45 protein-coding genes (1 of these 45 running past the window's edge) are annotated in these 57,671 nt (G+C 57.3%); 27 read left to right on the forward strand and 18 right to left on the reverse strand.

From position 1 onward, the window contains the following. Positions 1-144: 144 nt before the first annotated feature. Positions 145-2,658, forward strand: coding sequence for a tetratricopeptide repeat protein (locus H6G53_RS17245; protein ID WP_199309302.1), 2,514 nt, complete (start codon positions 145-147; stop codon positions 2,656-2,658). A gap of 134 nt (positions 2,659-2,792) precedes the next feature. Beyond that, entirely contained in the window at positions 2,793-3,350 is a 558-nt protein-coding gene (locus H6G53_RS17250; protein ID WP_190535110.1) for a transposase, read from the forward strand. Positions 3,351-3,429: 79 nt separating this feature from the next. Here H6G53_RS17250 and H6G53_RS17255 read toward each other — a convergent pair whose 3' ends face one another. Beyond that, positions 3,430-3,735 (reverse strand): hypothetical protein, encoded by a 306-nt coding sequence (locus H6G53_RS17255; protein WP_190535112.1) that lies wholly within the window; start codon positions 3,733-3,735, stop codon positions 3,430-3,432. On the opposite strand from H6G53_RS17255, the gene H6G53_RS17260 reads away from it, so the two are divergent. From H6G53_RS17260 to H6G53_RS17275, 4 genes are all read left to right on the forward strand, one after another. Continuing rightward, complete coding sequence (locus H6G53_RS17260; RefSeq protein WP_190535115.1) at positions 3,734-8,080, forward strand: CHAT domain-containing protein; 4,347 nt, start codon at positions 3,734-3,736, stop codon at positions 8,078-8,080. The two genes, H6G53_RS17255 and H6G53_RS17260, sit on opposite strands and share 2 nt — an antisense overlap. Before the next feature lie 9 nt (positions 8,081-8,089). Beyond that, on the forward strand, positions 8,090-8,263 hold the full coding sequence (locus H6G53_RS17265) for a hypothetical protein (protein WP_190535118.1): 174 nt from the start codon (positions 8,090-8,092) through the stop codon (positions 8,261-8,263). A gap of 133 nt (positions 8,264-8,396) precedes the next feature. After that, a complete protein-coding gene (locus H6G53_RS17270; RefSeq protein WP_190535122.1) occupies positions 8,397-9,191 on the forward strand; it encodes a cyanoexosortase B system-associated protein in 795 nt (264 codons plus the stop codon). Positions 9,192-9,316: 125 nt separating this feature from the next. Next, positions 9,317-10,759: a polysaccharide biosynthesis/export family protein gene (locus H6G53_RS17275; RefSeq protein WP_190535124.1), complete on the forward strand. Its 1,443-nt coding sequence runs from the start codon at positions 9,317-9,319 to the stop codon at positions 10,757-10,759. Between the two features lie 404 nt (positions 10,760-11,163). Here H6G53_RS17275 and tpiA read toward each other — a convergent pair whose 3' ends face one another. Continuing rightward, complete coding sequence (gene tpiA, locus H6G53_RS17280) at positions 11,164-11,889, reverse strand: triose-phosphate isomerase (protein ID WP_190354424.1); 726 nt, start codon at positions 11,887-11,889, stop codon at positions 11,164-11,166. A gap of 90 nt (positions 11,890-11,979) precedes the next feature. After that, on the reverse strand, positions 11,980-13,059 hold the full coding sequence (locus H6G53_RS17285) for a M23 family metallopeptidase (protein WP_190535127.1): 1,080 nt from the start codon (positions 13,057-13,059) through the stop codon (positions 11,980-11,982). Between the two features lie 80 nt (positions 13,060-13,139). Between H6G53_RS17285 and H6G53_RS17290 the strand changes: the two genes are divergently transcribed. From H6G53_RS17290 to H6G53_RS17305, 4 genes are all read left to right on the forward strand, one after another. Beyond that, positions 13,140-13,910 (forward strand): hypothetical protein, encoded by a 771-nt coding sequence (locus tag H6G53_RS17290; protein WP_190535130.1) that lies wholly within the window; start codon positions 13,140-13,142, stop codon positions 13,908-13,910. Between the two features lie 212 nt (positions 13,911-14,122). Next, a complete protein-coding gene (locus tag H6G53_RS17295) occupies positions 14,123-14,527 on the forward strand; it encodes a RusA family crossover junction endodeoxyribonuclease (protein ID WP_199309303.1) in 405 nt (134 codons plus the stop codon). Continuing rightward, on the forward strand, positions 14,527-15,207 hold the full coding sequence (locus tag H6G53_RS17300) for a hypothetical protein (RefSeq protein WP_190535133.1): 681 nt from the start codon (positions 14,527-14,529) through the stop codon (positions 15,205-15,207). The genes H6G53_RS17295 and H6G53_RS17300 overlap by 1 nt, the downstream gene beginning before the upstream one ends. Before the next feature lie 9 nt (positions 15,208-15,216). Then, positions 15,217-15,885, forward strand: a complete 669-nt coding sequence (locus H6G53_RS17305) for an alpha/beta hydrolase (protein WP_190535136.1) — start codon at positions 15,217-15,219, stop codon at positions 15,883-15,885. A gap of 40 nt (positions 15,886-15,925) precedes the next feature. On the opposite strand, the gene H6G53_RS17310 is transcribed toward H6G53_RS17305, so the two are convergent. Further along, complete coding sequence (locus tag H6G53_RS17310) at positions 15,926-16,300, reverse strand: hypothetical protein (RefSeq protein ID WP_199309304.1); 375 nt, start codon at positions 16,298-16,300, stop codon at positions 15,926-15,928. 587 nt (positions 16,301-16,887) lie between these two features. After that, entirely contained in the window at positions 16,888-17,724 is an 837-nt protein-coding gene (locus tag H6G53_RS19375) for a (2Fe-2S) ferredoxin domain-containing protein (RefSeq protein ID WP_190535139.1), read from the reverse strand. A 280-nt stretch (positions 17,725-18,004) separates the two neighbouring features. Between H6G53_RS19375 and H6G53_RS17320 the strand changes: the two genes are divergently transcribed. Next, the gene (locus H6G53_RS17320) at positions 18,005-19,066 is read left to right on the forward strand and encodes a dipeptide epimerase (RefSeq protein WP_099532296.1); all 1,062 of its coding nucleotides are present in this window, start codon (positions 18,005-18,007) and stop codon (positions 19,064-19,066) included. Positions 19,067-19,114: 48 nt separating this feature from the next. On the opposite strand, the gene H6G53_RS17325 is transcribed toward H6G53_RS17320, so the two are convergent. Further along, positions 19,115-19,669, reverse strand: a complete 555-nt coding sequence (locus tag H6G53_RS17325; protein ID WP_099532297.1) for a DUF2854 domain-containing protein — start codon at positions 19,667-19,669, stop codon at positions 19,115-19,117. Between the two features lie 171 nt (positions 19,670-19,840). On the opposite strand from H6G53_RS17325, the gene H6G53_RS17330 reads away from it, so the two are divergent. Beyond that, positions 19,841-20,029, forward strand: a complete 189-nt coding sequence (locus tag H6G53_RS17330) for a hypothetical protein (RefSeq protein WP_099532295.1) — start codon at positions 19,841-19,843, stop codon at positions 20,027-20,029. A gap of 97 nt (positions 20,030-20,126) precedes the next feature. On the opposite strand, the gene H6G53_RS17335 is transcribed toward H6G53_RS17330, so the two are convergent. Further along, complete coding sequence (locus tag H6G53_RS17335; RefSeq protein WP_190535141.1) at positions 20,127-21,215, reverse strand: NAD(P)/FAD-dependent oxidoreductase; 1,089 nt, start codon at positions 21,213-21,215, stop codon at positions 20,127-20,129. 425 nt (positions 21,216-21,640) lie between these two features. On the opposite strand from H6G53_RS17335, the gene H6G53_RS17340 reads away from it, so the two are divergent. Next, entirely contained in the window at positions 21,641-22,489 is an 849-nt protein-coding gene (locus H6G53_RS17340) for a hypothetical protein (RefSeq protein WP_190354439.1), read from the forward strand. Between the two features lie 16 nt (positions 22,490-22,505). Continuing rightward, positions 22,506-23,828, forward strand: a complete 1,323-nt coding sequence (locus H6G53_RS17345; RefSeq protein WP_190535145.1) for an O-antigen ligase — start codon at positions 22,506-22,508, stop codon at positions 23,826-23,828. 89 nt (positions 23,829-23,917) lie between these two features. Here the strand turns inward: H6G53_RS17345 and H6G53_RS17350 are convergent, their stop codons facing one another. Both H6G53_RS17350 and H6G53_RS17355 read right to left on the reverse strand, forming a co-directional pair. Next, the gene (locus H6G53_RS17350; RefSeq protein ID WP_190528812.1) at positions 23,918-26,041 is read right to left on the reverse strand and encodes a TIGR00300 family protein; all 2,124 of its coding nucleotides are present in this window, start codon (positions 26,039-26,041) and stop codon (positions 23,918-23,920) included. A 214-nt stretch (positions 26,042-26,255) separates the two neighbouring features. Next, positions 26,256-27,350: a DUF3153 domain-containing protein gene (locus H6G53_RS17355; RefSeq protein WP_190535148.1), complete on the reverse strand. Its 1,095-nt coding sequence runs from the start codon at positions 27,348-27,350 to the stop codon at positions 26,256-26,258. Positions 27,351-27,785: 435 nt separating this feature from the next. On the opposite strand from H6G53_RS17355, the gene H6G53_RS17360 reads away from it, so the two are divergent. Beyond that, positions 27,786-28,796, forward strand: coding sequence for a carbohydrate kinase (locus H6G53_RS17360; protein ID WP_190535151.1), 1,011 nt, complete (start codon positions 27,786-27,788; stop codon positions 28,794-28,796). A gap of 168 nt (positions 28,797-28,964) precedes the next feature. Continuing rightward, the gene (locus tag H6G53_RS17365; RefSeq protein WP_099532288.1) at positions 28,965-29,117 is read left to right on the forward strand and encodes a chlorophyll a/b-binding protein; all 153 of its coding nucleotides are present in this window, start codon (positions 28,965-28,967) and stop codon (positions 29,115-29,117) included. Positions 29,118-29,357: 240 nt separating this feature from the next. Here the strand turns inward: H6G53_RS17365 and H6G53_RS17370 are convergent, their stop codons facing one another. Both H6G53_RS17370 and H6G53_RS17375 read right to left on the reverse strand, forming a co-directional pair. Then, positions 29,358-30,899 carry a glycosyltransferase 61 family protein gene (locus tag H6G53_RS17370; protein ID WP_190535153.1) on the reverse strand — a complete coding sequence of 514 codons (1,542 nt, stop codon included), beginning with the start codon at positions 30,897-30,899 and terminating at the stop codon, positions 29,358-29,360. 221 nt (positions 30,900-31,120) lie between these two features. Next, complete coding sequence (locus H6G53_RS17375) at positions 31,121-31,801, reverse strand: CsgG/HfaB family protein (RefSeq protein ID WP_158234356.1); 681 nt, start codon at positions 31,799-31,801, stop codon at positions 31,121-31,123. 519 nt (positions 31,802-32,320) lie between these two features. Here H6G53_RS17375 and H6G53_RS17380 point away from each other — a divergent pair. Continuing rightward, the gene (locus H6G53_RS17380) at positions 32,321-34,225 is read left to right on the forward strand and encodes a diguanylate cyclase domain-containing protein (RefSeq protein ID WP_347343132.1); all 1,905 of its coding nucleotides are present in this window, start codon (positions 32,321-32,323) and stop codon (positions 34,223-34,225) included. A 4-nt stretch (positions 34,226-34,229) separates the two neighbouring features. Here H6G53_RS17380 and H6G53_RS17385 read toward each other — a convergent pair whose 3' ends face one another. From H6G53_RS17385 to leuC, 3 genes are all read right to left on the reverse strand, one after another. Further along, the gene (locus H6G53_RS17385; RefSeq protein WP_190535159.1) at positions 34,230-37,823 is read right to left on the reverse strand and encodes an exodeoxyribonuclease V subunit beta; all 3,594 of its coding nucleotides are present in this window, start codon (positions 37,821-37,823) and stop codon (positions 34,230-34,232) included. Positions 37,824-38,031: 208 nt separating this feature from the next. Beyond that, on the reverse strand, positions 38,032-38,886 hold the full coding sequence (locus H6G53_RS17390; protein ID WP_190535162.1) for a DUF561 domain-containing protein: 855 nt from the start codon (positions 38,884-38,886) through the stop codon (positions 38,032-38,034). A gap of 127 nt (positions 38,887-39,013) precedes the next feature. After that, on the reverse strand, positions 39,014-40,423 hold the full coding sequence (gene leuC / locus H6G53_RS17395; protein WP_190535166.1) for a 3-isopropylmalate dehydratase large subunit: 1,410 nt from the start codon (positions 40,421-40,423) through the stop codon (positions 39,014-39,016). Between the two features lie 220 nt (positions 40,424-40,643). Here leuC and H6G53_RS17400 point away from each other — a divergent pair, with 220 nt between their 5' ends. Then, complete coding sequence (locus tag H6G53_RS17400; protein ID WP_190535169.1) at positions 40,644-41,558, forward strand: DNA adenine methylase; 915 nt, start codon at positions 40,644-40,646, stop codon at positions 41,556-41,558. A 51-nt stretch (positions 41,559-41,609) separates the two neighbouring features. After that, positions 41,610-43,172 carry a GTP-binding protein gene (locus H6G53_RS17405; protein ID WP_242030847.1) on the forward strand — a complete coding sequence of 521 codons (1,563 nt, stop codon included), beginning with the start codon at positions 41,610-41,612 and terminating at the stop codon, positions 43,170-43,172. A gap of 45 nt (positions 43,173-43,217) precedes the next feature. On the opposite strand, the gene H6G53_RS17410 is transcribed toward H6G53_RS17405, so the two are convergent. Next, complete coding sequence (locus H6G53_RS17410; protein ID WP_347343129.1) at positions 43,218-44,405, reverse strand: 2Fe-2S iron-sulfur cluster-binding protein; 1,188 nt, start codon at positions 44,403-44,405, stop codon at positions 43,218-43,220. 139 nt (positions 44,406-44,544) lie between these two features. Between H6G53_RS17410 and H6G53_RS17415 the strand changes: the two genes are divergently transcribed. After that, the gene (locus H6G53_RS17415; RefSeq protein ID WP_190535172.1) at positions 44,545-44,883 is read left to right on the forward strand and encodes a hypothetical protein; all 339 of its coding nucleotides are present in this window, start codon (positions 44,545-44,547) and stop codon (positions 44,881-44,883) included. A 506-nt stretch (positions 44,884-45,389) separates the two neighbouring features. Beyond that, entirely contained in the window at positions 45,390-45,782 is a 393-nt protein-coding gene (locus tag H6G53_RS17420; protein ID WP_099534465.1) for an AbrB family transcriptional regulator, read from the forward strand. 298 nt (positions 45,783-46,080) lie between these two features. Here H6G53_RS17420 and H6G53_RS17425 read toward each other — a convergent pair whose 3' ends face one another. Then, positions 46,081-47,070, reverse strand: coding sequence for a M48 family metallopeptidase (locus H6G53_RS17425; protein ID WP_190354458.1), 990 nt, complete (start codon positions 47,068-47,070; stop codon positions 46,081-46,083). A gap of 77 nt (positions 47,071-47,147) precedes the next feature. After that, positions 47,148-47,915, reverse strand: coding sequence for an ABC transporter permease (locus H6G53_RS17430; RefSeq protein WP_099534463.1), 768 nt, complete (start codon positions 47,913-47,915; stop codon positions 47,148-47,150). 355 nt (positions 47,916-48,270) lie between these two features. Here H6G53_RS17430 and H6G53_RS17435 point away from each other — a divergent pair, with 355 nt between their 5' ends. The 4 genes from H6G53_RS17435 to H6G53_RS17450 all read left to right on the forward strand — a co-directional run bounded on the left by H6G53_RS17435 (position 48,271) and on the right by H6G53_RS17450 (position 53,487). Further along, positions 48,271-48,852, forward strand: coding sequence for an ATP-binding protein (locus H6G53_RS17435; RefSeq protein ID WP_099534462.1), 582 nt, complete (start codon positions 48,271-48,273; stop codon positions 48,850-48,852). A 484-nt stretch (positions 48,853-49,336) separates the two neighbouring features. Beyond that, positions 49,337-49,678, forward strand: a complete 342-nt coding sequence (locus H6G53_RS17440) for an STAS domain-containing protein (RefSeq protein WP_099534461.1) — start codon at positions 49,337-49,339, stop codon at positions 49,676-49,678. 342 nt (positions 49,679-50,020) lie between these two features. Continuing rightward, a complete protein-coding gene (locus H6G53_RS17445) occupies positions 50,021-51,103 on the forward strand; it encodes a diguanylate cyclase (protein WP_099534460.1) in 1,083 nt (360 codons plus the stop codon). A gap of 332 nt (positions 51,104-51,435) precedes the next feature. Then, positions 51,436-53,487: a PP2C family protein-serine/threonine phosphatase gene (locus H6G53_RS17450; protein WP_190535175.1), complete on the forward strand. Its 2,052-nt coding sequence runs from the start codon at positions 51,436-51,438 to the stop codon at positions 53,485-53,487. A gap of 18 nt (positions 53,488-53,505) precedes the next feature. On the opposite strand, the gene H6G53_RS17455 is transcribed toward H6G53_RS17450, so the two are convergent. Further along, on the reverse strand, positions 53,506-54,822 hold the full coding sequence (locus H6G53_RS17455) for an NAD(P)/FAD-dependent oxidoreductase (RefSeq protein ID WP_242030848.1): 1,317 nt from the start codon (positions 54,820-54,822) through the stop codon (positions 53,506-53,508). Positions 54,823-55,579: 757 nt separating this feature from the next. On the opposite strand from H6G53_RS17455, the gene pyk reads away from it, so the two are divergent. Both pyk and H6G53_RS17465 read left to right on the forward strand, forming a co-directional pair. Beyond that, a complete protein-coding gene (pyk, locus tag H6G53_RS17460) occupies positions 55,580-57,007 on the forward strand; it encodes a pyruvate kinase (RefSeq protein WP_190535178.1) in 1,428 nt (475 codons plus the stop codon). Between the two features lie 280 nt (positions 57,008-57,287). Then, on the forward strand, positions 57,288-57,671 hold the 5' portion of the coding sequence (locus H6G53_RS17465) for a CTP synthase (protein WP_099534457.1). It continues 1,353 nt past the right edge of the window; 384 of the gene's 1,737 nt are visible here — the first part of the coding sequence; it begins with the start codon at positions 57,288-57,290; its stop codon lies off the right edge, out of view.

A 57,671-nucleotide genomic window follows, 5' to 3' on the forward strand; every position in this document is an offset into this window, starting at 1 on the left:
GCTACTAGATAAATTGCGATATTTGCAAGTTGTACTCGGTCGCTATGGCTCAATCAGTCATTGGAGCTATGATTTACTGCCAGAAACTCTTGTTGCCTAGAATATGAAGTTTTGTGTTTAGATTCAACACTTCTGGCACGAGCCATGAGCGATCGACCCGAAATCCAGCAGGGCATCATTGCTAACGATCAAGCCCAGATCGAGATCGGCAAGGTTGACCAGACGATGGGCGATCGCATCGAGCAGAACCACAGTGGTTCGGGCGATAACGTTGCGCGTGATAAGCACGTCCATGTCTACCAGTCAGCCCCACCGCCGAAACCGACTGGGGATGGGCCGCCGACGAATTTGCAGGATCGGGGGGTGGCGCGCGATCGCTTCTTTGGACGTGACGATGTGTTGGCAGAGTTGCACCAGTTGCTCCAAACGGGTGATCACCGGGTGGCAATCGCCAGTGTGGATGGCATGGGCGGCGTGGGCAAGAGTGAGCTGGCGGTGCAATATGCGCGGCAACATTTGCACGAAACCTATCGCGGCGGGGTGGTGTGGCTGGCGGGGGAACGGGCGGGGGTTGAGCTGTTGAACTTTGCCCGATCGCGCTTTTTCCCGACGGTTGATCTCGCGGAGTTCGGCGATTTGCCGGAGCAGTTAGACCATTGCTTGGCCCATTGGCCGGCCCAGGAAGTGCCGCCGGAATCGGTGCTGTTGATTTTTGATGATGTGACGGACTATCGCACCCAAGTTGAGGCAATTTTGCCAAGCGATTCGCGATTTCGGGTGCTGATCACGACGCGGGCGAAGTTTCAGGGGGTTGAGCGGCTGGAGTTGCAGGTGCTGACCCCAGAGGCGGCGCTCCAGTTGCTCGAAAGCATTGTGGGAAGGGAGCGGATCGCGGCGGAACCCAAGACGGCGGCGGCGCTGTGCGAATGGCTGGGCTATTTGCCGTTGGGGATTGAGTTGGTGGGCTACTACCTGAAGCGCAAGGCGGATCTGTCGCTGGCCACCATGCAAGAACGGCTGGCGGCGAAACGGTTGCAGGCCCCGGCGATCGCCCCCAAAGATCGAGATTTTCCCGAGGGAATGACGGCGCGGCGCGGGGTGGCGGCGGCCTTTGAGTTGAGCTGGCAAGCGTTGGACTCGGAGGCGCAACGGCTGGCGGTGTTGTTGGGTTGTTTTGGGCCGGCTCCGGTGTTGTGGGAGTGGGTGCAGGGTTGTTTGCCTAACGACGATGAGGAAGAACTCGAAGAGGCGCGAGATCAGTTGGTGAAGCTGAGTTTGGTGAAAGCCGAGGATGGGCAATCTGCTTTGCATCCGCTGATTCGGGAGTTCTTTGCAGCCAAACGGGCGGACTGGCCCGAGGGCGGGGCGCTGCAACAGGCATTTTTGGGGCAAATGGTGAGCGTGGCGCAAACAGTTCCCTATCCGGTGACGCTGGCTGACTTGGCGCGTACCCGCCCCGCCTGGCAACACTTGGAAACGGCAGCGGCGGCCAGTGGCGAGATTAATGATGAAGATTGCATTTGGGCCTTCACCGCACTGGCACGGCTGGCTGAGGGGCAAGGTCTCTGGGACGAAGCCGAACAGCACTACAGCGACTGCTTGAGCACCACCGAACGCCGCTTCGGCCCCGACCATCCTACCACCGCCACCAGCCTCAACGACTTGGCAGGACTCTACTATTCCCAGGGACGATACGAGGCAGCGGAACCCCTCTTTCGGCGATCGCTGGAAATCCGTGAGCAAGTGCTGGGAGTCGACCATCCCGACACCGCCCAAAGCCTCAATAGCTTGGCAAACCTCTACCAATCCCAGGGACGGTACGAGGCAGCGGAACCCCTCTACCGGCGATCGCTGGAAATCCGTGAGCAAGTGCTGGGAGTCGACCATCCCGACACCGCCATCAGCCTCAATAGCTTGGCACACCTCTACAAATCCCAGGGACAGTACAAGGCAGCGGAACTCCTATACCGGGGATCGCTGGAAATCCATAAGCAAGTACTGGGAACTGACCATCCCGACACCGCCACCATCCTCAACAACTTGGCAGGACTCTACCAATCCCAAGGACGGTACGAGGCGGCGGAACACCTCTACCGGCTATCACTGGAAATCCGTGAGCAAGTGCTGGGAGCCGACCATCTCGACACCGCCACCAGCCTCAACAACTTGGCAAACCTCTGCTTATACCAGGGATGGTACGAGGAAGCGGAACCCCTCTTGCGGCGATCACTGGAAATCCGGGAGCGAGTGCTGGGAGCCGACCATCCCTCCACCGCCACCATCCTCAACAACTTGGCAGGACTCTACGAATCCCAGGGACGGTACGAGGCAGCGGAACCTCTCTACCGGCTATCACTGGAAATCAAAGAGCGAGTGCTGGGAGCCGACCATCCCGACACCGCCATCAGCCTCAACAACTTGGCACACCTCTACCAATCCCAGGGACGGTACGAGGCAGCGGAACCCCTCTACCGGCGTTGCTTGGAGATTTTTCTAGAGAAACTCGGTCAAGACCATCCCAACACCCAAACCGTTCAAGAAAATTTCCGCATCTTCGTGCAAACCGTCATCGAAGCTGATCGCGCCGCCGAACTCTCCGACCACCCCCTCACCCAATCCATCCTGCAACAACTCACCACCCCACCCAAAACCCCGTAGGGGCGGGGTCTCCCCGCCCAGCCCCCACGACCATCCACCGCCCAGCCCCCACGACCATCCACCGCCCAGCCCCCACGACCATCCAAACGCAAAATTTTGATAATATGTGAAGCATTGTAAATGGTTGCATAACCATGGGATATAACCCCGAAATTCACCACAGGCGATCGATCCGTTTACGGAACTATGATTACGCCACACCGGGGATGTATTTCTTGACCCTTTGTACCCAACATCGCGAACCCTGGTTGGGCAAAATTATTGATGGCAAATTTGACCCCACAGAAGATGGAGAAATTGCGATCGCGGCTTGGCAATCCTTACCCCAACGATTTCCAAATATTCGATTGGATGGATTTGTGGCGATGCCTAATCATGTTCACGGCATCCTGGAAATTGTGAATGAATCGCCAGGGGCTGGGCGGGAAATGGTCGTGGGGGCTGGGCGGGGAGACCCCGCCCCTACGATTGGGGTGGGGAATGTGGTGGCGTATTTTAAATATCAGACGACGAAAACGATTAATCAAAAATCGGGTCAGGCTGGCAGACGAATTTGGCAGCGAAATTATTGGGAAAGAGTGGTGCGTCACGATCGGGAATTAACCAATTTTCGCAATTACATTGTCACCAATCCTCAACGCTGGGACTGCGATCGCCTCAATCCGCGCACCCAATGCCGCCACAATCAATAATTTTTGCCCTCAGTAATGTCAGATTCTTGATCGTGAATCCAGACACCCCGGCGATTGTTTTATAGACACCTCAGCGTACTTAAACATTCTCGAATCTGTAGGGGCGCATCGCCATACGCCCTCCGATACGCGAGATCTCCGCAAACCAATTCGTATTAAGCGATCGACCCGGTTGGAGGGCGTACAGCGGTACGCCCCGACCCGACCCCGCCCCATTGCCGCCGACAACCAACCCGCGATCCCGAGGGGCGATCGCGCCGCCGACCTCTCCGATCGCCCCAATCACCCCGCCGCTCCAAATTAAGCCAGGGTTAATCAACCGTTTGCGAGCTACGATCGCCCTAAGGACAGATCCACCCCCAGCGATCGAGCGAGGAAAAGCCATGGGTAGTTACCGGCAAACGGCGATCGGGATTTTTGGAATCGGCATGGCCCTCATGGCCAGCCCCGTCCATGCCGAACCGGCGATCGTTCCCGCCAACGACGGCCTGGGCACTACCGTTCAACAACAGGGCAACCAATACAACATCGGCGGCGGAACCCGATCGGGCGATAACCTGTTCCATAGCTTTCAGCGGCTGGGCCTCAGTCCCCAGGAAATTGCCAATTTTTTGGCCACACCAGACTTGCGGGCGATCGTTGGGCGCGTCACTGGGGGTGAGCCGTCCGTGATTGAAGGGCTGATTCGGATCTCCGGCGGCCAGCCCAATTTATATCTAATGAATCCTGCGGGGATCCTGTTTGGGGCTGGGACCCGGTTGGATGTGCCCGCCTCGTTTATGGCCACCACCGCCGATCGGCTGGGTTTCAGCGATGGCGGTTGGTTTTCTGCCCAAGGCCCCGTGGACTTTCGCGGCTTGAGCGGTTCCCTGCAATGGCTGGATTTTGTGAGCGATCGCCCGGGTCATCTGTTGAGCTGGGGTTCCTTGGCCGTGGGCGAAGGACAAAATCTGTGGCTGTTGGGCGGTGGTTCCGTGGTGTCCACGGGCCGGCTGCAAGCGCCCGGGGGCAACGTGACCGTGGCCGCCATTCCCGGCACGAATCGGGTCAGAATCGCGCCCGATGGATCCACCTTGACCTTGGAAGTGGCCTTGCCGGAACCGGGGGCGATCGGGGGGCGATCGCTGGCGGAATTGTTGGCCGGTAGCCCCACCGCCGCCGCATCCCAGTTGGTGATCAATCCCGATGGCTCGGTGCTGTTGCAGTCTGCCGCGTCGGGGCCCGTGGCCTTGCCCGATCGGGGTGTGGTGGTGGCCGGAAATGTGGACAGCGCCCGCTCCACCGGCCCCGGCGGCAGCATCACGATCGGGGGCGATCGGGTGGGTCTGGTGGGGGCTAACTTGGAAGCCAGCGGCCCTCAGGGGGGCGGTCGGGTGCAAATTGGCGGCAGCGAACGGGGCAGCGGTAATCTGTTCAGCGCTTGGGCCACTTGGGTCGATCGGGCCAGCCAAATTCAGGCCAATGCCACCGATCGAGGGGCCGGTGGTCAGGTGATTGTCTGGGCCGATGGTTTGACTTGGTATAGCGGGGCGATCGCGGCCCGGGGCGGCCCCAACGGTGGCCCGGGTGGTTTTGTGGAGCTGTCGGCCAAGGGGGAACTGGCCGTGCGGGGAACGGTGGATCTGACGGCTCCCTTGGGTTCCTTGGGCACGCTGCTGCTGGATCCCCAGGATATTCGGATTGTGCCTGGTGTCCTGGGCAGTGATGATTCACAACTGAGTAGTAATGTGCCCTTTGGCCAGCCAGAAAGTCAGATTCTGCGCACTGATCAAGGCTTTTTTACGGGGCCGCCCGCTCCCGTGGACTTCACAATCAGTGAGGGGCGCTTAGAACTGTTGTTGAGCACCGCTAACCTGATCCTGGAAGCGGAGCGGGATATTGTGCTGGAAAATTTGCTTGACGATCGCCTCAGTCTGCGGATGGCCAATGGTGGGTCGGTGCGGTTCACGGCGGGGCGCGATGTGCGGTTTTTGGATTCCGCCGATGTATTGAGCACCTTGGGCGCACCAATCACCATTCAAGCGGGCGAAGCGATCTCGATCGGGGGACTGGAAACCCAGGGCGGGGCGATCGACCTCTCGGCCGGCTCCAGCATCACCACCGGCTCCTTACGCACCACCGGTAACGAAGGTGGCCCGATCACCCTCAATAGCAGCAGCGGCTCCATCACCACGGGTGACATGAACACCATCGGCGGGGCGATTAACCTGTCTGCGCCGGGTAACCTGACCACGGGCGCAATCTCCAGCCAGGGCCCGATCGGGGGGCAAGTGACATTGCGCACCTCGGGCGGGGCGATCGCCACCGGAGCCATCACCAGTAGCGGCAGTCAGTCCGGCGGAGCGGTCACGCTCAATGGCAGCACGGGGGTGACGGTGGGGGGCAATCTCCAGGCGATCGGCAACAATGGCAGCGGCGGCGGCGTGACGATCGACAGCAGCGGCCCGATCGCCCTCAGTGGCGACCTGTCCACCAGTGCTCCGGTGATTGGCGTGGCCGGTAATGTGGCAATCGCCAGCAGCAACAACAGCGCCGCGATCGCTGGTCTAATCACAGCCGCAGGCAACGGCGGCGGCAACATCACCCTCACGGCCCAACGGGCCCTCAGCTTTGGCAGCCTCAGCACCCAGGGACAAAACGCCGCCGGTAGCATCACGCTGATCAGCGCCACGGATCAGATCAGTGGGGGCAACCTGAACGCCAGCGGCAACAGCCAAGGCGGCAATCTTCAGGCCCGCGCCAGCACCGGCATCAGTTTGGGAACCCTGAATCTCAGCGCCATTGGAGGCAACGGCGGCAACGCCAACCTCACCCTCACGGGCCCGGGCGATGTGCAAATCACTAGCCTGAACGCCCAAGGGGGGAGCGATGGTCGGGGTGGCAGCGTGGACATTGTGAGCACGCGCTTTTTCCGGGCCCTGGGGGCCTTCATTGATCGATCGGGTGTTTTGACCAGCATCGCCACGGGCGGCAGCCAGGGAGGGAATGCCGTCCGCATCACCCATGGTGGCGGTTCCCAAACGCCCGTTGTGCCTTTGGTGGTGGGCGAAACGCCCAGCAGCGGCGGCAATGGTTTGGCCGGTGGCGTATCCACCGGCAGCAGCACCATCAGCACCGGTTCCTTTCCGGGCCCCTTCACCCAGGGCAATATCGAATTCATCACCACGGGCGAGCCAGTTCCCACCCCCACGCCCACACCGACTCCTTCTCCGAGTCCCACCCCTAGCCCCACGCCGACCCCTTCTCCGAGTCCCACGCCAACGCCTTCTCCGAGTCCCACGCCAACTCCTTCTCCGAGTCCCACGCCGACTCCTTCTCCGAGTCCCACGCCGACTCCTTCTCCCAGTCCCACACCGACACCCGTTGTGGAGCCAGAAGCGGAGGGCGATCGCCCTGACCCGGAAGCGGGGCGCATCGTGCAGCAACGGCCCATGGGCAACGGGGGGCGATCGGGGGACAATCTGGCGGCCATTGAACAGGTGGCCCGTCGGCAAATTATTGACCACCTGAAAGGCGGCGCTTCGGATCGGGCGGCGGTGGAAATCGATCGACTCTATACCACCCTCACCAACGGCCATCTGGGTCGGGCCCTGAGCAACGATGTGCAGAGTTTTCCCGACCTTCAGGGCACGTTGCGCCGTTTAGAGTCAAAAACGGGACTGAAACCGGCGATTTTGTATACCTTCGCTCGCCCTGAGCAGTTGGATGTAATTTTGGTGATTCCCGACGCACCACCGATCTATCGCGTGGTGCGCGAGGCCCCGCGCGATCGGGTTTTGAAGGCGGTGAATGATTTGCGAGCCGCCATCACCACCCCCGTTGCCCGCATCAGCAACACCTACCGCCCCCCGGCCGAGCAGCTATACCGCTGGATTGTGGGACCCGTGGCCGAAGAGTTGGTGCGCCATCAGGTGGACACGATCGCCTTTTCGATGGATCGCGGAATGCGATCGCTGCCCGTGTCCGTGTTGCACGATGGCCAGCAGTTTTTGATTGAGAAATACAGCGTTGGGTTAATTCCCAGCATCAACCTGACTGATACGCAGTTTGAACCCATTCGATCGGCCCCGGTGCTCAGTTTTGGGGCCTCGGAGTTCACGGATTTGCCGCCGTTGCCCGCCGTGCCGGTGGAACTGGCCACGATCCAACGGCTGATTCCCCGGGATAAAACCTTTCTGAATGAAGAGTTCAACTTAGAAAACCTGAAACGTCAGCGGCGATCGAACCCGTTCCCGATTTTGCATTTGGCCACCCACGCGGATTTTCGGCCCGGCTCTCCCCAAGATTCCTTTGTGCGGTTATGGGATCGACGGTTAGCCGTCAGTGATTTGCGCTACTTGGGGTTGGGCAGTCCGCCCGTGGAATTGTTGGTGCTGAGCGCTTGTCGCACGGCGATCGGGGATGAGTCGGCGGAGTTGGGATTTGCGGGCTTTGCGGTGGATGCGGGGGTGAAATCCGTGGTGGCCAGCCTCTGGTATGTGAGTGACGAGGGAACCTTGGGGCTGATGGCGGGGTTCTATGATGCCCTGCGATCGGCTCCCATCAAAGCGGAAGCCCTGCGCCGGGCCCAAATTGCCATGTTGCGGGGGCAAACCCGGGCCGAAGATGGGCGCTTGGTGTTTCCCGGTGGCGTTGTCGATTTGCCGCCGGAGTCGAGCAAGTTAGCAACTTTTTCCCTAGCTCACCCCTACTATTGGGCCAGCTTCACCACGATTGGCAGTCCTTGGTAATTTGCGGCCGTGTCATCGATTTCAAATCGATCTCGAATCGATCTCCAGACGGGTCGATCGATTCCCCGGGCGATCGCGTTGCCCTTGGCGGCCACCAGTCCCAGCCCGCTATCCTGGCGAGAGGATTGGCCTGCGGATCAGCTAATCGTGGTGCATCTGTTGCTGTTTGGGTTCGTGTTGTAGTCGGTGTTTTGAGCTTTGCTTTGGTTTCAGTTTGGTTTTTTGTTTGATTGCTTTTGTTTGATTGCTTTCGTTTGATTGCTTTCGTTTGATTTTTGCTTTTGAGCCTGTCCTTGCCCGTCGCTGCTGTTCTCCCATGACCGACTCTTCCACTTCGGACTCGCAACCCACCCCCGCTCAAAATTTCTGGGGCCGCCATCGCTCAAAACTGCTGGCCCTGGGCCTGTTGGGGGCGATCGCCCTGGGATCCTTGCCGGGTTATGTGGCGGGCGGGGCCTGGCGCTGGCAACGGGCCGGCAACCCCAGCCAACTGAAAACCCTACGGCAATTACCCAAACAGGGTTTAGCCATTCCCGGTTGGCAAACCCAACCCATCAGCCAGCGCAGTTTGGGCGGTGAACAGTGGCTTTGGCAGCCGATCGAGCGAGTGCGGCCCCCAGGCCCGGGCGCAACCCCCAACGCCGCAGCCCAACGCGATCGCGCCGTGTTGTTGCTGATGCCCATGAAGCGTGGGCGCGATCGACCCCAAGTGGAATGGACCGCTCTCGATTCCGGCAACTGGCTGGGCGACGGCCTGCAAACAGACTCAGAACAGACCTTGACCCTGGCCCCGGCGGGCCTGCCGCCCTTTCGGGCCCGGCTGGTGCGGCTTTGGACTAGTCAGCACCAAACCTATTTCCTGCTGTCCTGGTATGCCTGGCCCCAAGGGGGCGACCCGGCCCCCAGCCAATGGTTTTGGCGTGATCAACTGGCCCAATGGCAACAGGGCCACACCCCTTGGGTAGCGGTCAGTTTGCTGTTGCCTACGGATAAGCCCTTGGATGAGTGGGATCAAAACTATCAAGCCCGCTTAACCGACCTGGCGCAACAGGTGCAGCAAGTTCTGCTGACAGGGCCGCTGAAACCCGTCCCCCCCAAGGTCGATCGCTAGCGCCGATCGCGAATTGCTGCATGGCTCAATCGGGATGGCATTGCTGCCCTTTGCCCCTGATTGAATTCTGCTGACTGGATACTTTGGATGCCGCTGATTCTGCCGTTGCTGCCCTTTTCTGCCCTATGGCCCGTTCCTCCCTGCCCGCCTTGACCTTGGCCCTCAGCCGTTGTTTACCGATCGTCCTGCTCAGTAGTCAGGCGATCGCCGTCTTGGCCCAAACGCCTCGCCAGGGAGCGAATGGCTCAGGTTTAGATCAGCCCGTCAATCAGCCCGATCGCGATTCCGATCCGTCCGCCGCCGCATCCACCGCTGAAGTCGTGTTTCCGGACATTCCCCGATCGGGCCCCGATCGCCCCCAACTCCAACCCATCCAAGCGGCCCCCCAGCCCAACCGGCCGCCAGCCACCCCAACAACCCCAGCCCAACCGGCCCCGACTCAACCCTCTGGCCCCAACGCCGCCCCAGTGCCACTTGTGCAACCGGGACAACCGGGACAACCGGGACAACCGGGGCAACCGGGGCAACCCATTCCCGACTGGCCCGAATCCCTCACCGCACCGCCCCCGGAATGGCGGGTCTATCGCCTCTCGTCCTACGACACGATCGCCATTCAGGTGCAAGGTTTCCCCGAACTCAACACCTCCACAATCGTCAATGTTCAGGGGCAAATTTCCGTCCCCCTACTGGGAATCGTCAACGCAGAAGGGCTAACCACCGCCGAACTGCAAAAGTTTCTACAGCAGGGTTACGAACGCTATCTTGTTAACCCGATCGTCACCGTCGGCGTGCTCACCCCCGTGAATCCTGACATTGTGGTCACTGGCGAAGTGGTCAAACCTGGGTTCTATCGAGTCAGCCCCTTTGATACGGTTGTGACCGCCCTGGTGGCCTCCGGCGGAGCCACCGACTGGGCTGATTTACGGGCCATCAAAGTTCGCCGCCAACTGCCCGACGGCTCCACGATCGAGAAAAACGTGAACCTGCTCTCCCTGCTCGTGGAAGGGGCCCCGGAACCACGGATTTATCTGCAAGATGGCGATGCGATCGTGGTGCCTCGGCGCGAATCCGGCATTGATCCGGGCTATGACGCAGACCTGATGGCCCGCAGCAACGTAGCCCGCGCCGCCATTCGGATTCGGATGGTGAACTATGCCGGTCGCGGTGGCCTGGTCACCCTCACCCTGCCCAACGGCAGTACCTTCATTGATGCGCTCAATGGCGTGTCATTGGATACCGCCCGGCTCCGGCGAATTGCCCTCATTCGTTTTGATCCAGAACAGGGCAAACCAGTCACCCGAATTCTGGATGGCAAAGCTGCGTTTATGGGCGATCCAGCCAATAATCCTCCCCTGCGCGATAACGACGTGGTAGTTGTGAACCGCAACCTCATCGCTCGCGTTACCTATGCCTTGAACACCGTGACCCAGCCGTTCCGAGATGTGTTGGGTTTCCTGCTCTTTTTCCAACAGTTGGATGAGGCGGCCACGTCCTTGTTTGGCCCCGGTGGCACGTTTGGAGGACCAGCAGAAACGCAAGAAGAAGGCAGCAGTAGCAATAATAATTAGGGAATGATCGGAGATACAGCCCTTACCTCAATTACTAAGCATAGTCGCCCGTAGGGTGGGCACTGCCCACCAAACCGTTGCTTTATGGCATCTGCAATATGGCGTGCCAATAATTCTAGGTAAAGGCTGTAGTGCCGTAATTGAGTAGTAATGAGTTAGGGAAAATCTTGCAATGTGAGTGATCGTTTACCACAAGTCATCATCTCACAGAGAGTAACTAGCGTTTTAAGCAACAGCGGCAACTCAATTCAGAATAAATTTCTGAAAAATTGGCATGATTTTGGATAAGAATGCAGGCAAGCGATCGAGTGGATATTCCGGCTCGATCGCCCGCCTATTGGTTAGCAATGGTTGAAAAAAACAAGGCAAAACAGTGAGGCAGATCGTGGCAATAATGATGGCAATTATTGATAGTTCACAATCCGAGCAAAGCCGATCGGGTCAAGGCTAGCGCCACCAACCAACACACCGTTAATTTCCGGTTGGGCCATAATTTCATCAATCAACTCGGGCTTGACAGAACCGCCGTATTGAATCGGCAAGTCTTCACCATTGAGTTGATCGCGAATCCAGCCAATCACTCGGTTGGCTTCTTTGGATTCGCAGGTGTCCCCGGTACCGATCGCCCAAATGGGTTCATAGGCAATCACCAGATTGCTGAGGTTCACGCCCACCAACCCCGCCTTCAATTGTTGGGCAATGTGGGTTTGGGTTTCGCCTGCGTCGCGCTGTTGTTTGGTTTCGCCCACACACAAAATCGGGGTTAAGCCGGCCGCTTGGGCCGCCTTCAATCGGCGGTTGACGGTTTCGTCGGTTTCACCAAAATATTGCCGCCGTTCGCTGTGGCCCACCACCACGTAGCGAACACCCAGTTCGGTCAGCATTTCAGCCGAAATTTCGCCGGTATAGGCTCCGTTGGCTTCCCAATGGACGTTTTGCGCGCCGATGCGAATGCGGCTGCCGTGAAGAGCATTGGACAGCACGCTGAGATCCGTGAAGGGAACGCACAGCACAATTTCGCGATCGTCCGGGGTTTCGGCGATTTGCTCAACGAAGGGCTTCAAAAACTCCAGGGTTTCGGCCTGGGTTTTATACATTTTCCAGTTGCCTGCAATGACGGTCTTAGCCAAGGTTCGGGGTTGCCTATTGCGCTAGAAATTTCCTCCTAGAACCTTATCGGGTCGGGCGATCGCGGTCAATTCAGAAGCGAAGGCCAACTGTCATCGATTGCTGGAACCGTTACGGGGCGGACTGGGGCGCGGGCTGGGTCGGTTGCCAGTGGGGGCGGTGGGGTTGGGTGGGGTCGATCGCGCCGGTTCCATGCGTTGTAGGTAAGGGCCAGGATTTTGCGCCACCCAGCCCACGGAGGAGTTATAGCGAACTTCAAACCACAGGCCACGGCTGCGACCGTTGGCGGGGCGGCTGGGAATCGTACCCAGGCGAGTGCCCGCGTTGACCCGTTGCCCGCGCTGGACGGAGGTGGCTCCCAGGTTGGCGTAGCGAGTTTGGCGGCCGCCCTGGTGATTGATCACCACCAGTTGTCCTGGATAGCCAGAGTTGGGGCCCACAAAGGCGACGGTTCCGGGCCCAACGGCCAAGACAACGGCGCTGGGTCGGGCTTCAAGGGTGATGTAACTGTTAAAGACGGCGGCTCCGGCGGGCCCCACTTGCCAACCAAAGTCCGTCAGGGGACGGCTAATTTCCGACAGGGGATAGCGCAGCAGGTCGTTGTCGGGGTCGCTGGCGCTGGGGGGCGCGCCGACTCCAGGGTCGATCGGGGACCAAAGCACGCCGGGCACAAAGACCGATCGCCCCGGTTGGGCCTGGCAACCATTGACCGTAAACAGAGAGTCGGCCCGAACGCGGTATTGCTGGGCGATCGACTGCCAATTGTCGCCCGGTTGGGTTTCCACCCGAATTCCGTTAATGGGAGCAATCAAAATTTCCGTGCCGGGTTTGGGCAGTTGGCCGCCCCGCAGGTTGGGATTCAGGGCCAGCAGGGTGCTGGGCAACAGGTTATAGCGACTGGCAAGACTTTCGACGGTTTCTCCGGCGGCCAACCGATGGCGAACCAGTCGATCGAGCACCGCCGGGCCACAGGGGTTGCTGTTTGGCTCGGGGGTGGGGGGTTCGGCGGCTTGGGCATTGGCATGGGTAACGGGCATCAGGACGGGCCCCAAGGCGATCGCCCCCCAAAGCAACCAGCGCCAAGGGCCCGATCGCCTACCCGTTTCCTGGTTCCGGGTCTGGCCCAGCCCACCACCGACCAACGCAAATATCTCAGATACAATGAGGCCCATCTCGCCACCCAATGCCCAAAGCGGATACATCTTCCACGGTACGCATTCCACCATACGCATTCCAACAGGCTTCAGCAGCAATGACGGTGCAATCCGGCCCCGATGCTTCCGGCTTTCCCTTGGCGGATGAAGCTCGTGAAGAAGGTTTTGATCATTACCGCGATGATTACGATGCCGATTCCCGCGACGTGCCATTGTGGCCCACGCGCCGGATGCCCCGTTCCCCCGCCAGCCGATCGCCCCAAGACTTCACATCGGTGCTGCGGGAAATAGACCCCAGCGCCGGACAACCCGACCTTGCACCACAGCCCGACCTAATCGATTGCGTTGAGTTTTTGCGGAGTTTGCACCGCCCGATCGATCCAGCCGTGGCCGCCTTACCCCCCCTAGACACCGCGCCTTCGGAGCGCCAGGCGATCGAGTGGGAATACAAAATTGTGCGCGCCAAGCGTCCCCTCTTTGCCAATCCTGTCACCTTTGCCCAACTTTGTCGCGAAGAAGCCCTGGCCGGTTGGATTTTGTTGGAAAAGTTTGATGATCGCCGGGTACGATTTCGCCGACCGCTGCACTTGCGCGACGAACTGGATCGATCGGCTCTGCCCTTTGATCCCTATCGCACCCAATACCAAGGGCCCGGCTTCCGCAATTGGGGTTGGGGAATTGCCGCCCTGCTCGCGGCGGTCACCATTCCGGCCTATGCGGGCTATGCCTGGGTTTCGGTGCAACTGTTGGGCCCTTGGCGCGATGATTTGCCCCGTCCGGCCCAGCGGGTGGCTCCGGCTCCACCCCTGAATCCTCCCGCCGAGTCAGTGCTTGACATCCTCCCCGCCCCAAGGAACGAAGATTCCTAGACCTCGCGATCTAGGTTTCTGCTTTATTGCACCTGCCTCCACTCTCAAGGAGTTTTCCGGTCTTACGGTTGCTCCACAGACTGACACCGCTAGCCCAGCGGCCTGTCAAATTCTAGCAGGCCCTAAAGGGCGGGGTTTTAGACCCCGTGTTAAGACAATAAATGCACAAATGCAAATGCACATCTGCCACTTGAAATTTACTTGAGAGTATTTTGACGAGACTTGAGTTCATAGTCGATGGGCCACCCGTATCTCAACAAACCCGTAGGCGGGAGCGTCTTAGAGCCTGGAAAACGACAGTACGACAAGAAGCAGAGAAATATTGGCCCCCAGGACAAAAAGCAGCGATCGGTCTAATCATGCTGCAAATAACCTATTTCTATGATTCTGTGGCTATGGATGTGGACAATATTGTCAAGCCAATTCAAGATGCCATAATTGGATTAGCCTACATTGATGATGATCAAGTCACTGATGTTCTTGTCAGAAAACGAAATCTGTCAGGCAACTTTAAAATTGAAAATATGACCTCAACCTTGGCAGAAGGCTTTCTTCGTGGCAATGAATTTTTGCATATTGTCGTCATTGATGCTCCCGATCAAGAGGTACTTATTTAATGGCAACTTCATCTGCAACTCTAGAAAGAGAGCGATTACTGCAATTGGCGGAAGAATATCGTAATCAGGGATACGAGGTTTATTTTCATCCGAGTCTTGAAGATCTGCCAAATTTTCTGAAGAATTATCGTCCTGATATGATTGCTCGGCGAGGGAATGAAGCTGTGATCATTGAAGTGAAATCACGCCGTTCTCTGAGTTCCTCTTCTAGGCAATATCTCCAAAATTTAGCTCAATCCGTGGAACAGCATCCCGGTTGGCGCTTTGAGTTAGTGATGACTAATCCAGAGGATGCCGTCTACCCGCCAGAGGCTGAAGGCTCTCTTCAAGCATCTGAAATCGAAACAAGATTGCAGATAGCAAGGCAACTTGCAACGCAACATCCAGAGTCCGCGCTCCTCTATTCCTGGTCTCTGGCGGAGGCAAGCTTAAGGCTTGTTGCAGAAAATGAAGGAGTGATTGTACAAAAACTTGATCCACACTATCTCGTCAAACAGTTGGTGACAGAGGGTGTAATTTCGCGCTCTGAGTATCAGGTACTTATGAATGCGCTTTCATTGCGCAATGTAGTTGCTCATGGCTTTAAGACCGTACAGATTACACAAGAGTCTATAGATCAGCTAATTGATATTGCCGAGCAACTGTTGAAAATTTCGCATATTCGTGCCGAATCAGACTAATTAACTCAAATGCAACAGACGATTTCAACTCAACAGCACTGCGTTAAAGGTTCTCTGTTGCCGCTGATTTTGCTCAACCAAGTTGATTGCGCCCTGCTACCCGATCGCGCCCTGGCCCGTTGGATGACCGGTTCGATCGCCGGCCTCGCGATCGCCTGGGGAGCCGGGACTGGCCCCGCGATCGCGGCGGAAACCATCACCTTTCGCTACGGCCCTTTGGGAGGAGCCTTGCCGGTCACCGATTTGGCGACTTGGGCCGATCGGGGAGAACTCTCGGATGATTTGGAAACCTATTTGATCTTGAGCCAGCAACGACCCGATCGGGTGCGCCAAATTTTGACCCAGCGGGTGACCATGCCCCCTGTGTTGCTCGATCGGGCCCTGGCCAGTTCCCAGGGAGCAATCCTGTTGGAGCAGTTGAGCCAAGTGTTGCAAGGGCCCAAGCGCACCGACAACAATCAAAATCTCCGCCGGGCCCTGATGGCCGCAGCGGAGAATGACGGTCAAATTTCCCTGTTGGAGCTACTGCAAAAGTACCCGACTCAGAATGTGGATCTGCGGGTCGATCGACTGGTGAACTTAGCGGAAACTTGGCAACAATGGCGCGATCGGGGTGGTCAGTGGCTGGAGCAGCTCAATCAATGGGGAGACCGACTGAGATCGCGCCTGTTGTTTTGAAAAAGCATCACCCTGGCGACCATGCCCAGGTCTTGCAACCCTAGCGATACAGCAGTCGATTCAGAATGCTGCGACCATTGGGCGAAAACACTTCCACCCGAATCGTGTCCGGATCCGACGGTTGCCAGCTCACCCGATAGCGATGACCGCTATTGTTCCAGGTGTAGGTGCGGCGGCTGGCATTGCCACCCACGGAAGCCCCGCTCAAAAACAATGAATCCCCGCTATTTTCATTGCGGCCGTAGTAGGTGAGCGCGTTGCCTTGGTAAGCAATGCGCACGGTCCATTCCCCATCGGAAAATGTGCCGGTGGGCAAGCTTTGGGCCAAAACCACCGACGGGGCGATCGCGCTTTCAATCACTGGAACTGCCAAACCGAGTCCAATGGCCAAGGCGATCGCCGGCAGAGACATCATCGACTGCTTCATAAGTTGGAAAACATTGGGAAACGGATCCAAAACGGCTGAGGAGCTGAGAAAAACAATCGGCAGAGATGTTACACACCCCCGCCGAGAAGATCCAACTCGATTTTTATCTACCGCTTCTGAACCCCAGAATATCGGTGGAATCCTGAGATGGAAAGGAGTTGTGACCGATCGCTCGCAATTTTTAACAGACTGTAGAACTTTGCATTGGTTAGTTACCAAAACGCGAGTTCTCTAGACCTCTTGCGCGAATCAGCGAACAGCCCTCATCCCCCAACCCCTTCTCCCAAGGAGGGCGAAGGGGAGCCAGAAATCGGGAATAACGGCGATTTCGTTGTTGGTTGCCAAGTCCCTCTCCCGACTTGGGAGAGGGATTTAGGGTGAGGGTTTTGATTGATGCAAGAGGTCTTCTGGGCCATGCCTCCGTTTCTCCAGGCCGCGCGACGCAAACATCAGGGTTTCAGAAAGAAGACGACAGACCCTAGGGCCTGTCGTTTGTTCCTGGAATCCAGCGGAAATGGTTAATTTTCGATGCCCAAATCGTCGTCACAAGGGGCTGAGGGATTGGAGAACCAACCCTAAGACAGTTGCCCGAAGTGGGTTTCAATCAGCTCGGGGATCCGATCGGGCGAGATCCGGGTGTGGCGGGTTTTGTCCGGAAGGGTCACCACCGCCGGGCCGCGACTACATTCCTTGAGACAGCCCGTGGTTTGTACCTTGACCCGATCGCTCAGTCCCCGATCGGCCAAAGCCTGGTTAATGGCCCGGCAAACGCCATCGCTGCCCCGCTTCCGACAACTGGACTTTTGACAAATCAGGATTCTGCCGACGGGGCGGTTGGCAGGGCCCGTGGTGGCGCGATCGGTTGAGCGATCGCTTGCGTGATCGGTTGGGCGCGCTGATGACCGATCGGGTGAAGGGGACTGTGCAGGCGGCGTGAAGGGGGCCCGGTGGGGCATGGGAGCCGCAGCGGGGCGCGTGGGGGGCGCTGCCGGTTGCCGAGTCCAGGGCAAATTAGCCGAACGACTGAAGGGCGATCGCCCTGCCGGTTCCATGGGTTGCACCGAAGATCCCGTGAGGGCCTTGGCCTTAAACTTCACCCACCCTTTGTAGGGATGACATTTAGCCGTGCCCGCCAGGGAAACCCAACTGCCCACATGCAAGGTGTGGCCCAGGCGCGATCGCAACGGCTTAGCCAACTTGATCTGTTCAATGCGTCCGTCGGTTTCGAGTTGAAGCGCCTTGCAGCGGCCGGCCTTGTCGGTGTGGGTGGCACAAATGCGACCGCTCAGTTGGAAAAATTGTCGTTTTTTAAAGGGATAAAAGACCGATTGCAGCCCAAGCCGAGGGGGCGTGGCGGGGTTGAAAGGATTATGCGCGTTATGCAAGGGGCGATCGAACGAAAACGGCTTCACGAAGTCCTCCAACTATCCAGAAAGATTTGCAATAAGGGAGGCTAAACAAAGGGGGTACGTCGATCGCCACCCCCGCTTCAGCCCATCAGGCTTGATTTATTGAGAAAACTATTCAATTAGAGTTTAGTGGATCTTGGCACACTTGCATCAAGGCGATTGAAAGAGTTTGCAGGAGGTTGCCTGCGCACAGTTGGATGGGTTAACGGCGAATTAACGTTTGATTAATGGGGCGATCGGTTATGGATTGCCCTTTAGCCACTCATTCCCCTCCTCTCTCGCAATGCAAATTTGCGTCGAACGTTTCACGGTCACCAAGCGATCACCCCTCACCATCAGTCGCGGCACAAACCACGGCAACACCAATCTCTGGCTGCGGATCTTTGCAGAGGGCTACGAAGGGTGGGGCGAGGCTTCCCCGGTGGTGCATGGGGCCCACGCCCAAACCACTGAGGCCTTGGCCAAGGCTCTGGAGTCGATCGGGCCGCAACTGGCCGGCTGCCACCCACTCGATCGCCAGCAAATTGCCGATCGGGTGCGCTCATTGCCCTCGGCGGCGCGGGCGGCGATCGATCTGGCCCTGTGGGATTGGGCGGGCAAGCGATCGGGATTGCCCCTCTGGCAACTGTGGGGAGGCGATCGGGAACGGATTCCGCCCATTTCCGTAACAATCGGGATTGGCTCTCCGGCGGCGGCCCGGGAGCGGGTTCAACAGTGGCGATCGGTGATTGAAACCCCTTGGCTGAAGTTGAAGCTCGGTAGCCCCGAGGGGTTGGCGGCCGATCGGGCCCTGGTGGAAGCCGTGTTGGCAGAAGCCCCAACGGCCAAAATTTTGGTGGATGCCAATGGGGGTTGGGACTTGGCCGGGGCGATCGAGATGGCCCGCTGGTTAGCCGATCGGGGCGTGGTGTATCTGGAACAGCCCTTGCCCGTGGGCCAAGAAACCCAACTCGCGGAGCTGAAGGCGCGATCGCCCCTCCCGATTTTTGTGGATGAAAGCTGTTTTGATGAGCGAGATATTCCGCAGCTTGCGCCCCACATCCACGGCATCAACATCAAGCTGATGAAATCCGGCGGTCTGACAGCGGCCACAAGGCTGGTGGCCACGGCGCGGGCCTGTGGCTTGCAAGTGATGTTTGGCTGCTATTCCGACAGTGCCTTGGCCAACACCGCTGCCTTGCAGTTGGGCCCCTGGGCCGATTACTTGGACTTGGATAGCCATCTGAATTTGATGGACGATCCCTTTGTGGGCGCGGCGATTGCGCCCGGTGGTCGATTGTTGCCCCCGATCGAGCCAGGGCTAGGGGTGCAACGGCGCGATCAACCCGCCATTGAAGAGCCTTAGGCAGAGACAGCGCCCGATCGAAGCGGTTGATCGAAGCAGTTGGCAGATCTAGGCCGTCGGGGCCGGTGAAATCAACGACACAACCACGATCGAACCCTCGCCTTGGGCCACCTCCGCTCGCAAGTTGGGGCCAAAGAAGCGCTCAATCTTGTCCCGCTTGGTCTGCCAGGTTTCAAAGGGCATTTTTGGAGATTCAAACTCCAGGATCAGCCCATAGTCTCCTTGCAAGTCCACCTCTTCCACGCTGACCAGTTTGGGCCGTTCAGGATCCGTGGGAGCCAAGCCCAAACGCTCCAGCGCCAAGGAAAGATGGGCCTCTTCACCGTAGCGATAACGGGTCACATCCTTGCGCACCTGGTTTTGGGTGGGGGTGGCCAGGCGATCGCGCAGGGCAACGACCTCCGAAGACGTGGGAGTTTTGTAGGGGGCTGGTTTCAACTCCGCAGCCTTCAGGGCCAAGCCCCCCAACAGCACCGGCACGCCGTAAAAAAAGGTGATCAGATTCAGGGTTGAGTTACCAATGACATAGGCCACTGCCGCGATCGCCGTTAAGGCTCCACCGGCATAGAGCAAAATTCGAGCAAGGGGAAGGCTGCCAAACACGATCGCGTTCCGGGTATTCATTAACTAATGTAAATTCTGAGATGGAATGGCCCATTCGTCTAGCGGACGGGACGATCCCCAACTCCGCACCGACAGGACTGGATAACCGACCCGAACCCTTTTGCCCCCAACCCTTTAGAACGCTTTCGTAAAGCTGAGGATGACTGTGCCATGGATGTGCAAGTGCTGAAAGATCAGGTGCGATCGATTGCGGCCAAACGAGATTATTTATTGTCGCTGCTCGATCGAGCCGATTTGGGCCCGATTCGGATTGACGTGAACCAGGCCTTGGAAGAGTTGGATGATTTGATTGCGGAATATGAGGAAGCCTTTCCCGGCGAGGCAATTCCCCAGGTCTAATTCCCCAAACCTGGGGGGCGCGATCAATCCGCAATCCCATCGGTAGCGGGGCCCCGCAGGAGACCCTAAAAACGTAGGGTCTTAAAAGTAAGGGGCCTTAAAAACAGTGGACTAGCAGTTCTTGGGCGGCAGATAGTCCCGATCGCATTGCCGCTTCTAGGGATTGTCCCGGCGGATGAGCTGCACACCAGTCCCCCGCCACCGCCAGGGCCCGATCGGGATCAATCCAACACCCCTCATCCAGCGGATTTCGGGCGATCGCGTAGCGCCAACGGTGTACCTGAATCCATTCGGGCTGTTGCAGGTGCAAGCCCAGATCGGCCCCGGCGCGATCGAGCAGCGCTTGCCCCACGGCCTCCAGCGTTGGCACATCCCACAGCCGCTCGGCCACCGCAGCCGAACTTTGCAACAGCAACACCGGTTGCCCCATGGCCCAGATCCCGTCGGCCTTGCTGTCTTCGCGGGCTAACCAGCGCCAATCGGTGGGAATTTGGGCCCGAATTCCCTGCCAAGCTTCCCCATTGGGCAACTGCAATTCCCGATCGGGGCCATAGGCGGCCGTGACGCTGAAGCAGGGATCGAAGGTCACTTGGCGGGCCCGCTTGGCCCAGTCGGGGGCCACCGACTCCAGCAAGTCCGCCGCCTGGGGAGCCGGAATGGCCAGCACGATCGCCCCAGCAGTCCAAAATTCCTGCTGTTGCTCCGGTTCGATCGCCGCCGGAAAATCACACTGAATTGTCCAAGGTTCTCCCGGTTTTTCTGGAGCCGTCAGGGCAATGGCCCGGTGGCCACGGGCGATCGTTAGCCCCGCTGCCAATTGTTTGGCCGCAACGCTCAAACCAGCGGGCATGGCCCAGCGTTGATCCCCCGGAATGGTTCGCAAGCCCTCGGCGGTCAGGTGATGGAGCGGTTGGGGCCAAGGTTGCAGGTCGCTGGTGTTTTGCAGTTCCTGGATCCAAGCTTCCGTTAAGGGCCCCTGAGGTTCCAGGTAGGGCACGCCTCGATCGGCCCGACTGTCCAAATGGCGACGGGTATTTAGCCGCCCACCCAAGCCCCGGGACTTTTCCAGCACCACGACCGATCGCCCGGCCGTTTGCAGTTGGCGGGCTGCCGTGAGTCCCGCCAACCCTGCGCCAATCACCGCGACAGAATGAGAGGGAGTTAAAGTCGGGGGAAGCGTTGTCATAGGGACTTGATATCGGGGCGATCGGGCCAGGAATTTTACGGAGACTTTGCGTTATTTTTGGGGCAACCCAGCAGCACGGGCTAAACGGCCAAGCCCATGGTCAGGGTTACCGGAACTTCAGACACTAAGACGAAATGCAAAGAAAATCTAAAGATTGTAGCGAGATTTAGCGCGATCTTACGTCAAGGCCATGGGCGTTTTCCCATCCCTTTGTACAATGGGGCTGACCCCAGGGCAAAGCAAATTTAGGCGTTGAGTTGCCATTCCTGCGCCCTTGTGTGACACCTTTGGGAGCGATTGGCGCTAACTCTCACCCAAGCCATAGAAACCAAGCCATAAACAGGCTATTAGCGAGCCATTCATTGGCAATTCAAACGCTATTTAAACGCTGGCAATCACGCTGGAAATGATGCGGAGTTGGGGCTGTGGACGAACTGCGAGCAGCATTGGAATTAGCAACTAATGACGAGTTGCGCGAACTGACGGAGATGCTGTTCGCGCGGAAGTTTAACCCCTTGGACTACGTTGCTACGCCCGATCCCCTGTCGGTGCAGAGCCGCGATCGGGAAGCTTGGTTGGACGCGATCGACCGCCGATTTCGCTACTTGGCCGCCGATGGGCTAACGGTGTTGCGGGGGCGGTTCCATGAGGTGACCTACCGCGATGTGTTGGTCAGGGTTTGCCAACATTTGCGATTGCCCTACGGTGAAACCTGGACGGCAACGGAGCTGGAGGCGGAAATTTTTCTGCATTTGCTCGATCGAGCCTGGAAGCGATTGCCCAAGCGCCAGCGGGCCGCCCTGACCAAGGACTTGCAACGGTCGATCGCCACGATTCCCGGTGTGGATGCCATTCCCGCAACCCTGCGGCGCGATCCGGTGCGGCTGCTGTTGGAAGGGGGCAGCGCGATCGCCCTGGATGCGGTGGTGCGGCCCCTGGTGTTGCGGCAAATTGCCCAGCAGTTTGTAACCCACATGGTGCGATATCAGTCGGCCCAGGTGGCGATCGCGGCTTCCGGCGGCGCGGCGGCGGCCCTGGAAACCCAAGTGGCGGCCAAGATGGCCCAACGGGGAATGATGATGACGGCCGCTCGCTATGGTGCTGCGCAAACGGTGTTGGCGGTGATGGGGCCCCTGATGTGGGGCTGGTTTTTTGCGGATTTGGGTTGGCGAACGATCGCCACCAACTACGGGCGGATTGTGCCAGCGGTGTTTGCCCTGGCCCAAATTCGGATGACACGCGGCGATGACGCGATCGCCTACGGATTTGCCTAGGGAGCGAGCCTAGGCCATGGGGAAGTTGGCCGCGCTGGGGCGGGTTTGGCTGTGGCCCACGCGCTCGATTGTGATTGACCCGGCCCTGTTGGGGCCTTGGGCGGGGCTTTGGTGGGGGCTGTTGGTGTTGCCCCTGAGTCCGGCCTTGGGAGCGGTGGCGATTGGGCTGGGGATCATTGCCACCTATTGGCAACGCTGGAATGCAATTCGGCGCGATCGGCTGGTTTGGGCCTGGGGGGCGATCGGCCTGGTGATGTTGCTGTCCTTGCCCGGTTCGCCCAACTTGGAACGGGCGGCGTTGGGGCTGGCGAATTTCTTACCGTTTTTTTGGGCCTTTGGGGCCTTCAGCCAACTGATCACCCATCGATCGCACCTGCGGCCCTTGGCTCAGGCGATCGTGTGGGGTTGCCTGCCCGCCGTGGGGTTGGGGTTGGGGCAACTGTTTGGGGGATGGCGCGGCCCGGTGCGCATCGTGCCGGTGATTGACTGGATTTTAGCTGCGGGCGGCAATCCGCCAGGGCGACTGTCTTCGGCGTTTGAATATGCCAACGTGACCGCCAGCTACTTTGGGGTAGCGCTGGTGCTGGCCTTGGGGTTGTTGGTGATGGATCGGGAACGGCAGCGACAAGCGCAAACCCACCGATCGACCCATGCCGCCCTCGGTTGGGGGGTGATCCTGGGCAATGGATTATCAGTGCTTTTGCTGCTGGGGGCGATCGGGCTGACAGACTCTCGCAGTGGTTGGGCCCTGGCCGCGATCGACCTGTTGGCTACGGGACTATACGTTGGTTGGTTTTGGTTGTTGGCCCTGGCGGGCGGGGCGATCGCCTTGGCGCTGGGGGCGGCCTTTGGCCCGGAACCGGCCGCCGGGCCCCTGAGGGCGATCGTCCCGAAGGCCATTTGGGGCCGGCTGAATGATGCCCTTTATCCCGATCGCCCCGAAGCGACCCTGCGCCGGAGTCAGTGGGACTTTGCTTGGAATTTGGCAGCCCAACGGCCCTGGACGGGTTGGGGTCTGGGAAACTTCACAGGACTGTATCAACAGGCCACGGGCAATTGGCTGGGCCATCCCCACAACTTGGCCCTGATGTTGGCCATGGAAACGGGCTGGCCAGCGGCTTTGGGGCTGATTTGCCTCTGTGGCTGGATCATGGCCCAGTTCACCCGGGCGATCGGTCGTTGGGGCGATCGGGACTCCCAAACCCGTTTAGCCGCTTGGGGCTTGGGATTCGCCAATCTCGCCGCTTACCATCTCTTGGATGTCACCCTGTTTGATTTGCGGGTGAATTTATTGGGCTGGGTGTTGTTAGCGGGAATGCATGGCTTGCTCAAGGCCTAGGCCGGTTGTGGCAACCATGGACTGACAGGGGCTGGGATCGGTTGCCAAAGCGGATGGCCCCGAAACCCAGCCCATTGAGCGCCTAACGCCTAAACTGCCAGTTCGTAGGGGCTTTCCAGCTTGTCCAACTGCCGCATCAGCAGGCTCAGGAACAGACCCACATCGGTCACCACGCCCACGGACTCCAGGGAGCCACGATCGGCCAGTTTCGTCACCACCGCCGGGTTGATGTCCACGCAAACCAGCTTCACACCCGCTGGGGTCATGTTGCCCACCCCGATCGAGTGGAGCATGGAAGACAGCATGATGATGGTGTCTGCCCCTTCCAGTAGTTGGGCGTAGGCTTGCTGGGCTTCCACCATGTCCGTCACCGTATCCGGCAAGGGGCCATCATCGCGGATTGATCCCGCCAGCACAAAGGGCACATCCTGTTTGACGCACTCATACATGATCCCGTTGGTCAACACGCCCTGTTCCACGGCCTTGGCAATGTTGCCGCAACGGCGAATGGTGTTGATCGTCTTCAGGTGGTGGCGGTGGCCGCCGCGCACAGCGATTCCTTGCTTCATGTCCACCCCCAAGGAAGTGCCCATCAAGGCCTGTTCCATGTCGTGAACAGCGATCGCGTTGCCGCCCAACAAGGCATGGACATAGCCTTCGCGAATCAGCCGCGAAAGGTGCTCACCGCCGCCCGTGTGGATCACCACCGGCCCCGCAACCACAACGGTTTTGCCGCGCCGCTCCCGCACCTGGCGCAGTTCCCAAGCAATTTGTTCCACCACCAGTTCCACGCGGCGCTCGCTGGAAACGCCGGATCCCATGAAGGTAAATTCCTGGGACTCGCGGGCCGTGCGATCGCCCCGGGCTTCGGCCTTGCGCACCGTGCGGATCCCGTCAATGCCGGTCACCACATATTCACCCAACTCCAGATCCCGCAGCAGTTTGCAGCGAGCCACCGGTTGCCCTTCGTTCAGGCCCGAGATCGCGATCGCCCCGTCCATGCGTTGGTTTTGCAGACGCACCCACCGGCCTTGGATCCGCACTTCCGTGGGGTAAATGGTGGTGACGTAAAAGTCATCGGGAGCCACGCCGGGCAGCTCAATGGGTTCCAACTGAGCATCCCGCTCGGCGCGATCGTCCGGAGCCACGGCCCCCAGATCGATCAACTGAGCCATCAATTCTTCCATCACCTCATGGGACGGTGCGGAAACCTTGATCCGAGCGGCGGAGGTGCTTTGGCGCTGCTCACCCAACCGGAAATCCAACACTTGGAAGCTGCCGCCCCCTTCCACAATCAAGTCCAGGGCGCGGTTAATTAGCCCCGAGTCCAGCAAGTGCCCTTGCATTTGAATCACACGGGTTTCAACGCCGGCCACCGCATGGCGATCTTCCATCACCGGCTCATTCACCCGCAGGGTCAGGCACTTGGCCGCGCCACCCGCCTTCAGGAATTCCGTGAGGGGCGTTTCCACCACCTCAAACCCGGCCCGCGCCAGGGCGGATTTCAGGCTGTTGCTGGCCTTGTTCATGACCACCACTTGGCCCAGGTTCACGGAGTTGCAGGCAAAGTTCACCGCGTCGGCTTCCTCGATCGCGATCCGCTTGGCCGCCGGAACCCGTCGCTCAATCAGTTGGTTGGAGTAGGCATCGAATGCACCGGGATAGTAGAGCAAGTAGCCGCCTTCGAGGGGACAGAAGCAGGTATCCAGGTGATAGAACCGCTCATCAACCAAGTGCAAAGACAGCACCTCAATATCCAGCCATTGGGCCAGGTAGGGATGCGAGTCCAATTCGGAGCGGAAGCCATAGCCCGCCCAGAGCCACCGCCCTTCGCGATCGAACAGGGCATCGCCGGCCCCTTCAAAGGGCAAATCCTTGGGCAGTTCGTAAACCGTGAAGCCGTTTTGCTCAAACCAGGCTTTGAAGTAGGGTTCTTCACCCTGCCGTTCCTTGTGATAGAAGCGACTGAGAACGGCCTTGTCTCCCAGCACCAGGCCGGCGTTGGCGGTGAACACCATGTCGGGCCAACCTTTGGCCGGTTCCACCAAATCGACGATCGCCCGAGCCTTGAGCACTTTGTAGAGTTTTTGCCACTGCTCCACTGCCCGATCGCGCGAGGACTTGTGGACATTGCCCTCCATCCAGGGATTAATCACATAATCCACGTCGTAGTGGTCAGGCGAGCACATCAGAATGCGAAGCTGGGCGGTCATAACAGTGTCAGGTTGTGTGTAGGCCGAGGTTGAGCAAACAAGCCGTGGTCTAAACCCCGATCCAAGCTTGAATCAGGGAGTGATTGGGGCGCGGGTTCTGTGGAGGTTATTCTAAAAAATGCCCCCGTTCCGCAAGGTTCACAGGCGACAGTTTTCAGAGTCATTTTCAGGGCCGAGGCTGGGGCGATCGGGTGCCGATGGGCACGGAAACGGCTCAGTGGGCAGGGGTTGAATCGGTTGGGTTGGGGGTTTCGGCGGGTTCTGTCTCTGGGGGAGAACTGATCGGGATCGGTCGCCAACGCCACCACCCGATCGCCCCCAACAACCCAATCATCAGGCCGCCAATGCCCACCCAACTGGGAACCCAAAACACCGCTTCGATCGTGGTGAGCGTGCCCGGTTCCAGAGTCCAAACCCAGCGGCCCTGTTGCCGTTGGGGGCTGGGGCGGTTGGGCTGGGTCGGGCCCGGTTGTCCTGCTTGGGGGTTCAAGTCGGGTTCCGGGTGGGGCCGTTGGATAGTGCTTTGGCCCCAATGGGGCACTCGCAAGCCAAATTGCCAACGCAAGAGCCGGCTCGTGTCCACCAGGGCCAACTGCTCGCCGCCCAGGGCCGCCAGCGATCGCAAGTCCACCTCGTAGCGAAGTTGGTTTCGGACGGCGACCAACCAATTTTGCTGCTGCAATTGGAACTGGCTGGGAAAGGCCAAGGGATCGAGCAAAGCCGGATCCGGCAACGAATCCCCATTCACCTTTGGCGTTTGATCGGCCAGCCGATCGCCCCCTCTGGCAATGGATCTCGTTTGGGCGGCGGTGGTCTGGTGGTCGGAGCGATCGCCCGACTTCGCCGCTTCTCGATCGACGATTCCCAGGGTTTGGCTGAATGTCTGAAAGGTGGATTGTAAATCTTGCCCGTTCTGGAAGGGAATGGCGATCGTCAGGGTTCGATCGCTTTGCTCCAACACTTGACCCCCGATCGTCCTGGCTTGGGCGGCCCAGCGATCGAGCCAGGCCTTGGCCGTGACCTCGCCCCACACCTGCCACCCTTCACTCAGCCGCACCCTTTGCACCAATGCGCCATGGTTGGCATCCGGAAACCGCACCTCCGTATCCAAATCCACACAACCACCCAGCAGCACCAGCCAAACCACCAACAACAACACCCGCAACGGGCGCAACCCCCACGCCCCCCTCGATCGCCCTCGACGTTGCCCAATGTTTGACCGCCTCCCGGTTTCCGTTAGCCCAGCGGGGCGAGGATGAACGGTGGGGGCTGGGGTTGAGAGCGGCGATCGCTGCGGCATGATCCTCATGAAGGCCTGGGCAAGGGTTAATCAACTGTTTTTAAATCAACTGCTTTTAACAGAGGGATGCACTCGTTAACAGAGATTCATTTTTTGTCACAAGCAGCCTAGAAGTGGCTTGTTATGCTGGATTCAGAGGACAGACCCCATTGAACTGGGCTAAAAACCCTCGGTCTTCGGAAGACCCTGCCGATTGCCGATGGGAGTGGCAACATCCGCTGAATTAAATTGGCTGAATTGAATTGGCTGAATTGAAATCAAGTTTGCTGAATTTTGCTGAATTGCCTTCGTGACTGGCGGGAGCACCATGGGGCGGTGATCTACGGCTGAATAACCACGAGTAACCGTCTAAGCAATCAACCGTCCAATAAGTCCAATAACTAGTCCAAATAACTAGATAGGTCGGCCTTGGCCGATCGAATCCAGCTTAACCGAGGAGAGATCATGACGACTGCGCGCGTCTCCTCCCCGCAAGTCCTTTGCGTGGGTGAATTGCTTTGGGACTGTCTGGCTGATCAACCCGGCCGATCGATCGAAGCGGTGGAGTCTTGGACAACCTACCCCGGTGGTGCGCCGGCCAATGTGGCTTGTGCCCTCAGCCGGTTGGGGGTGTCGGCTGGGTTTGTGGGCTGTGTGGGCAGTGAGCAGTCGGCCGATCGCCTGCTGGGGGAACTGCAAAGTTTGGGGGTGAATTTGGAGGGGGTGCAACGTCATCCCACGGCCCCCACCCGTGAAGTTTGCGTCTTGCGGGACGATCGGGGCGATCGACAGTTTGCCGCCTTTCGCAGCGGTGGATACATTGGCCACGACACCCGAGAATTTGCCGATACTCGGCTGCAAGCTTCCTTGCTGTTGGCGCGGCAGTTCCAAGCGGCCGATTGCTTGGTGTTGGGCACTTTGGCCTTGGCCTATCCCGACAGCAGCGCCGCCATCCGCCGGGCCTTGGACTTGGCCGATGAGCACTATCTCAAAATTGTGTTGGATGTGAACTGGCGATCAGTCTTTTGGCCCGACCCAGGCATTGCACCGGGATCGATCATGCCGTTGCTGGAGCGGGTGGATTTTCTGAAGTTGGCGCGGGAGGAGGCCGATTGGCTGTTCCATACCCACGATCCCATGGCGATCGCGGACAAGCTGGATCACCTAGAAGCCGTGCTGGTCACGGACGGGGAGCGCGGTTGTCATTACTGGATCAGTGGCCATGGGGGAGTGATGCCCGCTTTTAATGTGCCAGTGGTGGACACCACCGGGGCGGGCGATGCCTTCACGGCGGGGTTTGTGACGCAACTGTTGGCACGGGGGCTGGCGGCCATGGCCGATCCGGCCGTTGCCCGATCGGTCGTGGCCTTTGCCAGCGCGGCCGGGGCCCTGACTACCACCAACCCGGGGGCGATCGATGCCTTACCTTTGCGATCGTCCATTGAGGATTTGTTGCGATCGCAGGGGCAACCATGAACACCACCATGAGCACCGCGATTGTCAGGGCGGATTAACGGGGCTGATCCATGGAACTAATCAACCGCTAAAGAATGCCAACTCCCGCCGATTTGGCAAGCCCTTGAGAAACAAAGTTGCACGATCAACAAGTATTTGTTACATTATTTTACAAATAGGAGTTGGTCGATGAAAACCAACAGTCGCACAGCCCATCCGTGGGGCTTCACCGCCACCGCCGAAGTCTGGAATGGTCGCTTGGCAATGCTTGGCATCCTCGCGGCCATGATCACAGAATTGCTTTCCCGACAAGGGGTCATGCACTTTTGGGGACTGCGCTAGCGGCAGCACGAAGGCAGATAGCGACTGTCGTGATTCGGATACCAGTCTCTCTAGTCTCTAAGGTCTCTAAAGTCAGGTGAGTGGGAGTTTTAAACGGCTCCCATTTTTTTATGAATATTTTTCGGATGGGTCTTTTGGATTAGTTTTGCTCAAATTTGACCCGTGTTGATAAATTTTGGGTGGGCGTTTTTGATGAATATTGCGGCGCTCCGCCTGCGTATTAGCCTGAAAATTGCGGTGCTAAACCCGCAGGCCTCGCAAACAACGGGCTAGCACGGCACGTACTTCAGCCGATCGCACCCAAAGCACTGGGCTGGTGTTGCCTGGGGGTGCGGGTTCCGCAGGGATCGATCTCCCTTGTAGTCCTGCCAGTTGCGCCAAGGGTTGATAGGTACGGGAGCCAACTTCCAGAATGATTGTGTCCGGCGGGCAAAGGGGCAACAGTGCCAGGGCCGGATGACTGGGGGAGACGATCGCCTCGGCCGTTTGAAAGATCCCGATTAAATCTGCCAACGAGCAGGCGGCTGGATCCAGCAAGCTGAACCCCCAACGGGCCAAGTCTTGGGCCACGGCGGGGCCGTTTAACCAAGGGCGATCGCGCCCATCACTGGCCGAAAGTACCCAACGACGGCAGTTGGGCGCAGTTTGCCGAAACCCAACCAGGGTCGATCGATTCGAGTCTGCTCCCAAGGCCCGCAGAGCGGCCACCCCATAGCTGGAAGGGCCATTGAAGCGGCGCGGCACAATGAGACTGTCGGCTTGGATTTGCAGGTGTTGATCGAGTTCCAGCAGCCGATCGGCGGGAATGCCCAGGCGATCGAGGGTTTCCCGTTGCCAAGGATGGGCCAAGCGATCGACCACAATCGCCGCGAAGGGTTCCCAAAAGGCTCCCCCCTCTGATTCCAAACTTTGCAAAACCTGCAGCCGGGGCAACAGTTCCTGAAACCAACGGTCGATCGCATCCCCCGCGCCGCTGGCCACCACCGCCACCCGGCCCGCCACTTGCACAGTTGGCATCGGTCTGGGCGGTTGCACTTGCAGCCAACGGGGCAAGGCCCCATCGGACAGCTCCAAAATTAGCCGTTGCTGGGCATCAAACACCCCCACCATGCCCCGCCAATGCCAGAGGGAACCGTTGTCCACCTGGGCCGCAAAGGGGCGATCGTCTAGGGGAGTCGCGGTTTCCAAGCGAGTGAGCTGCTCTTGATGGCCCAATCGACCGGCCAGGGACCAAAGCCAATGGTCGGCCAGTCGTCCCCGCCAGCTATCGATGAGCTGAAAGGGAGAATGGGCCAAGCGATCGAGCTGGGCTAACCAACGGCGAGCTTCCGGGCGATCGGGATCCGCCAACCAGGCCCGCAATGCCAAATCTTCCGCTATGACCAGCTCTCCTTGGGCCGCCTGGGCCTGGCTGGCCGTGAGCAGTAGGGGCCCGGCGGTGGGCCATTGGGGCAACAGGGGTTCCAAGGCGGCCCAGGCCGCAGCGGGCCGATCGCGCCGTAGCTCCACCCGTGCCAATGCCAAGGCCGCTAACCCATCTCCCGGGTAGGCTGCCAAGGCTTGACCATAGGCGATCGCCGCGCCTTCCCAATCGCCCGATCGCGCCAAGTCATGGCCCCAAGTCAGTTGCCAGGGAGTGGCAAGCGGCGCGAGGGCCGTAACAGGTTCCTGCACCGGGACAGGAGCCGGTGGGGCAGATTCGGGCGGTGGAGCAGGGGGCGAGACCGGCGGCAGGCGAGAAGCAAACCCCGATCGGCGCGATCGAAACGACGATTTCGCCATGGATTAATGAGGATGTCTGAAAAGCATCTAGTCGTGGGGGCAAGGGGCTTAAGCCCCTTGTCTTCGTCGATCGCTGAGACCCGCAAGGTGGCAGTTTTGGCTTTTCAGGCCCCTAAGAGTCGTGGGCTAAGAGCTATGGAACAGGGCGATCGGTTTGGATCCTGAGTCAGGAGCATTGGTCAGCACCAGCACAAGAGATTCGCCCAATTCGCCCAAGCCGCTTAAAACTTCGCTTGAATATCCGTTGCCAGTTTACCAACGGCCTCTTCAACCGCCTTGCTCAACAGGGCATTGCCATCGGCGCTGCTGCTGCTGCCACCAACACCAAACACCGAGCCGCCACCGCTGCGGGAACTGGCCTCCGCTTCCCCCCGCGCCGTGCCTAAAATATCACCCGTGGCCGTGTCCACAATGCGGGCCGACAACTTCACCCGGGCGATCGTCTCTTCCGAGTTGCCCCCAATGCCAAAAGCGCCCCCGCTGGCCCGCCGACTTTCCACCGTGAACTGCGTGACCGTGCCAATGATCACCGCGTCCACCCCATTGGCCTTGCCAATTTCCACCGCCCGCGCCGTGCTCACTTCTCCGTCCGTGCGCGCCACTTGGCTGCGATCGGCCACGCGATATTTACCCCCTTCCACCAGCGCATTGGTCACCAACTCGCTCACCCCCGTGCCCGCAGCGCCGCCCCGGTAGCTCGACCAATAGCCCGTGTCGCCCGTGTTGCCGTAATAAAAATCCAGCACCACAATGCGCTTCTTTTGGGTTTGCTTGTCTGTCTGGGCGGCAGTCGCACTGTGGGCCGTGGCCACCGGCAACGCCACCGCCGGCAGTGCGACCCCCGTTGTCAGCAGGGTGACAACCAATGTTTTAGCAAAACCCAGTCCAATCGTTGATTTCATAAAAATGTCCTTGTCGCTCGATCGAGGACTCCCGTGAACAATCCCTCGGCATTCGGCCAACATTTCGTTAATTCGTTAACCAGAATGCAGCGTTGGATGCTGTGTAAACGCAACGCCTATCTTAGGCTGGTGATCTTGGGATCGACAATGGGTAAAAATAGGTGAAAGCCTTAAGGCTTGTCATTTCTTTAGTGTTTTTCCCAAAGTGGGTCAACGCTAAGCGATCGCGCATTTTCAAGGCCCTGAAGATTGTGTTCATTAGATCAGATTTTTGAATCAAATTCCTGGAGAGATCTATTTGATCAAAAAAACAATCTTCTTGTTAGACTTTATGGATTTATGATCATGAATCCATAGAACAAAAGTTGTAAACTTAAAACATTGCAAGTCTGTCATATGCATTGGCATGTATATAAACATCAAGAGACCCATGAAACGATGAGAAAATTTTGGCAGCGAATTCTCAACGAGATTAATTCTGATCGTCAGCATCTCTCTGGACAAGACTCCCTCAAGATTATTGGTTCTAACCTAGCGATCGCCGTTGTTTACTCCCTCTTGGCAACCGTTAGCTTAGAATTTATCTCCTTACCGGGTAAGGTTGCTTCGGTTTGGCTACCCTCAGGACTTACCTTCGCTATTTTTTACTATTACCGATTCAAGGCTCTGCCTGGCATCATTTGTGGATCGATGTTTGGCTTAGTTCCATTATTTTTTGATTGGCAATTTTCTTTCGCTAGCTTTGTTCTTTTTAACTTAGTTTGTACCCTGGCCAACTGCTTTCAGCCCTTGATCAGCACATGGATTTTTCAGAAGAAAGCCACGCTCGATCGCGCCTCTGGCCGAGTGCAGTCCGCATCCTTTTTCGTCATTGCAGCGGCCGCCGGGCCCTTCGTGTCTGCCACCATGGGCATCACCATTTCCTATTGGATTGGCACGATTACTTGGAAAGACTATGGAGTTTGTTGGTTGTCCTGGTGGCTGGCAAGCACGTTGGCTCACTTAATCTTTACTCCTCCCATTTTGCTTCTCAAGGAATTGGGGTGGCGACAGATTTTTGCGGGGTTGCACCGAGCAATGCGCTGGACTTTTGAAAGCAGTGCCATTGTGGTTTTCACCGCAGCCATTGTTTGGATTGACTTTTTTTATGGCTATCCTTTGGCTTACGTGCTCTTTGCAATTTTGATTTGGAGTGTTTTTCGCTTAGGAGAACTGATCTCAGCATTGGGAGTAGCGATCATTTCCTTAGCAGCAATTATCGCCACTTCCCAAGGAACAGGATCCTTCTCCGATCGCACACCCAATGAATCAATTATTTTGCTGCAATCATTTATCGGGATTCTTTCGATTACGGGGCTAATTTTGTCAGCAACGGTTCAAGAGCGCCAAGCGATTCGGTCAGATTTGGTGCAAATGCTGGAAACGTTGGAAATTAGGATTGAAGAGCGCACCGCTGACTTACGGTTGAGCGAGGCGCAACTGGATGCGTTTTTTTCGGCAGCGCCTTGGGGCATGGGAATTATTGATCATCACTATCGCTATGTGCGGGTGAATCAGGTATTGGCGAAGATTAATGGTTTACCGGAGTCGGGGCATTTAGGGCGCTTGATTTGGGATGTGGTTCCTGGGTTGCGATCGAGTTTGGAGCCACTGTTTCAAGCGGTTTTCACCACGGGTGATTCGATTTTGAATCAGGAAATTAATGCCCAAATTTCTGCTCAATCTCGAATTGATAACACTTGGCTAGTGTCCTATTTTCCGATTTTTGATATGGATCATCAACCCTATCGCGTTGGGTTTCTGGTGATGGATATTACCGATCGCAAGCGACTGGAATTACAATTGGCTCACCAAGCTCGCATCGATGGACTGACGCAAATTGCCAATCGCCGGCATTTTGATGAAGTGCTGCAATCGGAGTGGAATCGATGTTTGCGATCGACCCAACCCCTCTCTTTAATGCTCTGTGATGCGGATTATTTTAAAAAATATAATGATACCTATGGCCACTTAATGGGCGATCAATGCTTGGTGGCGATCGCTCAAGTTCTTCGGGAACATGCCCGCCGAAGTAGTGATTTGGCGGCACGCTATGGGGGCGAAGAATTTGCAATTTTGTTACCCAACACGACCCTAGCGGAAGCGGTGCAATTAGCACATCAAATTCGCGGCCAAATTCATCAGTTGGCGATTCCCCACAGGGGTTCCCAGGTGAGTAGCCACGTGACTTTAAGCATTGGGATCATGAGCCATATTCCCCAGTCGGGAGATGAAGTTTCTGATCTGATTGCCGGGGCCGATCGCTCCCTATACGAAGCCAAACAGCAGGGGCGCGATCGAATTGTGGCGCTGCCCTATGAGGCAATCCGGCAACCGTCTTCCTTGGCGGGGGATGTGCCGCGCGATCGCCCCAGTTCTCGTTAATGGCCTAGGTTGAAAGTTCCCGTGGGGCCGCATCACAGGTGTCGTGGTAAGGGCAAAACTGACAGGCGGGGCCCGGCGTGGGGTCAAATTGTCCTGCCCGAATTCGTTGGGCAATCTCGATCGCTTGGGCTTGCAGCGGTTGCAGTTGGGGTTGAGTGAACCATTCGATCGGGCGATCGGGATGGCGCAAGTAGACCAGGGCGGCCCGATCGGCCCCCAAGGCATGGGCATAGGCCCACAGTTGCAGTCGGTGTTCGCTGGGCACGCGATCGCGATCGGTCTTGAAGTCCAAAACTCCGGCGGTTCCCACCCAGTCGGCCACCCCATTCAGCCGCAGGGTTTGGCCGTGAGGCAGCGCCAAATCAAACCCGATCGGCACTTCTTGCTGAGCTTGGGGATCGTGGCTCAGGGGAACCAAGGCGGGATCCTGCCAAAATCGATCGGCGAGGGTCAGGGCTTCGCTAACCGCTTCGAGATCCAATCCGGGATCCTGGGCCGCCAGGGTAGCGACATTTTGAATGCGCCGTTCGATCGCCCGGTGAACCAACGTGCCAATCCGGCGCGATCGGGCGGGCCCGTCACCGCTGGGGGAGCGATCGTCCACAATGCGCCAAGCAAACCGCCGGGGACAGCGTGCATATTCACTGAGGGCCACCACGGGCAATTCATCCAAGCCGGAGGACACCCAACCCCAAAGGGGCTGACCGTCGTCGGGAAGTGGGCGGGGGGCAGTTGGGGGGCGATCGCCCGGCGCGGTTGGGTCTTGGGGGTTTTGGGAATTGGCTTGATTGGTTGGATTGGGCTGAGCGGTTGGATCGGGTTGATTGGTTGAATTGGGTCGATCGGGAAAATCCGGCGAGTCTGCGGGGATCATCACACAGTCGATCGGCCAGCCTTGGGCCTGGGCCACCCCTTGCACCCAATCCCAAGGACGGAAGCGATCGCCCGTTTCGTCTTCGCTGGTTTCGGGTTTTTCCGATTTTTCCGATTTGTCCGGTTTTTCACCTTTTTCAGCCTTGTCTTCATGCCAAGGCAAATTGGCGCTCAGGAGCAACCGATCGCGGGCCCGAGTCAAAGCAACATAGAGTAATCGGCGGGTTTCCGCCTGCTCCGCTTCCCGATCGGCTGCTGCCAGCAAGTGCCACAGGGCTGGAATTTGTGGATTTTCCTGGGGTTGGTCACGCCACTGGAACACGAATCCCAAGTCCGCGCTCATTCGCCAAGAAGTTGACTGTTGGAAATCTCGCTGGGGATTCAGATCCGGCAACACCACCACCGGCCATTCCAACCCCTTGGACGCATGGATGGTCATCAGGTCAATGGCGTTACCGGCTTCCAGGGGCGATCGGGCAAAGAGGGTTTTGAGGTCACCAGAATTCAGCCGTCGCACGGTTTCAATGCGTCGCAACCGCCGCACCACGCCAAAGGTGTCGCCCACCCCTTCCTCCAATTGGGCGATCCAGTCGGCAAAGTCGCGCCAATCCCGCAGGCGGCGGGCCCCGTCCGGTAAGTTAGCGATCGTGGCACTGTAGCCCGTGGCTCGATCGGCCCGGTGCAGCAACTGGGAGGGCAGTTCCCGCCGCCGATCGCCCCGCCAGCGCCGCAACTGCTCCACCGCCCGCTTCAGGGCTTGTTGATCGCCCTCGTCTAACTGATTGAAAGTCGCGGAGTCGGTGAGCAACTCTTGCAGAGCGGCCCACCAATTGGGCGATCGGCGCGGCGCGGGGGATCCGTCAGGGGTGGCGGGTTCCGGCGCTGGAAACTGGCGACTGACCGCGAACAGGGCCCGATCGCTGACCGCAAACCAAGGACTACGCAAAATCGTGACCAGGGCCACGCTATCTTGCGGATCTGCCAAAAACCGGAGCAAAGCGGTTCCATCCTTCGCCTCACGGGTATCCAGCAAGTCGCCGGAGCAGAGATTCACCGGCAACCCCGCCGCCGTTAGGGTTTGGGCAATGATGCTCAGTTGCCGATGGGTGCGCCCCAAAATTGCAATGTCGCGAAATTCCAGCGGGCGAGGGGTTCCCAAGGCCTTATCAAAAATCAGCAATCCCCGATCGACCCAATCGCGCAATCGTTGACCGATCGCCTGGGCCTCGGCCACCCGCCGGATCGCAACCTTCTGCGCTTTGCGGGTGGCCGCCACCGCCAACAGGGTCACGGGGCGATCGAGGGGTGGTTCTGCCCGATCGCCCCGTAAGGGTTGGTGCAACTCGTTCAACAACGGCTCACAAAGCGCATTCCCCGCGACCACCAAATCTCGATGGGTGCGGAAGCTCTGGGACAAACTGACCCGATCGCCCTCGGCAGCGCGAGCCAGGCGATCGCACCAATCTTGAAATAGCCCCACTTCTGCCCGGCGAAACCGATAGATTGATTGCTTGCTGTCGCCAACGATCGTCACCTTTGCCTGATCGTGTTGCAGGCGATCGAGCAAGGCGCTTTGCACCGGATTTGTATCTTGAAATTCATCCACCAAAAATGCTTGCCATCGCTGACGATAGTAGGCTTGAACTTCCGGCATTTCCAACGCCTTGAGGGCATACCATTCCAGATCGCTAAAGTCCATGATCCGGGCTTGCTTTTTCGCCACTTCCAAGCGAGAACGCACCCAACCATAGACTTGGCGAATGGTTTTCAGTTTTTCCTCAAAGCGATCGTCAACTTCTCCTAATTTGCAAAGAATGGCTCCTTCTTTTAAGGCCTGGTTAATCTGACCTCTCACAGCCTTCATCGCTGCTCTGACGGATTCTAAAAGCTCCGCAGAATCCCAATTTTTCTTGCTGCCTCGTCCTTTATTAAAATCAATCGCCTTTGTCCAAGCGGCCCATTGATCGGAATCGCGATTTTGGGCGATCGCATCCATTAATTCCAAAATTCGCTGCCGATTGCCCTCGGCTCCGTCTCCGGGCCTCCCAGCCCATTGGGATAAAAACTGTTGTGCCGATTGCCAACTGGGAGCATTCACCAGCCGATCGAGCGCTGCTTGTCGCCAAATTTTGACCTGTGTTTCCCAATCGGTGCGATCGCGCTGCAAGGCCTGTTCCGCCGTATAGCGATCGGCTAATAATCCTTCCAAAATGGGGCGCAAAGTGGAATAGGGCACAGCCGCATAATGCGATTCCGGCAGCTCATCCAACGCCAAATCTAACTGTTCCTTTTGCCAAAGACTCGTTTCCCAAGCCTCTTGAATCGTGAAGTTGGGCGCTAATTCCAAATGGTGTGCCTGTTCTCGGCAAATCTGTCCCGCCACGGCATGGAAAGTGTTCACCGCCGCCGCTTCCAAATCGGCCAATAGGTCACAGCCTGGCCAGCGATCGTAGAGTTGGGTCAGGGCTGATGGATGGCCACTGGCCAGCGCTGCGGCTTCGGTGGCCAAAAGCTGTTGTAAATCCTGCCGAATGCGCGATCGCAACTCCTCCGCCGCTTTGCGGGTGAAGGTGACCGCCACAATCTCGATCGGGGAGCAGCCAAATGCCGTCACATGGTGCAGGTAGCGTGCAGCCAGCATGTGGGTTTTGCCCGTGCCGGCCCCTGCCAACACTGCCACGCTCTGGGGTGCTTCCGCGGCCCGCCGCTGATCAGGAGTGAGCATCAATGATCCCGCCGTTGCTGAATGGGTGGATGATCGCGATTGATCCTATCAAATCAGAAAAACAAGACCAAAAAAGCCACCCTTGCGAGGCGGCTTCTGTGCTCATTTTTGAGGTTTGGGAAAATCAGCCATCCGTGAGGTTACTGGCTGAGCTTAGGCTAAATCCCGATCGCCCACCAAACTTGGCAGCGATCGGGACTCTGAGGCCCTAGTTCTCGGTGTCCAAAGCTGTACCAGTGCCAGTGCCTGAGGTGGCTTGCAGGTTCTTGGTGTCCAAAGCTGTGCCAGTGCCAGTGCCTGAGGCGGCTTGCAGGTTCTTAGTGCCCAAAGCTGTGCCAGTGCCCGACAACGACTCAACGATCGAGCGCACAGCAGCCACCATAGCGATTTCGTTGTCCAGCTTGTTGATGGCCGAACCCACGCCCACGCCCGCAGCACCCGCCGCGATCGCCAAGGGAGCCGTCACCGCCGAAATCCCCGACGCGCAAAGCACCGGCACGGACACCGCGCGGCTGATTTCGTAGGCAGCGGCCAGGGTGGGAGCCGCCTTTTCAATCAAGCCCAGGCTACCGGCATGGACGGGTTGGCTGCTGGTGCCGCCTTCGGTTTGGATGATGTCTGCGCCAGCGGCCACCAGGGCTTCGGCCAGGGCCACTTGCTCATCCAGGGCCAGAATGTGGGGAACCGTCACCGACAGCAGCACATCGGGCAGCAGGCGGCGGGTTTCTTGGGTCATGGCCAACACTTCAGCAGCTTCAAAACGGATGCCTTGGGCATAGAAGCTGTCAAAGTTCCCGATTTCAATCAGGTCAGCACCGGCCGCCACGCAGTCCACAAACTTGGCGGGTTCCACAGCGGACACACAGACGGGCAGGCTGGTGATCGCCTTAATTCGTTGCACCAAGGCGGGGTCGGCGGCAATGTCCACGAAGGTTGCACCGCCCAGCTCGGCTGCCTTGACGATCGCTTCGACCCGATCGCCGTCGAAATTGTTCAAACCAGCGATCGCCTTCAACGCTTGGCCGCGATCGAGGGCGGATTGCAGTTGGGACATTGCACTCATAGGTTCACCTGATTAGCGTGATTTGCAGATGTCCGCAATTGTATCAAGCACGGCCGGCGGTAGGGGCAGGTTTCAAACCTGCCCTAACCCGTAACTTCAGCGAATAAAGAACAAACCTTGCGCGTCGTTATAGCAACTCGCGCACATCGGTGACGGAACCGGTCACGGCCGCCGCTGCCACCATGGCCGGACTCATCAGCAAGGTGCGACCGCTGGCGGAACCCTGACGGCCCTTGAAGTTGCGGTTCGAGGAAGAGGCGCTGATTTGGCTGCCCTGCAACTTGTCTGGGTTCATGGCCAAACACATGGAGCAACCGGCTTCCCGCCACTCGAACCCAGCGGCCTTGAAGATTTCATGCAGGCCTTCCGCTTCGGCCGCTTGCTTCACCGACTCGGAACCGGGCACGACAAAGGCGGTGATCCCTTCAACCACTTGGCGACCTTGGGCCACCTTGGCGGCTTCCCGCAGGTCACTGATCCGGCCGTTGGTACAACTGCCGATGAAGCAGACATCCACCTTGGTTCCGGCGATCGCCTGGCCCGGGGCGAGCTGCATGTAGTCGTAGGCTTCCTTGGCGATCGAGCGATCGCCCTCGTCCAGTTCTTCCACGGTCGGGATCGTTTCCGTCACGCCGATGCCTTGCCCGGGCGTGATCCCCCAAGTGACGGTCGGTTCAATGTCCGCCGCATCGAACACCACCACATCATCGTATTCAGCATCCGCATCGCTGCGAACACTCGTCCACCAAGCCACCGCCGCATCCCAATCGGCTCCCTTGGGAGCAAACTCGCGCCCTTGCAAGTAATCAAACGTGATTGGGTCGGGGTTGACGTAGCCGCAACGCGCGCCGCCTTCGATGCTCATGTTGCAAACGGTCATCCGTTCTTCCATGCTCATGGCCTCAAAGGTCGTGCCCGCGTATTCGTAGGCATAGCCCACGCCGCCTTTCACGCCCAGCTTGCGGATGATGTGCAGCACCACGTCTTTGGCGTAGACTCCGGGCCGCAGGTCGCCGTTCACTTCCACGCGGCGCACCTTCGGCTTGGTCATGGCCAGGGTTTGGGAGGCTAGCACGTCGCGCACTTGGCTGGTGCCGATGCCAAAGGAGATGGCCCCGAATGCGCCGTGGGTGGAGGTGTGGCTGTCGCCGCAGGCGATCGTCATGCCCGGTTGGGTCAGGCCTTGTTCGGGGGCGATCACGTGGACGATGCCTTGCTTGCCGGAGCCGATGTTATAGAACCGAATGCCGAATTCTTGGCAGCTTTGCTCAAGGGCGACGATCATGTCTTCCGCCAAGGAATCGATGAAGGGGCGCTGGCGTTGTTGCAGTTGGGTGGGGACAATGTGATCAACGGTGGCCACGGTGCGTTGGGGAAACGGCACGTTGAGACCCCGCTCGCGCAACATGGCAAAGGCTTGGGGGCTGGTCACTTCGTGGATCAGATGTAGGCCAACGAACAGTTGGGTTTGGCCCGAAGGCAATGTGGCGACGGTGTGCAAATCCCAAACTTTGTCGAAGAGGGTTCCTTGGCTCATGACGGGCGATCGCTCTGTGGTGGGTGTATCTCTCGGGGAAACGGCGATCGGCGGGCAACTTGCCGGGCCGATTCAGAGGTCTTATTCTATCGTGTCGCTGACGATCGCCCGTTGATTGACTTGGAGGCGATCATGGTCATGAATACAGTCACAGATATAGTCACGAATCAGACCCATCAACATTCGCAGGGGCGTATGGCCGTTGGCCCTTCAGCATTCCATGAAAACGATGACTCCTGATTCACCCGATCGCCCTGTGGTCGCCGATCAAAGCCGATCGGAGCAGTTGCGTGATTGGCGATCGCCTCTGCGATATCCGGGGGGGAAACAAAAAGATTTGCCGATTTTTACGCAATATTTTCGATCGGCTAAGGAATATCGGGAGCCGTTTTTGGGGGGCGGCAGTGTGTTGCTCCATGCGATCGGGGCCGGCGTAGCGCAAGCATTTTGGGCCAATGATGCGAATCCGTTGTTAATGGATTTTTGGCAGCAGGTGCAAACCGATACGATCGCCCTGGCCCGGTTGGTGCGATCGCTGCGGGATGACTATGACGGTGAGCGGCGCAAGTGCGATCAATGGGTGGAATTTCGCGATCGCTATCAACAAAAGTTGGCGAACTTACCGGGCGATCGGCTCCATAATGCGGCGCGATTTTTTATTTTGAATCGCAGCACCGCCAGCGGCCTCACGGAGTCCGGCGGCATGACGGCGGCGGCCTATTGCGGTCGGTTCACGGAGTCCAGCATTCAACGGCTGGAAAATTTGCAAGGTCGGTTGGCGGGGGTGCGCTTGACCCTCGGTGACTATCAGACGCTGATTCATGCGCCCGGTGAAGATGTGTTTATTTTTCTCGATCCGCCCTATTTTTCCGCAGAACAATCGCGGCTTTATGGGCGATCAGGCGATTTGCACAAGGGGTTTAATCATCAACAATTGGCGGCAGCTTTGCGCGACTGTCCCCACGATTGGCTGATGACGATCGATAATTGTGAAGCAATTCAGGATCTCTATCCGGCCGATTGGGCGGATTGTTTACCCTGGACAAAGCCCTACAGCATGACCAATACCCAAGGCAGGCGATCGAAGGCCGGTCAGGAATTATTAATCGCCAAAAAAGGTCTGATCCAATTCTGACGATTGTGGTTTAGATCAATTTTTATTCTCAATGGTTATTCCCGATCGCCCATGGCTGCCATTCCGCCAAATCCTGAATTTTCTGAGTCAATGGAAGGGCCGATGGATCGACCCACCGATGTTGATGGGAGTGGCTTGGATCGCGGCAATTTTGAGGGTGATGATTTTGAGGGTGATGATTCTGAGAGTAATGATCTTGAGAGTAGCAATCGCCTAGACGAGTGGGATACGGTCGATCGGGAATTGGATGCGGCGATCGAGTCCTTGGCGGATTTGGATGCGGAGTTGGCCTATCGCCAAGCCCGATCGGCCCTGCGATCACTGATGGAGCGGTTGGACTTGACCCCCCGGGAGCGATCGGGTCTGGAGCCAGATCTGGAGGGTTTGGCGCAAATGCTGGACAAGCTGGAGGATCAGCGGGTTCAAATTGCCGTGTTTGGGGCCGTTAGTCGCGGCAAGTCTTCTTTGCTCAATGCCCTGTTGGGGCGATCGGTCTTTGAAACGGGCCCCACCCACGGCGTAACCCAATCCAGCCGAAGCATTCATTGGACAGTGCCGTCCAGTTTGGGCCAAGTGGAACTGGTGGACACGCCGGGTATTGATGAAGTGAATGGGGCGGCGCGGGCGGCCCTGGCGCGGGAAGTGGGGCAAGCGTCGGATCTGATCCTGTTTGTGGTGGCCGGGGACATGACCCAAGTGGAATGCGAGGCCCTGTCTCAGTTACGGGAAGCGGGTAAGCCGATCCTGCTGGTGTTGAACAAGATTGATCAGTTTCCCGAGGCCGATCGACAGGCCATTTACGAAAAGATTCGAGACGATCGGGTGCGGGAACTGCTGTCGCCCGATGAGATTGTGATGGTGGCGGCGGCTCCCCTGGTGGCCCAGGTGGTGCAGCGGCCCGACGGGACGATCGCGGCGGATTTGCAACGGGGCGCGCCCCAGGTGGAAAGCCTGAAGCTGAAAATTTTGGAGGTATTGGCAAGGGAGGGCAAAGCATTGGTGGCCCTGAATTCTTTGCTTTATGCCCAAGCGGCGGGCGATCGGATCCTGTCGCGCAAGTTGGCCCTGCGGGATCGTTCTGCCGATCGCCTGATTTGGAATGGCACGATTGCCAAAGCGATCGCCGTGGCGGTGAATCCCGTGGTGGTGTTGGACTTGGTGGGGGGCGCGGCGATCGACCTAGCCACCATTTTGGCCCTCTCGCGGCTCTACGGAATTCCCATGGGCCAACGGGGCGCGATCGCCCTGATGAAAACCATCGCGATCGGGCTAGGCGGCCTGAGTGCCGGAGAATGGATCGCCCGGTTGGGCCTCAGCGCCCTTAAGGGATTTTTGGGCCTGTCCACCGTCGCCACTGGCGGGATCACCACCGTGCCTTATCTGTCGATCGCCGCCACCCAAGCCGCGATCGCCGGAGTTTCTTCCTACGCGATCGGCCAAGCAACCAAAACCTACCTAGCCAACGATGCCTCCTGGGGCCCCGATGGGCCAAGGGCTGCGATCGGGCGGGTGTTAGCCACCTTGGATGAACAGTCGATCGTCAAACGCATTGAGGCGGAACTGTGGGCCAAACTGGGCCGGCCAGCGGTTCCCGATCCCTTTGGTTCTCGGTAGGGGCGACTTTCAACCTCAACAACAGGATTCCCCGGATTCGCGATCCTAGGGTTCCCGATCGGGCAGGGGTGGTTGGGCCGTGCCTTGGGCCGCTTCCACCGCCCGCACCGCATCAATCAGACCCCGCACTTGGTCAGTGCCCTCGGATTTTTCAAACGTGAGCGGCATTTTGCCCCGAGCCACCATCCGCCAGCCCACCGGAGCCAAACTGGCCAGCCCCCGCCAATCGCGTCCCGAATTGCCAATGACCCGAATGGCAAACTGACGCTCATCAATCCACCCTCCCTCACGCACCATCTGCACCAGCGTTTGGCGGTGGCGCAAAGGTCGTTCGATCGCCTCGCCCGCCGTTGCCGTCTGTGCCAACAGCACCGACTTAATGCGCGAGATGCGATCGAGCGGGTTCACCTCCATCGGGCAAACTTCATTGCAAGCAAAACAGCGCGTGCAACCCCAAACGCCGCTGCCATCCTCACCCAACTGGCTTAAGCGTTCCGCCGTTGCCCGATCGCGCGTATCGTCCACCAACCGTTGCGCCTTCGCCAGGGCTTGGGGCCCCGCAAACTGCGGATTCACCATCACCGCGTTGCACTCCGAATAGCAAGCCCCGCAAGCGATGCAGTTGCCCGCTTGCTCCAACAGGGCCCGCTGATCCGGCGTTTGGCGCGTTTCCCGCAACGGTTGATCTGGAGGCTGATCTAGAGGTTGATCTAGAAGTTGATCCGTAGATTGATCCGTTGGACTTGCCTGGCTTGCCTGATTGACCCGATCTGTTGAGACTGGCTGATTTGGCTGGGGCGATCGCTCCTGGGCCGCTACTGTTTCCGCCGCCGCCAACTGCTCCGCCCGGCTCACCGATGGGTGAATTGATTCCAACCGGGCCCAAAACGGTTGCAAATCCACCACCAAATCTCGAATCACCGGTAAATTGCCCATCGGAGCCACGGTGATCACCGGCTCGCCGTGCTCATCCGTCCCGATCGCCCGGGTCAACATTTCCGAAACATTTTCTTTACAGGCCAGGCGCGATCGGCCATTAATCTGCATGGCACAACTTCCGCAAATCGTATTTCGACAATTTTTGCGAAAGCCAAGACTGCCATCTTGCTCCCACTTGATACGATTCAGGCAATCCAGAATCGTATTTCCGGGTAAAACATTGTCCAGGCGATAGGACTGAACCCGAGGAGACGATCCGGGTTCCCGACGCATGATTTGGAAAGTGACTTGCACGGCTGGTCGATTCGGCAAATACGGCAGGGATTTGATACTAGTCTAGTCGCAAATTGCTGGGAGACCCGCTCCCCCATCACACAATCTGCAATGTTTTTTGAGGAGGGTTTGAGCACCCCGCGGCCATCGTCCGATCGCCTTGCCCCCTTCCGTAAAAATCATCCGAAAACACCCAATTTGCAGTGCTTCTTCCCTGAAGAGGATACATTTTCTATTTTTGTGGGATGCGTCCGCTCCCCTTGTCTTTGCTTTTGGCCAGCCCCGCTTTAGCCTTAGCGGCAAAGGCCGTCATCCCGAACTGATCAAAGCAATCGAACCCACCCTGGGGGATAGATCAATCTATAGGGAGGCAAGAGCTTTTTTTAATCTAAAAATTTTGAGCAGTCCGATTCAAATTTCTGCCGCTTGGGGCTATAGTCTTAATGTAGTCAATCTCGATTCCGGTGTTTTTCTGGATTCTGCCCAGGAGCGCATCTAAAGCTGCCTCAAAAATTTATCTCCGTGCTTAGTCTCTAGGCGATCAATTTTTATGGGTAAATCCTAGGCTTCAGCCATGATTGGCATTGGCCGGTCTAAATTTAGGCTGCCTGTCAGAGCATGATCAACACCGGTAAAACCTGATTCCGATCGAGAGAGACATCTTCACTGACCATCCTTCGATGCAAGATTGTGCGGTTTGATCGTTTGTAGAATTACCGCTGGATTTTGCCAGATTATGGCAAATCCCTGATTTTTGAGGGGCCAATCCAGTCGAATCGAACAATCGATCCAGCCAAGATCGATCGGGGTTTGATCACCCTCCAATGAGTCGAAGAGTCTCTGAGGAGGTGATGTCTGAATTGGGGAAGTTCGGAACAATTGGCCTCGACTAGGGGACGCGCTAGGCTAAGTCGGCGGTGTTCTTGGGTTAAAGGGCAATTGCATCTGAGGAACCCCGCTTCAGCCGAGCTAGGCTTTTTTAACTGAACTGAATGTTTGACAGCAATGAGTGATTCCGCAACTGCTCAACAACCCACACCGCTGAAGGGTAAAGCCCTACTGCAAAAACTGAAGGAACTCTCGAATCTGCCCCGTCGCGAAAAGGCAAAGCGCTGCGGCTACTACAAAGAGACCAAAAGCGGCCAAGTCCAGGTGAACTTGGCTGAGTTTTATGATGCATTGTTGGAAGCAAAGGGCACGCGGATTGATCCGGAAAGTGCCAAGGATGGTCGGGGTCGCGAACCGACCTATCGCGTGACGGTGCATCAAAATGGCCAAATCGTGATCGGTTCGACCTATACCCAAAGCATGGGTCTGAAGCCGGGCGATGAGTTTGAGATCAAGCTAGGCTACAAGCACATTCGCCTGGTGCAAGTGGACGGCAAGGGCGAAGAATAACTTGCAAAATAGCCCCTAGCACCAATGGGGGTAGACAAGGGGCTTAAGCTCTCTGTTCTCATTCCTGAGACAAGGGGCTTAAGCCCCTTGTTTTGCTGGTTTTTTGGGGGGTGCGTCTTGAAGGGCCTGATCTGCTCTTACTGATCTACTCTTACTGATCTACTCTTACTGATCTGCCCTTTCAATCTGCCCTGATTGGTTTGTGTTTTTGGGTTTGCACTTGTTGCCTTTCGGCTTGTACTTTGCAATTGGCGACTTGTGCTTACTCGCGTGGATTTTTGCGAGTTTCTAGCAACTTCTATCGCGCTGGGCGCAGGCGATCGAGTTCCCGTTGCAGGTCTTCAATTTGTTGGCGCAGGCGATCGGCTTCGGTGTTGCCGGTCGATCGCGCCGTGGTGGTTGCATTCGCCGTCACATTCACGGCCCCTTGAGCCACATCCCGTTGGTAGTCCCCGCGTCGAATGGCTTGATATTCCGCCGAAGTGGCCCAATCTTGGAGATAGCTGGCTCGCTCCACAGGGAAGGGATGGCTGCTGTACATGCCCTGGGGCAAGTTGTTGTAAAGAAAGAATTTATAAGCCTGATTCATGGCATCCGCGTCTAGGGATTGGTAGTCGCGGGCTTGCTTTTTGAATTCCGCAAGGCTCAGTTCTTGCAAATGTTTGGGACTGCCGCCGGCCACTTTCACCATGGTCATCAATACGGTGTCGAGATCATCGGTGGCAATCAGGGCGGCTCGATCGGCCGACAGTTCGGCCTTGCGCTTCCATTCATAAAACGCCATGACCAATGCGTTGCTAATCAGCATGTTGCTTAAGCCCATGGTCATTTGCCCCACCATGGAAGCCGCATACAGCGTCCAAATGGCCATTTGGGTGAGGGTGCTGTGGCCACATTTCAAATGTCCCAATTCGTGGGCTAACACCACGCGCAATTCGGCTTCATTCAGCAATTCCAGCAGGGCGGTGGTGAGCACCAAGGTGGGCTGTTCTTGACCAATGGTGAAGGCGTTGACCTGATAGCTTTGGCTGACGAACAGGGCCGGCTCCGGGAACACATCGAGGTCTCGCAGACATTCCCGCAGGAGCTGATGCAGGCTGGCGTATTGACGGGGCCCCACTTGGACGCTGTTGCCCATGTGGTAGAGATATTGGGGCCGATCGACCGCCACTTCTAGAAATTTGCGCGCCACCAAGTCAAATCCCGGCAGGCTTCGCAGGGCTTGCTCGGCTTCGCGATCGAGCGGATGACGAAAGGCTTCGCTGGAAATTCCGGGATAGCTAGGCATGGTTGGGAGCAAGGCCCCTCGGAAAGGGCCAAAACGACTGCAAGTTCAGCGTAGCGCGTTCCCCAGGATGGAGCGTCCTAAAGGCAACGATCGCGCCGTAACAGTTGTTGATAGGTCACCGCGCTCAGACCCAAGCCCCCGATCGCCACCCCGCCCAACACCCACAGATGCAATGCAATATCAGCGGCCGTGGCTCCCTCGCTAGCCACCCGCAACAGGGCTTCATTCATGTGGTAGATCGGGTCAAATCGGGCCAACTGTTGCAACAGGGGTGGAAACAGCCAGGCGGGCACAAAGCTGCCGCCCAAAATCAGCAGGGGCACGCCCAAGGCCGCCACCAACGCATTCACATCCTCCGTGCGCCGGGCAAATTGTCCCCCCAGCACAAAGCCCACCCCCACATAGGCCAACACACTCAGCAACCCGATCGCCCCGCCCAACCACCAGGCCCCCTGGAACTGGGCCCCCACGGCGGTGGCAATGATCCCCACAATGACCGCCTGGCCGAGGGCGATCGCCCCGTGAGCGAGGCTAATTCCCAAAAAATAAGCCATGCCACCCAGGGGCGACAGGCCCAGCCGCCGAAACGTGCCCGACTCTCGCTCGCCCACCAGGGTTGCCACCGTGCCGCCCAGACAGCTAAAAAACAGGGCCGCCCCCACCCAGGAAACCGGAGCCGCCCGCTCAAAGGCCGCCGCGATCGGCAGTTGGGCCCGCTCCGCCAAAATCAACCCATTCAGCACCAACACCAGCGCCGGAAACAGCGACCAAAACACCAAACTGCGCTTGCGTCGCCACAACTCCTGCAAAATCCGCCGGGCGATCGCCAGCGCCTGCCGACCCATTAACCGAAGCGCAGTCGGAGTCACTGGAGAGAGTAAGGTTTTGGGAGATCTGATCATCTTTCTGATCATCTTAAAAATCATTCTAAAAATTCGGTGGAGCCTTTGAAGTCATGATTTTGAGTGAGCCATTGCCCTCGATCGCGCCAGGAGAAAGCCCTGCAATCATGCACCGGGGCTGAATCCAAGCCCGCCTGAACCAGCCCGCAAAACTGTGATGGTGCGAATGTTTTGGTAGTTTAGGGTATGACTTGGAGTTTCCAAAACATTCCAAAACATTGTTGATGCTGAATTCAGCCCTCTACTCTCGGAAAATTTTGCCTTATCCTGTTCTTAGCTTGGTCAATGCATAAGCGTGATGAATGTAACCTTAGGCGAGTTTTACGATTCCCTACCTGATACCCAAGAATACCTAACCTTGGGGTTTTCACCGAGTGCGCAAGCTCGCAAAATTCGTTGGCGCAACTATGGACTATCGGCCGATTTTTTGGGCGACTATTTCGCCACCTTTTTTCCGGGCAACAATGAGGACGCGGCCGATAGCTCCAGCACTCAAGAAAATGTTAAGGCCTGTATTAGCTATGTCGCCAATGAACTCATTGAGAATGCGATTAAGTTCAGTGATGAACGGGTGAACAGCCCAGTCACTATTTCCCTCTATCTCTATGAGTCCAGCATCTTGCTTCTGGTTTGCAACAGCACAACGGCCGATCGCGCCATCCGATTTCAGAAGCACATCCATGATATTTTGACGACTGATCTTGACCTACTTTATGCTCAACGACTAGAGCAAATGGGGCGTGAAGAGTCCAATGAATCTTGCCTGGGGCTGATTTCAATCATGGCAGATTACGGAGTGAAAATGGGGTGGCGGTTTACATCGTCTACTAATGATGACAACTCCGTTGCGATCAGCGTGATGGCCCGACTCACAGTGTAGTGATTGACTATTAAAATGTCGATCGCCCTGGAACTGAGCAAAGAGACCAAGATATTGTCAAACTCTTGCCAGCATTTCGGTGATGGGGGGATCCCGAAACCTTGCATGGCCCAGAGCAAGTTCATGTAAGGATAGTTAAGGCTCGATCGCATGGTGAAACTGCACCAACTGCGATGGCTCATTCGCGTGACTGACTGGATCGGGTGACTGGATCTAGCTAACGGGATCTACCAACGGGATCTACCAACGGGATCTACCAACGGGATCTACCAACGGGATCTACCAACGAGATCTACCAACGGGATCTGAAGATGCGGCCACACCGGTCAGCATCACCACAGGATCACGATTCGATCGCGCCTTCTCCATGGTTCGCCCCCAGCCCTGCCGCCTTACATCATGGCCCTATCTTTCTGTTAATACTTCTTAGTTCCTGGTTTTCTCCAATGCCCCAGTCCTCCGCAATTTCCCACCACTCATTCGTATGGAACTAAAACAACCGGACTACAGCATTCAGTATGACCCCGCCACGGCAACGATTCTCTGCCGTGGTTCCCTGCGTCTGGACGGCCTTGAGGCTTACCGTCCTGTGCTCGATATTTTGGAAGCGGCGGCGGAAGAGTCCGAGAAAATCATTGTTGACCTCCAGGAACTCGAATTCCTCAATAGCTCCGGTATCAGTATGCTGTCTATGTTTGTAGTTCGGTTGCGACAGCGGGGGACAGCAAAGTTAACTTTTAAAGGATCCGCTAATATTGTTTGGCAAACGCGATCGCTCAAAAATCTCCAGCGCCTCATGCCCAGCATTGAACTAGTGCTAACTTAGCGATCATGAGCTTGGAGATAGTTTCGTGGGTCATAACCGGATGGCTTGCTCAGAAGGGATGGCTCAGAATGGCTCACTCAGAAGGGATCGCTCGGAGTAGATCGCTCAACGTCGATCGACCCTGAGTCATCACCACTGAGTCATCATCATGACAAGCCATCATTCGGTGGGTAATCCTGCAGTGAGCAATCCTATGGCATCGATCACGCAGCATGGATTCCCTGAATTGCCCCTGATCCTTCCAGGTCTGTGCAACGCTCGGTTCAACATTCATCGGTTCAATCACTAGGCTGTGGCGTTGATGTTGATTGCTCCCTCGGCTCTACCCTCTACAAGCGGTCTATGCCGCGTCTGTTTGGAGATACTGTGCGCGATCCCCAGTCGCTGCCCGATCCGGCGGCATCGTCTGATCCACAAGCGTTGATTGAAGAAAACAAACGCCTTCGCCAGCAGGTGGCTGCTTTAGAGCAAAGCAACCGCGATCTCCAGATCGCCCTTGAAACCACCGCCATCCATGGTGACTGTATTGAAAACGAACTACAGTCCACCCTGTCGCTGTACCGTCGCCAACAGCAGCGATTGCAGACGATTTTGAAGCAAGTGGCCCAACAGAAGCGAGATCTGGAGTGGGTTTTGCAAACCACGATCGAGCATAGCAGCGTGATTGAAAACGAGCTGTTGAGCGCCAATGAGCGGTTGACCATCGAGGCCCATCAACACCGGAACGCGGAACAAAAACTGCAATCGCTGTTGGGAACCATTACCCGAGAACGAGAAGACCTGGAGCATGTGCTGCGGCTGATTATTGAGCATGGGGATGCCATGATCGAGCAGCTCTATGTGCAAGCCACGGAAGCGGGAGCCAAGGCCACGATGGATGCCTTGACGCGCGTGGCCAACCGGCGGCGGTTTGATGAATATTTGGAGCAACAATGGCAAACGCGAGGCAGCCGGTCTGAGCCGTTGGCCTTGGTGATGGTGGATGTGGACTCCTTCAAGGCCTACAACGATTTGCTGGGCCATGTGGCGGGGGATGTCTGTTTGCAGCAGGTGGCGATGGCGATCGCCCAAGTGGCTCGATCGACCTCGGATTTGGTGGCTCGCTATGGGGGCGAGGAATTTGCGGTCTTGTTGCCCCGCGCCACCTTGCAGCAGGCGGAATTGGTGGGAACCCGAATTCGCCAGGCCGTGTTGGGGTTAAGCCTGCCCCATCCCCGATCGGCCGTTAACCCTTGTGTGACGGTGAGCGTTGGGGTGGCGGCCATCTCGCCCTCCTTGACCACCTCGCCCACCCTGTTGGTGTCCCGGGCCGATCGGGCCCTATATGCCGCCAAACAACAGGGACGCAATCGGGTGGTGGTGGCTGACGAACTCAGCAACGAAACGATCGCCCTTCGATCGGCCGTTGAAATGCGAATTCATTAGGATTAGCGCTGAATTAGCATTGAATTAACGCTAAATGAGAAAGATCTCGAATTGGGCCCAGAATTAGGCCGAAAATCAAGCCATCAATTAAGGTTTGGATCAGATTTTGGATCAGGTTTTGAAGCAGACTTTGAAACAGACTTTGAAGCAAATTTGGCACTGAGATTCAAATTGGGCCTTGAACCGGGCTGTTTCTGAATTGAGTTCTCCCCCAAATGGGATCAGCTTTACATCGTTTTGACCCGACATTGGGCGCAACCAATGACATGGCCTAGGATTGAAACGACGAACAAACGGTTTAAGTGACAAAATTTTTTAAGTAACATTTACGTATGAATTTACAAAGACGCTTGCTATTCATGATGGCGGGGGTTGCAGTGGTGGCCGTCTTGCCCACCATTGCCATTTTTCACTGGAACACCCATCACGAATTGATTCGGCGCTCCGAAACGGACGGCGTGCGCCTGGCCAACACCCTCAGCCGTGCTCTGTCGGTGTTGCGGGATGTGCCGGCCACCGTGGAAAACAAATTGGGCCAGCAAATGGCCGCCACCGCCACCGCCTTAGCTCAGTTAGTGGATTTGAGCCAAAAACGCGGCGAACCAACTGCCCAACTCCAACAACGAATTAACAAGATTCTGGCCGATTCGATCATTGATGAAGTTTGGATTTCGGATGCGGATGGATGTGCCCGCTTGCGACCGCCCGGGGAGGCGGTTTTTTGTTTTAATCCCGATCCGAAAAAACAACCCCAAGCCCATGTGTTTTGGCCCCTGTTGACGGGCAAGGCCAAGATGGTGATCCAAGAACCTCGGCGGCGGGAAATTGACGATCGCGTCTTTCAATACGTGGGGGTTCCGGGGATTGATCAGCGCCGCATTGTGCAAGTGGGGAACCATGTGGCCTTTTTGGAATCCTTGCGCCAGGCCCTGGGTCTCGATCGCCTGATTGAGGAGTTGCTGCGGGAACCGGACGTGCTGGGCATTTGGGTGATTGACTTGCAGGGCAAGGTGATTGCGGGTCAAGCTCGCCCGGAAAGCGGCCTCGGGAAGCAATTGGCCGAGCAGCAATTGTCTCTCTTGCGCAATAGCCTCAACACTCAGGCCACGGCCCGCGTGGTGAATGGCAATCTGCTGCATGTGATTGTGCCGTTGCGCGATCAGTCACAAGCCCTGCAAGGATCCGCCCTGGTCACCCTCTCGCTGAAGTCCCTGCAAGAGGCGTTGGCCACCCAAACCCGATTGCTCCTGATGGTGTCCAGCATGGTGCTGTTGCTGGTGGTGGTGGTGTCCTATTGGATGGCGGGTCGGTTGGTGGAGCCGATTGTGGCCCTGAATCGGGCTTCCCAGGCGATCGCCCGTGGCCATTGGGATCAACCCTTGCCCACCGATCGGGAAGATGAAATCGGCGCATTGGCCACCTCCTTTGCGCGGATGGTCACCCAACTGCAAGTGCATCTGGAAACCCTGGAACAGCGCGTCACTGAGCGAACCTATGACCTAGCGCGGGCTAATCAGGAAATTGTGACCCTCAACCAGCAGCTCACGGACGAAAATCGCCGGATGGGGGCGGAATTGTCCGTGGTGCGTCGTTTGCACCAAATGATTCTGCCCAAGGAAGAAGACTTGCTGAACACGGCGGATTTGGAAATTGCCGCCTACATGGAACCGGCCGATGAGGTGGGCGGCGATTACTACGACGTGCTGCACCGGGATGGCCGGGTGGAAATCAGCATTGGCGATGTGACGGGCCATGGCCTAGAAAGCGGCATGGTGATGCTGATGGTGCAGGCGGCGGTGCGCACCTTGCAAGCGGTGGGCGAAATTGATCAGGTGAAAACGATCAACACCCTCAATCGCTTGGTGTATGACAACACCAGGCGGATGCGATCGTACCGAAACATGACCCTTTCCCTGTTGGTTTATGAGCGGGGGTCACTGCGCCTCAGCGGTCAGCATGAGGAGGCGATCGTGGTGCGGGCGGATGGGTCGATCGATCGGGTCGATACCTTGGATTTGGGCTTTCCCCTCGGGATTGAAGCGGATGTCAGCAGTTTCATTGCCGAAGCGGAGGTCTATCTCAATCCCGGCGATTTGGTGGTGCTTTACACGGACGGCCTGACCGAGGCGGCCGACCACAGCAACCAGCTCTATGGGGCCGATCGCCTCTGTCGGTTGTTGCGAACCGAGCACCATCGCACCCCCCAGGAAATTTGTAAGTTGGTGGTGGATGATGTGTATCGCCACATTGGTGAGGCCAAGATTTTTGATGACATCACCCTGATTGTGATTAAGCGACAGCAGGAGCCGGCCGATCGCCCGATCGAGTCTGTTACGGAGATCGACTGGCCCAATGTTTGTAGCTTGCCGTCCTTGTCGGCTTAGGTCGCAAAATCCACGACTTCAACCCTGGTTCACCCCCGAAGGCGAGGCGGCAACTCCCTGGGCGATCGCCTGGCCCGCAATCCAACCCGTAGACCAGGCACTTTGGAAATTGAACCCGCCCGTGATGCCGTCAATGTCCAAAATTTCACCGGCAAAGTGCAACCCCGGGCAAGAGCGACTTTCCAAGGTTTTGAAGTCCACGGATTTCAAATCAATGCCGCCACAGGTCACAAACTCTTCCTTGAAGACTGCCTTGCCGGTGATTTTGAATTCTCCCTGCACCAACTCGCGCACCAACGCCTCGATCGGCCCCTTCGGTAAATCAGCCCAGCGAAAATCCGCCGCCACCCCCACCGTTTCCACCAATTTTTGCCAAAGCCGTTTCGGCAACTCCGGCGGCCCAGCGGTGGACACGGCCTTGCGTGGGTTTTGTTGCTTCAGGGTTCGCAGTCGATCGCGTGCCTCCTCTGCCGAAGCCGTGCCCAGCCAGTTCACCCGCAACAGGGCCCGATAGTGAGCCTCGTGGAGCGATCGCGCCGCCCAGGCCGACAACCGCAACACCGCCGGCCCACTCAGGCCCCAATGGGTAATCAGCACCGGGCCGATTTGCTCCGAGTCCGGTGGCTTTTTGCCTTTGCCACCCCGATCGGCCTCCGGCAAAACCAGCCGCACCTGGGCCCGCTCCACGGCCAACCCCGCCAGCGTGTCTAGCCGGGGATCGGGAATGGCCAGGGTGAACAACGAGGGAACCGGTGACACAATCGGATGGCCCAACCCCGCCGCCCAGCGGTAGGCCGTCGGCTGGCTGCCCGTGGCCAGCAACACCCGATCGGCCGTCAAAATTTCCCCCGATCGCAACTGAACTTGGAATTGTCCCGCCTCGTGGGTGATGTTGCTGACCGCCGCCCGCGATCGCAGCCGCACGCCCGCTCTTTCCGCCGCCCGCATCAAGCAATCGGCAATGGTGCTCGATCGATCCGTAATCGGAAACATCCGCCCATCCGGCTCGGTTTTCAGCAGCACCCCCTCCCCCACAAACCAAGTCACCGTATCGCGGGGTTGAAACCGGCTAAACACCCCCCGCAAAGCCTTGGCTCCGCGGGGGTAATGTTGCACCAACTGGGATGGCTCAAAGCAAGCGTGGGTCACATTGCAGCGGCCGCCCCCAGAAATCAGCACCTTGCTCAGAAATTGGGGCCCCGCCTCCAAAACGGTCACATCCAAGTCAGCATTCGCCCGCGCACAGGCGATCGCCCCAAAAAAGCCCGCGGCCCCGCCGCCCACCACCACCACTCGCCCCGATCGGTTCATGTTCGGGCGATCGTCCAAACTCATCCCCTAACCTCCCGTCACGATCGGCCAAAAATGGGCCCCAATCCGAAACAGACTCAAGCCAATAAAACTCAGCAGCGCCACAAAAATGACCGCATTCGCAATTTCCGATAGTTTATTCATGATGATTAGTTCAATAGGCGGTCGGTCAATGACCTGATTAAGATAGCATTACAAAAATCACACAATACCCGAATTAGCGTAAAAATTTAGAATCAAAGTAAAAAATCAAAAAACCTGAGTTGAAAACTCTGATTTTAAATTAAACAGTTATTATTAAATAGTTATTTCTTTCAAAAGATTAATCATTGCATTAATATAGCCACTGCCTAAAGCGAATTAGCACGCCATATCGTAAACACTATGAAGCAGTTAGTTGGTGGGCAATGCCCACCCTACAGACGAATCATTGAATGAGTCAATTGAATTTATGATCAACTCTGCGAGTTTGGTATTGCAGAGCACAGTAGGCAAATCTTCCTAATTTCTTTATTGACAGTTCTCGGTCTTTAAAACCAAGATCGGGTTATCGGTGATCCAATTTTTAGGGATCCACGATCAATTCCCATGGCGTGATTTGCCATCCATAAGCAACATTAACGTTTAATTTCATTATTCAACATTAATGTTGCTAAAGGTGCTGAAGTTGCCGCTGTTCTGATCTGAATCATTGGGTCTGAATGATCAGGGATATTGCGTTGGGGTGAATCTCTTCAGGTTCCGCATTTGATGCCGGTATTGTCAGTTAGGCAAGAATGATATGAAACCGTTAACCCATCGCACCAAAATTGTGGCCACGATCGGGCCGGCCAGCGATTCTCCAGAAATGATCCGCAAAATGCTTTTGGCGGGCATGAATGTGGCGCGGCTGAATTTTTCCCATGGTCACTATGATGATCATGCGGAGCGAATTTGGCGACTGCGGCAAGCCTCCGAAGAACTGGATTTGCCCCTGATGTTGCTGCAAGATTTGCAAGGGCCAAAAATCCGCGTGGGTGATTTACCACCCGAAGGAATTCCCCTCATAGAAGGAGAAATCTTAACCCTCGTCCCGATCGCAGAATATCAAAATCAACCCAACACCGTCGGCATTGACTATCCGCACTTGGCCGCCGAAGCGGAACCCGGCACACAAGTGTTGCTGGATGACGGGCTGTTGGAGTTATCTGTGCAACAGATTGATGGTCACGCGGTTCATTGCCAGGTCATTGAAGGTGGCATTCTCAAAAGTCGCAAAGGGGTGAATTTTCCCAGCCTAGATTTGCAGTTACCTTCCATTACCGACAAAGATAAACGGGATTTGGAGTTTGGGATTGCCCAGGGGGTTGATCTGATTTCTTTGAGCTTTGTGCGCAAGCCGGAAGATGTGCAGGTGTTGAAGGCATTGTTGGCGGCTAAGGGTGCGGAAATTCCGGTGTTGGCCAAGTTGGAAAAACCGCAGGCGATCGCCAATTTGCAGGCCATTATTGATGAGTGTGATGCGGTGATGGTGGCGCGGGGGGACTTGGGAGTGGAAATGCGCCCGGAGAAAGTGCCCTTGATTCAAAAACAGATCATTCGCCTCTGTAATCAAAGGGGAATTCCGGTGATTACGGCAACCCAAATGTTGGACAGCATGATCCATAATCCACGCCCCACGCGGGCGGAGGCCAGTGATGTGGCGAATGCGATTATGGATGGTACGGATGCGGTGATGTTGTCCGGTGAGTCGGCGGTGGGCAGCTACCCGATCGAGTCTGTCAAAATGTTGGCGCGGATTGCCACGGAGGTGGAACCCTCGATTCAATTTGTGAACTATCCACCCAACCAAAATGAGGATACGGATGCCATCAGTGAAGCCCTGCACGCGATCGATGAAACGATCGATTTGCAATGCATTGTGGCATTCACCGAAACGGGATACACCGCCCAACTGGCATCGGCGGAGCGCCCCAGAACAACCATCATTGCTTACACCCCCGACCCCAAGGTTTATCACCGTTTGAGTTTAAGTTGGGGAGTCAGGCCCATTTTGCTGAAGGGATTTAATGGGGAAACGTTGGCCTCTGCGTTGGCGCTGGTGGAGCAAGATTTGCTGGCTCGTCAATATGCAGCGCCGGGGGATAAGGTTTTGGTGATGGGCGGTGTTCCCTTTGGCAAGGCTGGAAGTACCAATTTCCTGAAAATTCACACGATTGCCGCCGATTAGCAAGGGAGACTGAGCATTTTGAGCACCTGGAGTCAGGAGCGATCGCCCTAAAATCCCAGCGATCGCGCCAAGGCCCTATGGCAGAATTGAGGGCGTTCAACCCGGGCGTTCAACCCGGCTGTTCCAACCCGACGGGTTTCATCTGACAATCTGCTGACGATCTTCTGACGATCTGTTGAGATGATCGATTGATCTGTCAGTTAATCATCTGTCAGTTAATCGGCAACCCGATCGCCCCTCACGCGCACCGACGCTACAAGCACCAAAATTTTTGCCAGCCATGACCAAATTCATCTTCGTAACCGGTGGTGTCGTTTCCAGCATTGGCAAAGGAATCGTCGCCGCCAGTCTCGGTCGGCTGCTCAAGTCTCGGAATTATTCGGTTTCCATTCTCAAGCTCGACCCCTACATCAACGTTGACCCCGGCACGATGAGTCCGTTCCAACACGGCGAAGTATTCGTGACCGGCGACGGAGCCGAAACCGACCTAGACTTGGGCCACTATGAGCGCTTCACCGATACGGACATGTCGCGCCTCAACAGTGTCACCACCGGCCAAATCTATCAATCGGTGCTGAACAAGGAGCGGCGCGGCGACTATAACGGCGGCACGGTGCAGGTGATTCCCCACATCACGGGGGAAATTCGCGATCGCATCCATCGG

It is taken from the genome of Limnothrix sp. FACHB-406 (genome assembly GCF_014698235.1).
GTDB lineage: Bacteria > Cyanobacteriota > Cyanobacteriia > CACIAM-69d > CACIAM-69d > CACIAM-69d.

Coding starts and splice junctions, on each gene's coding strand:
- H6G53_RS17375 (WP_158234356.1), bottom strand. CDS start 31,801: ATGAAATCAACGATTGGACTGGGTTTTGCTAAAACATTGGTTGTCACC.
- H6G53_RS17290 (WP_190535130.1), top strand. CDS start 13,140: ATGACGGTGCAATCCGGCCCCGATGCTTCCGGCTTTCCCTTGGCGGAT.
- H6G53_RS17345 (WP_190535145.1), top strand. CDS start 22,506: ATGGGGAAGTTGGCCGCGCTGGGGCGGGTTTGGCTGTGGCCCACGCGC.
- H6G53_RS17350 (WP_190528812.1), bottom strand. CDS start 26,041: ATGACCGCCCAGCTTCGCATTCTGATGTGCTCGCCTGACCACTACGAC.
- H6G53_RS17355 (WP_190535148.1), bottom strand. CDS start 27,350: ATGAGGATCATGCCGCAGCGATCGCCGCTCTCAACCCCAGCCCCCACC.
- H6G53_RS17400 (WP_190535169.1), top strand. CDS start 40,644: ATGAAAACGATGACTCCTGATTCACCCGATCGCCCTGTGGTCGCCGAT.
- H6G53_RS17420 (WP_099534465.1), top strand. CDS start 45,390: ATGAGTGATTCCGCAACTGCTCAACAACCCACACCGCTGAAGGGTAAA.
- H6G53_RS17330 (WP_099532295.1), top strand. CDS start 19,841: ATGGATGTGCAAGTGCTGAAAGATCAGGTGCGATCGATTGCGGCCAAA.
- H6G53_RS17425 (WP_190354458.1), bottom strand. CDS start 47,070: ATGCCTAGCTATCCCGGAATTTCCAGCGAAGCCTTTCGTCATCCGCTC.
- H6G53_RS17300 (WP_190535133.1), top strand. CDS start 14,527: ATGGCAACTTCATCTGCAACTCTAGAAAGAGAGCGATTACTGCAATTG.
- H6G53_RS17260 (WP_190535115.1), top strand. CDS start 3,734: ATGGGTAGTTACCGGCAAACGGCGATCGGGATTTTTGGAATCGGCATG.
- H6G53_RS17390 (WP_190535162.1), bottom strand. CDS start 38,886: ATGAGTGCAATGTCCCAACTGCAATCCGCCCTCGATCGCGGCCAAGCG.
- H6G53_RS17270 (WP_190535122.1), top strand. CDS start 8,397: ATGACCGACTCTTCCACTTCGGACTCGCAACCCACCCCCGCTCAAAAT.
- H6G53_RS17255 (WP_190535112.1), bottom strand. CDS start 3,735: ATGGCTTTTCCTCGCTCGATCGCTGGGGGTGGATCTGTCCTTAGGGCG.
- H6G53_RS17435 (WP_099534462.1), top strand. CDS start 48,271: ATGAATGTAACCTTAGGCGAGTTTTACGATTCCCTACCTGATACCCAA.
- H6G53_RS17275 (WP_190535124.1), top strand. CDS start 9,317: ATGGCCCGTTCCTCCCTGCCCGCCTTGACCTTGGCCCTCAGCCGTTGT.
- H6G53_RS17360 (WP_190535151.1), top strand. CDS start 27,786: ATGACGACTGCGCGCGTCTCCTCCCCGCAAGTCCTTTGCGTGGGTGAA.
- H6G53_RS17440 (WP_099534461.1), top strand. CDS start 49,337: ATGGAACTAAAACAACCGGACTACAGCATTCAGTATGACCCCGCCACG.
- H6G53_RS17385 (WP_190535159.1), bottom strand. CDS start 37,823: ATGCTCACTCCTGATCAGCGGCGGGCCGCGGAAGCACCCCAGAGCGTG.
- H6G53_RS17245 (WP_199309302.1), top strand. CDS start 145: ATGAGCGATCGACCCGAAATCCAGCAGGGCATCATTGCTAACGATCAA.
- H6G53_RS17430 (WP_099534463.1), bottom strand. CDS start 47,915: ATGGGTCGGCAGGCGCTGGCGATCGCCCGGCGGATTTTGCAGGAGTTG.
- H6G53_RS17370 (WP_190535153.1), bottom strand. CDS start 30,899: ATGGCGAAATCGTCGTTTCGATCGCGCCGATCGGGGTTTGCTTCTCGC.
- H6G53_RS17250 (WP_190535110.1), top strand. CDS start 2,793: ATGGGATATAACCCCGAAATTCACCACAGGCGATCGATCCGTTTACGG.
- H6G53_RS17285 (WP_190535127.1), bottom strand. CDS start 13,059: ATGGGCCTCATTGTATCTGAGATATTTGCGTTGGTCGGTGGTGGGCTG.
- H6G53_RS17445 (WP_099534460.1), top strand. CDS start 50,021: ATGCCGCGTCTGTTTGGAGATACTGTGCGCGATCCCCAGTCGCTGCCC.
- H6G53_RS17455 (WP_242030848.1), bottom strand. CDS start 54,822: ATGAGTTTGGACGATCGCCCGAACATGAACCGATCGGGGCGAGTGGTG.
- pyk (WP_190535178.1), top strand. CDS start 55,580: ATGAAACCGTTAACCCATCGCACCAAAATTGTGGCCACGATCGGGCCG.
- leuC (WP_190535166.1), bottom strand. CDS start 40,423: ATGAGCCAAGGAACCCTCTTCGACAAAGTTTGGGATTTGCACACCGTC.
- H6G53_RS17335 (WP_190535141.1), bottom strand. CDS start 21,215: ATGACAACGCTTCCCCCGACTTTAACTCCCTCTCATTCTGTCGCGGTG.
- H6G53_RS17310 (WP_199309304.1), bottom strand. CDS start 16,300: ATGATGTCTCTGCCGGCGATCGCCTTGGCCATTGGACTCGGTTTGGCA.
- H6G53_RS17305 (WP_190535136.1), top strand. CDS start 15,217: ATGCAACAGACGATTTCAACTCAACAGCACTGCGTTAAAGGTTCTCTG.
- H6G53_RS17320 (WP_099532296.1), top strand. CDS start 18,005: ATGCAAATTTGCGTCGAACGTTTCACGGTCACCAAGCGATCACCCCTC.
- H6G53_RS17405 (WP_242030847.1), top strand. CDS start 41,610: ATGGCTGCCATTCCGCCAAATCCTGAATTTTCTGAGTCAATGGAAGGG.
- H6G53_RS17365 (WP_099532288.1), top strand. CDS start 28,965: ATGAAAACCAACAGTCGCACAGCCCATCCGTGGGGCTTCACCGCCACC.
- H6G53_RS17450 (WP_190535175.1), top strand. CDS start 51,436: ATGAATTTACAAAGACGCTTGCTATTCATGATGGCGGGGGTTGCAGTG.